Consider the following 56,853-nt stretch of genomic DNA (forward strand, 5'->3'; position numbering starts at 1 on the left):
GGCTCCCAGTAGACGACTGGGTTGATAGGCCGGATATGGAAGCCTCGTGAGGGGTGGAGTTGACCGGTACTAATAGGCCGAGGGCTTGTCCTCAGTTGCTCGCGTCCACTGTGTTGTTCTGAAACAACGACCCCAGCCGGGTTTGGTCACACGGTTGGTGCGGTTGACAGTTTCATAGTGTTTCGGTGGTCATAGCGTGAGGGAAACGCCCGGTTACATTCCGAACCCGGAAGCTAAGCCTCATAGCGCCGATGGTACTGCAGGGGGGACCCTGTGGGAGAGTAGGACGCCGCCGAACAATCTTTCAGAGAAGCCCCTCCGGGTCACCCGGAGGGGCTTTTCGCATTCCCGGCCGCATTCCCGGCCGGTTCCCGACGCATCCCCGGTCCGCTACCCGGCCCGCCGGCCGCTGACGAGGGCGAACACCGCGCCTTCCGGATCACCGAGCCGGGCCGACCGGCCGAATCCGGGGCTTTCCCGGGCGGCGGCGAGGAGAGTGGCACCGAGCCGGCAGGCCTGGTCGGTGCTGCGGTCCACGTCCTCGACCTCCAGGTAGGGCAGCCAGTGCGAGCCGATGCCGGCGGCGGCCTCCCGAGGGTGCAGCTGGCGGATGCCGCAGTGGGCGGGTGCCACCACGGTGTAGCGGCCGCCTTCGAACGGGATGTCCTCGTCCCGCCAGCCGAGGGCGGCCCGGTAGAAGGCCTTGGCCGCCGCCGGGTCGAGACTGAAGAGCTCCGTCCAGTACGGGCCGCCCGGCGCGCCGGGAGCGGGGGTGCCGCCTTGCAGGGCGAACCCCGCGCCGGTGGGGTCGGTGGCCGCCCAGGTCGGCCGGGGCGGTCGGGGCGGGCCGGGCCGCAGCGTGCCGCCCGCGGTGAGGACGCGGCGGGCGGCGGCCGGGAGGTCCCGGCACGGGAAGGCCGGCGTCCAGGCCGGTGCGGCGTCCCGCGCCGGGAGCGGGAGCACGGTGGCCACCGTCCGGCCGCCGTGCCGGAAGCGAGCCGGGTCGGCGGCGGTCGGCGGCGTGAACCTCCAGCCCAGCAGGGCCGCGTAGAAGGCGGCGGCGGCCTCGGTGTCGCGGGAGTGCAGCACGACGGCCGGTCCTGCGGCGGCCGGGCGGACGGCGGCGGTCATGAGGTGCTCCGGGCGGGGCTGGTGCGGGCGCTCTGTCTGCATCCTCGGTGCGGTGTCGTGGGCCCACAAACGGGGATGTCCACCCGGGGCACGGCTGTCGGCGCGGGGAGGTACGGTGCGTAGCGGACGGTCACCAGTAGCGAGAGGGGGCCCAGTGGCCACGCAGCAGCGTCGGGCGGCTGAGCCGGACAGTGTGCGGCCGGGCGCGAGGCCGGCCGGTCGGGCCCAGGACCGGCCGCTGTCCCAACCCCCTGCCCAGGCCCAACCCCCTTCCCAGGCCCAGCCTTCCGCCCAGGGCCAGCCCCAGCGCCAGCTCGCGCAGGTCGAAGGCGTGCTGGAGCGGATCACCTACGCCAATGAGGAGACCGGCTACACGGTGGCCAGGGTCGACACCGGGCGCGGGGCGAACGACCTGCTGACGGTGGTCGGTGCGCTGCTGGGGGCGCAGCCGGGGGAGTCCCTGCGGCTGTTCGGCCGTTGGGGTTCGCATCCGCAGTACGGCAAGCAGTTCACGGTGGAGAACTACACCACCGTCCTGCCGGCGACGGTGCAGGGGATCCAGCGGTACCTGGGGTCGGGGTTGATCAAGGGGATCGGGCCCCGGTTCGCCGAGCGGATCGTCACGCGGTTCGGGGTGGACACGCTCGACGTGATCGAGCAGGAGCCGGGCCGGCTGATCGAGGTGCCGGGGCTGGGGCCCAAGCGGACCAAGATGATCGCCGCGGCCTGGGAGGAGCAGAAGGCCATCAAGGAGGTGATGGTCTTCCTGCAGGGGGTCGGGGTGTCGACCTCCTTGGCGGTGCGGATCTACAAGAAGTACGGCGACAGCTCGATCGGCGTGGTGAAGAACGAGCCGTACCGGCTGGCGGCCGACGTCTGGGGCATCGGGTTCCTGACGGCGGACCGGATCGCCCAGGCGGTCGGGATCCCGCACGACAGCCCGGAGCGGGTGAAGGCGGGCCTGCAGTACGCGCTGTCGCAGAGCAGCGATCAGGGGCACTGCTACCTGCCCGAGGAGCGGCTTATCGCGGACGGGGTGAAGCTGCTGCAGGTGGACGTCGGGTTGGTGATCGACTGCCTGGCGGAGCTGGTGGCCGAGGAGGGTGTGGTCCGGGAGAGCGTGCCGGGGGCGGAGGGGCAGCCGATCACGGCGGTGTACCTGGTGCCGTTCCACCGGGCCGAGATCTCGCTGTCGAACCAGGTGCTGCGGCTGCTGCGGGCGGACGCGGACCGGATGCCGGGCTTCGCCGACGTCGACTGGGAGGCCGCGCTCGGCTGGCTGGCGAAGCGGACGGGGGCCGATCTGGCGCCCGAGCAGCGGGAGTCGGTGCGCCTCGCGCTGACCGAGAAGGTCGCGGTGCTGACCGGCGGCCCGGGCTGCGGCAAGTCGTTCACGGTGAAGTCGATCGTGACGCTGGCGCTGGCCAAGCGGGCCAAGGTGGTGCTGGCGGCGCCGACGGGTCGGGCGGCGAAGCGGCTGGCGGAGCTGACCGGGGTGGAGGCGTCTACGGTGCACCGGCTGCTGGAGCTGCGGCCGGGCGGGGACGCGGCGTACGACCGGGACCGCCCGCTGGACGCGGACCTGGTGGTGGTGGACGAGGCGTCGATGCTGGACCTGATCCTGGCGAACAAGCTGGTGAAGGCGGTGGCGCCGGGCGCGCACCTGCTGTTCGTGGGGGATGTGGACCAGTTGCCCTCGGTGGGGGCGGGCGAGGTGCTGCGGGACATGCTGGCGCCGGGCAGCCCGGTCCCTTCGGTGCGGCTGACGAGGATCTTCCGGCAGGCCCAGCAGTCCGGTGTGGTGACCAACGCGCACCGGATCAACGAGGGGCTGCCGCCGCTGACCGACGGGCTGTCGGACTTCTTCCTGTTCGTGGAGGATGACGCCGAGCGGGCGGCCGGCCTGACGGTGGACGTGGTGGCGCGGCGGATCCCGCAGAAGTTCGGGCTGGACCCGCGCCGGGACGTCCAGGTGCTGGCGCCGATGCACCGCGGGCCGGCCGGCGCGGGCAATCTGAACACCCTGTTGCAGGCGGCCGTGACACCGGCCCGCGAGGGACTGCCGGAGCGCCGGTTCGGCGGGCGGACGTTCCGGGTGGGGGACAAGGTCACCCAGATCCGGAACAACTACGAGAAGGGGCAGAACGGCGTCTTCAACGGCACGGTGGGGGTGGTGACCTCGCTGAGCGTGGACGATCAGCGACTGACGGTGCTCACCGACGAGGACGAGGAGGTGCCGTACGACTTCGACGAGCTGGACGAGCTGGCGCACGCGTACGCGGTGACCATCCACCGTTCGCAGGGCAGCGAGTACCCGGCGGTGGTGATTCCCGTCACTACGTCGGCCTGGACGATGCTGCAGCGGAACCTGCTCTACACGGCCGTGACGAGGGCGAAACGACTCGTTGTGCTCGTCGGGTCGCGGAAGGCGATCGGGCAGGCGGTACGGGCCGTCAGCGCAGGTCGGCGCCATTCGGCCCTGGACCACCGACTGGCAACTGGATGATTCTCCGACGGGCGGGTACGGTCGGGGGTTGTCTTGACGTGAAGAGATTTAGGGCGGAACCTGGTCAGGTGCCGATCTTGTCCGGTTCATACCGGCTGCGGCGACAGCTTTTGTAGGTCGGGCCCCTTTCCGGCCCACCCCGAGTGCGCAGCCATCCTCCGGATGGGGGATCGTAGAGACCGTCAGGGCACTCGGATGAGGATTCATTTCGTCGGTGAGGAAGACGTGAGCGACAAATCGGTAGTACTGCGGTACCAGGACGACGAGTTCGAGTACCCCGTCGTCGAGAGCACTGCGGGCAACGCCGGCTTCGACATCTCGAAGCTGCTCCCGCAGACCGGTCTGGTCACCCTGGACAACGGCTTCGGCAACACCGCGGCGTACAAGTCGGCGATCACCTTCGTCGACGGTGACAACGGCATCCTGCGCTACCGCGGCTACCCGATCGAGCAGCTCGCCGAGCGCGGCAACTTCGCGGAGACCGCGTACCTGCTGATCAACGGCGAGCTGCCGACCGCCGACCAGCTCGCGACCTTCTCCAACGAGGTCACCCAGCACACCCTGCTGCATGAGGACGTCAAGCGCTTCTACCAGGGCTTCCCCCGGGACGCGCACCCGATGGCGATGCTGTCCTCGGTGGTCGGCGCGCTCTCCACGTTCTACCCGGAGAGCCACAACCCGTTCGACGCGGCCCAGCGCCACCTGTCGACGGTCCGGCTGCTGGCGAAGCTGCCGACCATCGCGGCCTACGCCTACAAGAAGGCGATGGGCCAGCCCTTCGTCTACCCGCGCAACGACCTGAGCTACGTGGAGAACTTCCTCCGGATGACCTTCGCGGTCCCGGCCGAGGACTACGAGCTCAACCCGGTGATCGTGAACGCGCTGGACAAGCTGCTGATCCTGCACGCGGACCACGAGCAGAACTGCTCCACCTCCACGGTGCGCCTGGTCGGCTCCAGCCACGCCAACCTCTTCGCCTCGGTCTCGGCCGGCATCTCCGCCCTGTGGGGTCCGCTGCACGGCGGCGCCAACCAGGCCGTGCTGGAGATGCTGGACCAGATCAAGAAGGACGGCGGCGACGTCGACGCCTTCATCCGCAAGGTGAAGAACCGCGAGGACGGCGTGAAGCTCATGGGCTTCGGTCACCGCGTGTACAAGGCCTTCGACCCGCGGGCCGCGCTGGTCAAGGAGCTGGCGCACGAGGTCCTCGGCCAGCTCGGCAAGTCCGACGAGCTGCTGGACATCGCGCTCAAGCTGGAGGAGCACGCGCTCAGCGACGACTTCTTCGTCTCGCGCAAGCTCTACCCGAACGTGGACTTCTACACCGGCCTGATCTACCGCGCCATGGGCTTCCCGACCAGCATGTTCACCGTGCTGTTCGCGCTCGGCCGGCTGCCGGGCTGGATCGCCCACTGGCACGAGATGATCAACGACCCGGGCAGCCGGATCGGCCGTCCGCGGCAGATCTACACCGGCACCGCGATCCGCGACTACGTGCCGGTCGAGTCCCGCTGACCTCGGCCTGACCGACGCAAAGGGCCCGGCTGCACCTGGCAGCCGGGCCCTTTGCCGTACCCGGGCGGTCTCGCCGCCCGGTCCGCACGCCGTGCGCACGACGCCCGGGAGCCACCTCGCCCCGGAAACGGCCGCTCAAAGCGTCCCAGGTCTGGTTGCGCCCCGGCGTCGTGCGCCTTGGCCGCCGATCGACGGCCGTCCCGGGGCCCGCCGGAGCCCCGTCGGCGGCAGAGGCCGAGGGCGGAGACGTTGCCGTTCCTTCGTCGCCGCGCACCGAAAGCTGCCGCGCTGTACAAGGTAAGACGTAACAGGGGGCGCAAAGTTACGGGTAGGGGGTGTGAGTTGGCTCTCGCCACGCTCCGTGTGCGCCTCGCTCCACCCGCTGCGGACGCCTGGCTCCCACCCGCTGCGGCGCGGCCCCGGCGGCCCATATCACACCGAACGCCGGCCCGGCGGTGTCACCCTCCCCGCAGCCATGGCAACCCAGCGTGATAGGAATCGTCTCATTCCGGACGGACCGCCTCGCATGTGCGGCGAAGCGGTGGCTGGGCAGGGAGGGAGTTGCGCAGATGACCAGGAACGTCGTGGTGACCGGTGGTGGCACCGGGATCGGGTACGAGGTGGCGCGCAGGTTCGCCCAGGCCGGCGAACGGGTGGTGATCGTCGGCCGTCGGCGGGCGGTGCTGGAGCGGGCCGCGGCCGAGCTCGGCGCCGGTGTCACCCCGGTGGTCTGCGACCTGGCGGATCCGGACGCGGTGGAGGCGGTGCTGGCCTCGCTGCCGGACCGGATCGACGTCCTGGTGAACAACGCGGGCAGTCGGGAGACCGTGATCGGTGCCGGTCCGCACGCGGTCCTGGCGCGCTGGCGCGGCGACTTCGAGCGCAACGTGCTGACCGTGGTGATGCTCACCGAGTCGATCCGGGACCGGCTCACCCCGGGCTCCGGCCGGGTGGTCACGGTCAGCTCGATCGCCGCGCTGCGCGGAGCCGGCTCGTACGGGGCCGCGAAGGCCTCGCTGCACGCCTGGAACCACTTCCTGGCCGCCCAGCTCGGGCCCTCCGGCATCACCGCCAACATCGTGGCGCCCGGGACGGTCTCCGGTACCGAGTTCTTCGGGCCGCGGCTGGACGAGGCCGAGGTGTCCCGGCGCGCGGCGCGCACCCTGGTCGGCCGGATCGGCGAGTCCGGTGAGGTCGCCGCGGCGGTCTACTTCCTGGCCTCGCCGGACGCCGGGTTCATCACCGGCGAGATCCTGCACTGCAACGGCGGCGAGCTGCTCGGGCGGTGATCCGCCCGAGCAGCCGGCCCGCCGTCGTCAGGAGGCGCGGAACTTGCGCAGCCGCAGGCTGTTGCTGACCACGAAGACCGAGGAGAAGGCCATCGTGGCGCCGGCCACCACCGGGTTGAGCAGCCCGGCCGCGGCCAGCGGGACGGCGGCCACGTTGTAGGCGAAGGCCCAGAACAGGTTGCCCTTGATGGTGGCCAGGGTCCGGCGGGCCAGCCGGATCGCGTCCGCCGCCGCGCGCAGGTCGCCGCGGACCAGGGTCAGGTCGCCAGCCTCGATCGCCGCGTCCGTCCCGGTGCCCATGGCCAGGCCCAGGTCCGCCTGGGCCAGCGCGGCGGCGTCGTTGACGCCGTCGCCCACCATCGCCACCACGTGCCCCTCGGCCTGCAGCCGCCGGACGGCTGCCACCTTCTGCTCGGGCAGCACCTCGGCCAGCACGTCCTCGTCGGCGATGCCGACCTCGGCGGCCACCGATCGGGCCACCGCGCGGTTGTCGCCGGTGAGCAGCACCGGGCGCAGGCCCAGGGCGCGCAGCGCGGCGATCGCCTCGGCGCTGGTCGGCTTCACGGTGTCGGAGACCTCCAGGACGGCCCGGGCGGCGCCGTCCCAGCCGACCGCCACGGCGGTGCGCCCGGCCGCCTCGGCCCGGCGCCGGGCCTCGGCCAGGGCAGGCGGCAGGTGGTGCGCCCGGTCGGCCAGCAGGGCCTCCCGGCCGGCCAGCACGGTGTGCCCGTCCACCACGCCGAGGACACCGCGACCGGGCAGGTTCTCGAAGCCCTCGACCGGGGGCAGGGCGCCGAGGCGCTCGGCGGCGGCGGCCGCGACGGCGGCGGCGATCGGGTGCTCGGAGGCGTGCTCCAGCGCGCCCGCCAGGCGCAGTACCTCCCGCTCGGTGGTGCCCTCGGCGGTGTGCACCGCGACCAGGGACATCCGGCCGGTGGTCACCGTGCCGGTCTTGTCGAGGACGACGGTGTCCACCCGGCGGGTGCTCTCCAGCACCTCGGGACCCTTGATCAGGATGCCCAGCTGGGCGCCCCGGCCGGTGCCGACCATGAGTGCGGTCGGGGTGGCCAGGCCGAGGGCGCACGGGCAGGCGATGATCAGCACGGCCACGGCGGCGGTGAAGGCCGCGGTGGTGCCGGCGCCGGCCAGCAGTTGGCCGACCAGGGTGCCCAGGGCGATCAGGACGACCACCGGGACGAAGACGGCGGAGATCCGGTCGGCCAGCCGCTGGGCGGCGGCCTTGCCGTTCTGCGCCTCCTCGACCAGCTTCGCCATCCGGGCCAGCCGGGTGTCGGCGCCGACCCGGGTGGCCTCGACCACCAGCCGGCCGCCGGCGTTGACGGTGCCGCCGGTGACCGGATCGCCTGCGGTGACCTCGACCGGGACGGACTCGCCGGTGAGCATCGAGGCGTCCACCGCCGAGCCGCCCTCCAGCACGGTGCCGTCGGTGGCGATCTTCTCGCCGGGCCGGACCACGAAGCGCGCGCCGACGGTCAGCCGGTCGACCGGCAGCCGGACCTCGCGGCCGTCCTGGAGGACCGAGACCTCCTTGGCGCCCAGCTCCAGCAGCGCGTGCAGGGCGGCGCCGGCGCGGCGCTTGGAGCGGGCCTCCAGCCAGCGGCCGAGCAGGATCAGCACCGTGACGGCAGCGGCGGTCTCCAGGTAGAGGGTGCTCGCGGCGTCCTGGCCGCCGACCGCCAGGGTGAAGCCGTGCCGCATGCCCGGCATCCCGGCGTGGCCGAGGAACAGCGCCCAGACGGACCAGCCGAAGGCGGCCAGGGTGCCCAGTGAGACCAGGGTGTCCATGGTGGCCGCGCCGTGCCGGAGGTTGGTCCAGGCGGCGCGGTGGAAGGGCAGGCCGCCGTACCCGACGACCGGGCCGGTGAGGGCGAAGGCGAGCCACTGCCAGTTGTCGAACTGGAGCGCGGGGATCATGGAGAGCAGTACCACCGGGGCCGCGAGGACCGCGCTGACCCGCAGCCGGCGCAGCTGGGGGTCGCTCTCCGCGGCGGGCCGGCCGGGGGCGGTGGTCTCGGCGGCGGGCTCGGGGGGCGACGGGAGTTCGGCGGTGTAGCCGGTGCGTTCCACCGTGGCGATGAGGTCGGCCACGCTCACCCCGGGGCCGAAGTCGACCCGGGCCCGCTCGGTGGCGTAGTTGACCGTGGCCTCGACGCCGTCGATCCGGTTGAGCTTCTTCTCGATCCGGGCCGCGCAGGAGGCGCAGGTCATCCCGCCGATCGAGAGTTCGACCCGCTCGACGGCGGCGGGTGCTATGCCTTGGGTGGTGCTCATGGCTCGATCTGCTCCTCTTCGGAGAGCCGTTGCGGGGGTGGCGACGGTCGTTCGCCGCCCCCGCTCCCGGGCTCAGGCCGCCTGGCCGACCAGTGCGAAACCGGCCTCGTCCACGGCGGCCCGGAGCTGCTCCTCGGACAGCGGCGCCGAGGCCGACACGGTGACCGTCCCGGCCTTGGCGTCCGCCGCGACCTCGGTGACGCCGGGGAGTGCGGCGACCTCGGCGCTCACCGACTTCTCGCAGTGGCCGCAGCTCATGCCGGTGACGGTGTAGGTGATGGTGCTGGACACGGGGGACCTCCGGAGGTAGGGCGGCGCAGGCGGGTCGCCGCCGGTCTGTCTGCTCCAACACCATACCCCCCAGGGGTATTTCCCAGGAGTGGGGGCGGGTGTGGCCTGACTCGCAGCATGGCTGCTGATCGCCGCCCGGTCGTACCCGGATCGCGGGGATTCGCCCGTTCTGGTGGCCCCCGGGCGGCCCTGCCCGCGCGGCGCGAGGGGCCAATTCCTCGGATATGTTCGAAATGTGTCCTGGAACAGCCGGAGCCGCTCGGCCCTGCCCAGGGCCGGCGGGGTGCCGCCGGCCCGCCGGCGCAGCGCCCTGCTCGCCGCCGACCTGCAGGACCTCTCGTTCCGGCGCAGGGCCGCACCGGCCCTGCTGGCCATCCTGGTGGTCTCGCTGGCCGACTACCTGTCCGGCAAGGACCGCTACCTGGCCCCGCTGATGGTGGTCGTGCCGTCGATCGCGTGCCTGACGCTGCGGCCGCTGGAGCTGCTGCTGGTGTGCGCGCTGGGCCTGGTCTCGCTGGTCTGGCTGAGCTACTACGACCAGGTGGCCGATCTCAGCGACGGCCGGTTCCTGCTCGGCGCGATGGTGAGCTACGTGGCGATGACCGCGATCAGCGCCTGGATCGCGCGGCTGCGGATGCGCCGGGCCGCCGCCTTCGCCGCCGTCAGCTCGGTCGCCGAGGCGGCCCAGCGGGCCCTGCTGCGCCAGCCGGGACCGAGCGTCGGGCCGCTGCAGCTGGCCGTCCGGTACGTCTCCGCGGCCGACGCCGCCCGGATCGGCGGCGACCTCTACTCGGTGCTGGACACGCCGAATGGCACCCGGGTGCTGGTCGGCGACGTACGCGGCAAGGGGCTGGGCGCGGTGCAGACGGCGGCGGTGGTGCTGGGCGCGTTCCGGGAGGCCGCGTACGACGAGCGGGAACTGCGGAAGGTCGCCGCGCGGATCGAGGCCAGCGTGGAGCGGCACGTGCCGGACGGCGAGTTCACCACCGCGCTGTTCGCCGAGTTCGCCGACCCGGGCCGGGTCGAGCTGCTGCACTTCGGCCATGTGCCGCCGATCCAGGTCAGCCGGGAGGGCCGGGTGACGGTGCTGGAGGCCGCGGACCCCTGGGTGCCGCTGGGGCTGGGCTCGCTGGCGGTCGGCGAGCCGGCCGTCATGCGGGTGCCGTTCGGCGCGGACGACGTCCTGGTGCTCTGCACCGACGGGGTGGTGGAGGCCAGGCACCGGCGCACCGGCGAGTTCTACCCGCTGGCGGACCGGGTCGGCGCGCTGGTGGGCGGGGCCGCCCGGTCGCCCGCGGAGCTGGAGTCGGCGGTCGGGCGGGTGTACGCGGACCTGCTGGTGCACACCGGCGGGGAGCTGGGGGACGACGCGCTGCTGATGCTGATCAGCCGCAGCGACCAGGACCGCTCCTCGGCCGGGCGCGGCGGCTGACCCCGGCCGGCCCCGGCCGACCCCGGCTCAGCCGGCGGCGGCCGCCTCGGCCAGCGCGCGCAGGATCAGCCCGGTGGAGGTGGCCCCCGGGTCCTGGTGGCCGACGCTGCGCGGGCCCAGGTAGGAGGCCCGGCCCTTGCGGGCCTGCAGCGGCACGGTGTCGCGGGCGCCCTGCTCGGCGGCGCGGGCGGCGGCCTCGGCGGCCGCCGGCAGCCCCTGGCCGGCCGCCGCCCGGAAGGCCTCGGCGGCCGGGGCCAGCGCGTCCACCATGGTCTTGTCGCCGACCTGCGCGCCGCCCAGCCGCTGCACCGAGGCCAGCGCTGCGGCCAGCGCCTCGGCCAGCTCGGCGGCGGTCGCCGGGGCAGCGGGCAGGGCGGCGCCCAGGGCCCGCAGCGCGCTGCCGTAGAGCGGGCCGCTGGCCCCGCCGACCCGGGAGATCAGGGTGCTGCCGGCCGCCCGCAGCAGCTCGCCGGGGCCGCCGGCGGGTGGTGCGGCCAGCAGCGGGGCCAGCGCGGTGAAGCCGCGGCGCAGGTTGCTGCCGTGGTCGCCGTCGCCGATCGCCGAGTCCAGCGCGGTCAGCTCCGGCGCGTGCCGGTCGACCGCCGCGGCGGCGGCACGCAGCCAGGCTGCCGCGAGGGCGGTGTCCAGGGTGTCCATGGGCGCTCCGGATCAGGACCGGTGGAGCGCGGGGGTCGCCACCGGGGCGTCCCAGAGCTCCAGCAGGTGGTCGTCGGCCTTGGTGAGGGTGAGGGAGAAGCCGGCCATGTCCAGGCTGGTGACGTAGTTGCCGACCAGGTTGCGGGCGATCCGGACGCCGCGCTCGGCGAGCCGGGCGTGCACCTCGCCGAACACCAGGTAGAGCTCCAGCAGCGGGGTCGCCCCCAGGCCGTTGACCAGCGCGATCACCTGGTCGCCCGGGTCGAGGTGGTGGTCGGCGAGGATGGTGTCCACCACCTCCGCGACCAGCTCGCGGGCGGGGCGCAGCGGGGCGCGGCGGCGGCCCGGTTCGCCGTGGATGCCGACGCCGACCTCGATCCGGTCCTCCGGCAGGTCGAACCCGGGGTGCCCGACGCCCGGCACGGTGGCGGCGGTGAGGGCGATCGCGAAGGAACGGGAGGCGGCGGCGACCCGCTCGGCGACGGCGGCGACCTCCGGCAGCGCTGCCCCGAGCTCGGCCAGCGCACCGGCGATCTTCTCCACCGCGACGGTGGCGCCGGTGCCGCGGCGCCCGGCCGTCCAGGTGGAGTCCTGGACGGCGACGTCGTCCGCCACCAGGACGGTGCGGACCTCGATGCCCTCCTCGGCGGCGAGCTCGGCGGCGAGCCGGAAGTTCAGCACGTCGCCGGTGTAGTTCTTCACCACCAGCAGGACGCCCCTGCCCTGCTGCACGGCCCGGGCCGCCGCGAGCACCTGGTCGGGCACCGGGGAGGTGAAGATCTCGCCCGGGCAGGCCGCGTCGAGCATGCCGGGGCCGACGAAGCCGGCGTGCAGCGGCTCGTGCCCGGAACCGCCGCCGGAGACCAGGGCGACCTTGGGCCTGACCGGCCGGGTGGTTCGGGCGACCACCCGGGCGGCCAGGTCCACGGCCAGCTCGGGGTGGGCGGCGGCGAACCCGGCGAGCGCGTCCGGCAGGACGGTCCCCGGGTCGTTGATCAGCTTCTTCACGGCGCTGGCTCCCCTCGGCGGATCCTTCGACCGACGTTACGCCCGGGGTGCCCGGCGACCGCCCGCAACGACACGCCGCGGGCACGAACCACCGTGCCGGCGGGGCCGGTTAGGCTCGGCCCGTGGACGGTCGGGTCGGCGTGGTACTGGTCTCGCACAGCGCCGCGCTGGCGGCGGGCCTGGGCGAGCTGCTGGCGCGGCTGGGCGGTGCGGCGGTGACGGTGGTGCCGGCGGCGGGCACGGCCGAGGGCGGGCTCGGCACCAGCTACGAGCTGATCGCCCGGGCGGTGCGGGCCGCGGACGGCGGGGCCGGCGTGGTCCTGCTGGCCGATCTCGGCAGCTCGGTGCTGACCGCGCGCACCGTACTGGCGGACCACCCGGACGAGGACCTGGTGCTGGCGGACGCGCCGCTGGTGGAGGGCGCGGTGGCCGCGGTGGTGACGGCCTCGACCGGTGCCGCGCTGGCCGAGGTGGTGGCGGCCGCCGAGCAGGCCAGGGGCTTTCGGAAGTTCTGAGCCGCCCGCTACTTGGCGTCGGCGTAGCGCTCCACCACGGCGGTGCTCAGCGGGAAGCGGACCGGGGTGTCGCCGAACACCAGGAGGCGGGCCTCCTCGCCCGCCGCGGCGACGGCCTCCGCCACCTGGTCGGCCAGGTCGAGCGGGGTGTGCACCATCACCTCGTCGTGCTGGAAGAACACCAGGTGCGGGCGGTCCCGGCCGTGGGCGAGCACGGCCAGCCGGCGGCGCAGCGAGGCGAGCAGGGCGAGCGCCCAGTCGGCGCCGCTGGCCTGGATCACGAAGTTGCGGGTGAACCGGCCCCGGGCCCGGGCGGAGCGCCCGCCGGTGTCGCCCGCGCTCTCCGGGGCCTCGGTCAGGTCGAGCCAGTCGGCGGAGGGCGGCGGGCAGGCCCGGCCGAGCCGGGAGTGCACCACGCCGCCGTCCTCGCCCGTGCGGGCGGCGGCCTCGACGTAGCCCATCGCGGCGGGGTAGCGGCGCCGCAGGGTGGCCAGCAGCGGGCCGATGTCGCCGCTGGTCTGGCCGTACATGGCGCCGAGCAGGCCGAGCTTGGCCTTCTCCCGGTCGCCCTGGAAGGCGGTGGCGGCGAGTGCCTGGTACAGGTCGCCGCCGGCGGCGCTGCGGGCCAGGCCCGCGTCCTCGGAGAGGGCGGCCAGCACCCGGGGCTCCAGCTGGGCCGCGTCCGCGACCACCAGGGCCCAGCCCGGGTCGGCGACCACCGCGCCGCGCAGCACCCGGGGGATCTGCAGCGCCCCGCCGCCACGGCTGGCCCAGCGCCCGGAGACCACGCCGCCGACCACGTACTCGGGGCGGAACCGCCCGCCCCTGGCCCAGGTGTCCTGCCAGGCCCAGCCGTGGGCGGCGTGCAGCCGGGAGAGCTCCTTGTAGCGGATCATCAGCTCGGCCGCGGGGTGGTCGACCGAGCGCAGCTCCCAGCTGCGGGTGGAGCCGAGCTGGATGCCGCGGTCGGCGAAGGCCCGCAGCACCTGGCCGTGCGAGTCGGGGTTGAACGGGCGGCCGCCGAGCGACTGCTGCAGCTCGACCGAGAGCTCGGCCAGCCGCTTGGGCTGGGTGCCGGGGATGGCCGGGCGGGGGCCGAGCAGCTCGGTGAGCAACTGGTCGTGGACGTCGGTGCGCCAGGGCAGGCCGTCGTGGGCCATCTCGGCGGCCAGCAGCGCGCCGGCCGATTCGGCCGCCACCAGCAGGCGGAACCGGGAGCGGGCGGCCGGATCGGCGACGGCCCCGAGCCGGCGCTGCTGCTCGGCGTGCACGGCCACCACGGCCGCGAGCGGGTCGGTGCCCGGCGGGAGCTGGAGGCGGTCCGGGGCGAACAGGCTGTCCTGGTCGTCGACGCCGGCTTCGGGCAGGTCGGCGGGGACGGGCAGGCCCTTCAGCCTGGCCCAGGCGGCGCCGAGCGAGCGCGGCGCGCCCCAGCGGCCCTCGTGGCCCAGCAGCAGCGCCTCGACCAGCCGCAGGTCGTGGCAGCGGCCGAGGCGGAGCGGGAGCAGCGGCGCGTACCCGCTGTCGGCGGCGGCCCAGACCCAGCGCGGCTGCCCGGCCTCCTCGGCGGCGGCGACCGCGGCGGCCAGGCGCGGGTGGTGGACCGGCGGGCCGAGCGGGGTGCCGGATTCGTCCAGCGGCTGGAGGCGTCCGCCGGCCCCGTGCTGGTCGGGCACGAGGGCGAAGCGTGGTGCGGTCGGCGCTGCCATCGGCGGTGCCTCCTCTCCTGGGTCGGCCGCGGGTGCGGATCCGCGGTGCGGGTCCGACGGTAGCGGGTGGGTCGGACAGTCAGCGGCAGGCCGCGGCCGGGCCGGTGAGCAGCGCGTCGAGAGCGAGGTCGAAGCGGGCCTGGTGGTCGGCCGGGGTGCCGAGTCCGCCGGCCACGGCGGCGGCCAGGGTGGGGAGCCCGGCCCGGCCGAGGGCGGCGGCGGTCTCCTCGACCGTCCGCAGGGCGTCCGGGGTGCCGACCGGCCGGGTGGCGACCAGCGGGATCACCCCGGGACGGCGCAGCGGCTCGGCCCGGAAGGCGACCGCGAAGCCGCGCAGCAGGGCGGGCCAGGCGTCGGCCGGGCCCTCGGTCGGGTCGTCGGCCGGGCCCTCGGTCGGGCCCTCGGTCGGCGAGCCGACGAGGGCCGGGCGGACCGCGGCGACCACCAGCTCGACCAGGCCGTCCAGCAGCGCGCCCTTGGTGGGGACGTAGTGGTACAGCGTCATCGCCTCGACGCCGAGCGCCGCGCCGGGCCGGGCCGGCGCATCGAGAGCTTCTCGATGCCGTCCCGGTCGGCGGGTTCGAGCGCGGCCCGGAGCACTTCGGCACGGTCCAGACCGGCGCGCCTGGCGGTCGGTTCCGCAGCTGACCGCGCTCCGGCGGTACCAGGCGGAGATCGACGAGCTGATCGCCGAGGGCGACCGGGTGGTCGCCAGGATCACCCAGAGCGGCGTCAGCTCCGGCGCCCACCCGCGGATGCCGCGGCCGACCGGGCGCGCGTTCCGCACCGAGGCGGTGTTCGTCCTCACCGTCGGCGACGGTCCGATCAGCGAGATCCGCGGCGTCTCGGACCGTCGCGGCCGCTTCCTGCAGCCGGGTTGGGACTGGCCGACGGCCGACTGACCGGCCTTCAAAAGTGGAGGTAGGCAGCTTTGATGCCACCGCGTATGGTCGGTCGAATGAGTCTCAACCCCTTCTTCGGGCCAAGCACCCTGGCCTACGAACTGCCGCCCTTCGCCGAGATCCGGGAAGAGCACTACCTGCCGGCCTTCGAGCGGGGCATGGCCGAGCAGCTCGCCGAGATCGCCGCGATCACGGCGAACCGGGAGCCGGCGAGTTTCGAGAACACCGTGGTGGCGCTGGAGCGTTCCGGAGCCCTGCTGCGCCGGGTCGAGCTGGTCTTCGCCAACCAGTCGTCCTCCGACGGCACCGCGGCGGTGCAGGAGTTGGACGCACGGATCAGCCCCCGGCTCGCGGCGCACCAGGACGCGATCCTGCTCGACCCGGCGCTGTTCGCCCGGTTCGACACCCTCCACCAGGTCCGCGCGGGCCTCGGCCTCGACCCCCAGTCGCTGCGGCTGCTGGAGCGCCACCACAGCGCCTTCGTCCGCGCCGGCGCCCGGCTCGGCGCCACCGAGCAGCAGCGGCTGCGCGAGATCAACGCCCAGCTCGCGACCGATGCCGCGGCCTTCCGCAAGAACCTGCGCACGGCCGACAAGGAGCGGGCGATCGTGCTCGACCGGGCCGAGGAGCTGGCCGGCCTCTCGGCCGACGCCGTCGCCGCGGCCGCCGAGAACGGGCGGGCGCTCGGGCTGGACGGCAAGTACGTGCTGAGCCTGAAGAACATCTCCAACCAGCCCGAGCTGGCCCAGCTGACCGACCGCGCGCTGCGCGAGCGGCTGCTGACCGCCGCCCTCGGCCGCGCCGCCGGGACCAACGGCCCGCTGGCGATCCGCCTGGCCGGGCTGCGGGCCGAGCGGGCCGAGCTGCTCGGCCACCCGAGCCACGCCGCCCATGTGGTCGCCGACGAGACCGCCGGCAGCGTCGAGGCCGTCGACGCCCTGCTCGCCCGCCTGGTCGCGCCGGCCGTCGCCAACGCCGAGCGCGAGCGGGCCGAGCTGGGCAAGGCCGCCGAGGCCGACGGCATCACCGAACTCGCCGCCCACGACTGGGCGTTCTACGCGGAGCAGGTCCGCCGGACCTCCTACCAGCTGGACGCCTCGGCACTGCGCCCGTACCTGGAGCTGGAGCGGGTGCTGCACGACGGCGTGTTCTTCGCGGCCGGCCTGGCCTACGGGCTGACCTTCACCGAGCGCGCCGACCTGACGGCCTACCACCCGGACGCCCGGGTCTTCGAGGTCTTCGAGGCCGACGGCACGGCGCTCGGCCTCTTCGTGGCGGACTTCTTCGCCCGGGACACCAAGCGCGGCGGCGCCTGGATGAACGAACTGGTCGAGCAGTCCGAGCTGCTGGGCCGGCGGCCGGTGGTGGTGAACAACCTCAACATCGCCAAGCCGGCGCCGGGCGAGCACGCCCTGCTCACCTGGGACGAGGTCCGCACCCTGTTCCACGAGTTCGGCCACGCCCTGCACGGCCTGTTCTCCGCGGTCCGCTACCCGCTGTTCACCGGCACCGCGGTGCCGCGCGACTTCGTCGAGTTCCCCTCCCAGGTCAACGAGATGTGGATGACCTGGCCCGAGGTGCTGGCCAACTTCGCCCGGCACCACGAGAGCGGCGCACCGCTGCCGGAGGAGCTGCTGCGGCGGCTGGAGGCGGCGGAGAACTTCGGCCAGGGCTTCCGCACGGTGGAGTACCTGGCGGCGGCCCTGCTCGACTGGGCCTGGCACACCCTCCCGGCCGGCCAGGAGATCGCCGACGCCGAGGAGTTCGAGGCGCGGGCGCTCGCCCGGGCCGGGCTGCTGGTCCCCGGCATCCCGCCGCGTTACCGCACCAGCTACTTCAGCCACATCTTCGCGGACGAGTACAGCGCCGGGTACTACGCCTACATCTGGTCCGAGGTGATGGACGCCGACACCGTCGAGTGGTTCCGGACCAACGGCCGCCCGGTGCGCGAGAGCGGCGGGATCTTCCGGGCCGAGCTGCTCTCCAGGGGCGGCAGCCGCGAAGCGCTGGAGTCCTTCCGGGCGGTGCTCGGCCGCGACCCGCGGACCGAGCCGCTGCTGGCCCGGCGCGGGCTCGGCTGAGCCGCTCGGTCAGCGGGGGGCGAGGGTCACCGTGACGCTCGCCCCCGCGCGGACGCCCGGCAGCAGGATCCCGGCCACCCCGGCCCGGTCCGCCTCCGGTTGCCGGACGTCCACCACCGCGGCCCGGGCCCCGGCGACCGTCACCCGGACGCCGTGCGGGTAGGCACCGGCGGGCAGCACCACCTCGGTCCGGCCCGGGGTTCGCCCCGCGATGAAGGTCAGCGACCAGCGACCGCCGTCCCGGTAGCCCTCGGAGACCGGCCGCCCGGCCAGCGCGGCCGGGTACGGGCCGAAGGCCGGCTCCTCCCCGGGCGCGGGCCGGCCGTCCGGGCCGGGCGCGCAGTAGCCGCCGGTGCCCCGGCACCAGTACCACATGGTCCAGCCGGCCGCGAAGCCGGACATCGCCTCGACCTGACGGCGGACCAGCTCGGCATTGCCCGGTGTCCGGGAGTTCGGAGGGCCCCACTCGCCGACCAGGACCGGCAGCCGGTGCGCGGCCGGATACGCGGAGATCGCGGCGGTGTAGCGCTCGACGAAGCCGCCCGCCGGATCCCAGTCCCGGCCCGCCTCGACGGCGGTGTCGTAGAAGTGCGGCGCGTAGCCGAGCCGGTCCGGGCCGGGGCGCGGGTCGGACAGGGCGGGCAGCTGGGTGGGCACGCCCTGGCCGACCAGGACGGTCGGCTCCACGAACAGCCAGGAGCGGTCGTCCACCCGGCGGATCGCGGTGATCAGCCGCCGGTACATCGCGGGCAGCCGGTCGCGCTCCAGCGCCGCCGAGGCCGCCACCAGCACCGCGGGGTCGGCCGGGTCGCCGTCGATCGGCCCGGACGGCTCGTTGAACAGGTCGTAGCCGAGCAGCGAGCGGTGGCCGCGCAGTTCGGTGGCCAGCCAGGTGTAGAACCCGGCCTGCAGGCGGCGCAGGTCGGCGTCGTCGTACAGGTGGCGGAAGGCGGCCTGGACGGCGGGCTGGAAGTACCCGGCGAACCAGTCGTCCGGGTCCTCGACGAACGGCAGGCCCTCGTCCCGGGTGGCCCAGAGCGGGATGCCCCGGTCGCCGCCGCCGAACTTCGGCCCGTAGACGTCCTGGTGGAAGTCGATCACGGCCAGCAGCCCGTACCGCTCGGCCCAGCCCAGCACCCGGTGCAGCCGGTCCAGTTCGGCCCGGTCGTAGCGGCCCCGGGCCGGCTCCAGCCTGGTCCAGGAGACGGCCACCCGGACCAGGGTGAAGCCGCGGGCGGCGATCGACCGGAGGTCGGCCTCGGTGGCCTCGCCGTACTTGTCGAGGTTGAAGCCGCGCAGCTGCAGGACCCGCCCGGCCTCGTCCGTGAACAGGGTGCGGCCGTCGGCGGTGGTGACCGTCCCGGTGGGGAACGCGGCCACGGGGCGGCCGTGTTCGGCGGGTACGGTGCCAGCTGTGGCTGTGGCTGTGGCTGTGGCTGCGGTGGCCGCGGGGGTGGAGGTCAGCACGGCGGCGACGGCCAGGCACAGGGCGGCGGCGGAGCGGCGAACGCGCACAGGACACCTCGAAGGGGGCTCAGGGCGGGGGTTCAGGGCGGCGGTGCGGGCCGATCCTGCCCCATGGCGGTGCCCCGCACAAGAGGTGAGCATGACTCATGTTCAGTTGATCTCCGCTGGTGGCGACGGTGGATCAGTCGGCCTGCGGTGCGGCCTGCGGTGCGGCCGCGACGGCTCCGGGCAGGTCGCCCGCGGCGGCCAGCCGGCCCCAGAGCAGGTCGGCGAGCGCCTGCACCATCCGGGCCCGCGGGCAGGGCCGCTGCTCCAGCCACCAGTCGCCGGCCGCCAGCACCATCCCGGTGACCGCCCGGCCCCAGGTTTCGGAGAGCAGCGGGCCGTCGGCGCCCAGGTCGACCTGGGTCTGCACCGCCTTGGTGATCTCCTCGGCGATCTGCCGCAGGGCCGGGGCCAGCGCGTTGCCCGCGCCGGTCGGATCGCCGCCCTCCGGGTGGGTGAGCAGCCGGTACACCTGGGGCCGGGACTCGATCGCGGCCAGGTAGGTGTCCAGCACGTGCTCCACCCGGTCCCGGCGCTCCAGCGGCTCGTTGAGCGCCGCCCGCACGGCGGCCAGCAGCCCGCTGGTGTGGCGCTCGGTCAGCGCGCCGATCAGGCCGTTCCGGTCGCCGAAGTGCCGGTAGAGGATCGGCTTGGTGATGCCGGCCTCGGCGGCGATCGCGTTCATGCTGGCGCCGGGCCCCTCGCGCTGGACGACCCGGTCGGCGGCGTTGAGCAACTGCTCGCGGCGCAGCTCACCGGTGGGCTGGGCGGGGGGCGTCGGCACAGTGCTGGCTCCTGCGTTCGGGGGCGTGGCGGGCGTTGACAGGCGTTACCAATCAGTAGCAGACTCCCTTGATGTTACCCGAGGTAACACGCCCTGCGGCGCGGGCCGCCACCAAGGCCCGCACCCGGCCCCCCGCACCCCTGACCGCACCCCTGACCGCACCCCTGGCCGCGCCGCCGACCGCACCGCCGCACCGCGGTGCGGGCCGGCGCGCGACCCGATGCGAGAACCGCCGCGCGACCCGAAGCGCGAACCCGTCGACCGGAGGCACCATGAGCACCTTCTCCCTGGACCCGGGCCCGGACCAGCTGGCCGTCCGCGACTGGCTGCACGGCTTCGCCGCCGACGTCATGCGGCCGGCCGCCGCCGAGTGGGACGAGCGCGAGGAGACCCCCTGGCCGATCATCCAGGAGGCCGCCAAGCTGGGGATCTACTCGCTGGACTTCTACGCCCAGCAGTACTTCGACCCGTCCGGCGTCGGCATCCCGATCGCCATGGAGGAGCTGTTCTGGGGCGACGCGGGCCTCGGCCTCGCCATCGTCGGCACCACGCTGGCCGCCGTCGCCGTGCTCGCCAACGGCACCGACGAGCAGATCGGCACCTGGGCGCCGCAGATGTTCGGCACCCCGGACGACGTCAAGCTGGCCGCCTTCTGCTCCTCCGAGCCGGACGCCGGCTCGGACGTCTCCGCGCTGCGCACCCGGGCGGTGTACCAGGAGGCCACCGACGAGTGGGTGCTGAACGGCACCAAGACCTGGGCCACCAACGGCGGCATCGCCCATGTGCACGTGGTGGTCGCGACCGTCGACCCGGCGCTCGGGGCGCGCGGGCAGGCCTCGTTCATCGTGCCGCCGGGCACCCCCGGACTGGCCCAGGGGCAGAAGTTCAAGAAGCACGGCATCCGGGCCTCGCACACCGCCGAGGTGGTGCTGGACGGCGTCCGGGTGCCCGGGCACTGCCTGCTCGGCGGCAAGGAGAAGCTGGACGAGCGCCTCGCCCGGGCCCGCGAGCGGGCGGCCGGCGGCGGGGCGGCGCGCTCGGGCGCCGCCGGTACCGGGAAGAACGCGGCGATGGCCACCTTCGAGGCCTCCCGGCCGGCCGTCGGCGCGCAGGCGATCGGGATCGCCCGGGCCGCCTACGAGGTGGCGCTGGACTACGCCATGACCCGGGAGCAGTTCGGCCGGCCGATCATCGACAACCAGGGTGTGGCCTTCCAGCTGGCGGACATGAAGACCAGGATCGACGCCGCCCGGTTGCTGGTCTGGCGGGCCTCCTGGATGGCGGCCAACAACCAGCCGTTCACCGCCGCGGAGGGCTCGATGTCCAAGCTCTACGCCGGTGAGACGGCGAAGTGGGTGACCTCGCAGGCGATGCAGATCCTCGGCGGCAACGGCTTCACCCGGGAGTACCCGGTGGAGCGGATGCACCGGGACAGCGCGATCTACACCATCTTCGAGGGGACCAGCGAGATCCAGCGGCTGGTCATCGCCCGGGCGATCTCGGGGCTGCCGATCCGCTGAGCGCCGCCGCCCAGAGGCGCCCGGGCCGTTGGCCGGGGCGCCCGGGGCCGTCGCCCGGGGTGCCCTCAGGGGGTGCCCTCAGCGGGCGGCCTCAGCGGGCGGCCCAGAACACCAGGCCGGCCGTCAGGGCGCCGACCACGCTGCCCGCGACGGTCTGGGCGGGCGTGTGATCCCGGAGCAGCACCCGGGACCACCCGACCAGCGGGACCAGCGGGTACGCCAGCAGCCACCAGGGCCCGAGCGCGATGGCCACGCAGATGATCGCGCCGCTGGTCACGGCGGTGTGCACGGAGATCTTCCACCAGACGGTGACCAGCAGCAGCGGCACCAGCGAGGCGAACATGGCCAGCACCATGGCCGTCATGTCGGCCGGTGCGTCCAGCAGCACGAGCGTCACCAGGCTGGTCAGCACCGAGAGCATCACGAACGGCAGCACCACCAGCCGGCGCTGCCGGCGACCGACGTGCCGGTCCTCGATCCGGCCGCGGCGCATCCCGTGCCGGATGAACCAGGTCGGTATGACGGCCGCGAACAGCGCGGCGAACACCGCCCAGCCGAGGCCGACCAGGCCGTAGCGGCCCACGCCGACCAGCGGCAGAGCGGCGATGATCACGTTCTTGGGCTCCACGCCGTCGGTGATCAGCCGGGCCCGGCGGTGCTGCCGGGAGGCTTCGGGCCCGGCGCTGGTGGGCCCGTCGACCGCGCTCCCGCCGGTCGGGTGCTCGTCGGGCAGGGGCGGAGCCTGGGTGTCCATCAAAAGCCGATCCATAGGCGGAAAGCGTCGCTCAGAATTGTGGCTCACGCCGTTCCAGGAACGCGGCCAGCCCCTCCCGGGCGTCCGGCGCCTGCCGGGACTTCTGCGCCCACGGGGCCAGTGCCTGGGCGGCCTGCTCAGGCGGGACGGACAGCGCCGCCTTCACCGCGCCGATGGTCTGCGGCGAGCGCCGGCTCAGCAGCCGGGCGAACTCCGCCGCCCGGGAGTCCAGTTCGGCGGCCGGCAGCACCTCGTCGACCAGGCCGTACCGCTCCGCGCGCCCGGCGGTCACCAACTCGCCGGAGAACAGCAGGTACTTGGCCCGGGCCGGACCGACCAGCCGGGTCAGCCGGAGGGTCGGCGCCGCCGGGTAGACCACACCCAGCTTGGCCGGGGTGATGCCGAACCGGGCGTCCTCGGCGGCGAACCGCAGGTCGCAGGCGACCGCCAGCTGGCAGCCGCCCCCCACGCAGGCGCCGTGCACCACGGCGAGGGTGGGCTGCGGGAAGGCCGCCAGGGCCTCCTCGGCCGCGACGTTCTCCGCGTGGTAGGCCTCGGCCCGGTCCGGATCCGCGTACACGGTGGCGAGTTCGGTGATGTCCGCGCCGGCGGAGAAGGTGCCGACGGCGCCGGTGAGCACCAGCGCCCGGACGTCCGGGTGGGCGGCCAGCCGGCCGAGCACCCCGGGGATCCCCCGCCACATCGCCCGGGTGACGGCGTTGCGGCGGGCCGGGCGGTCCAGCACCAGGGTGGCGACGGCGCCGTCCACCTCGGCGCGCAGGCCGTCCACTCCGGTCTCGACCGGCTCGACCATCACTGCCTCCGGGGTGCTGGGGATGTCCGCCTCACCCTTGCACAGCGGCTCCGTCCGGGACCACGGCGGTCACTGTGATCTCCACCAACTGGCCGGTGTAGCCCAGGCAGGAGACGCCCAGCAGGGTCGAGGTGTGCGGCCCGTCGGCCAGGCCCGAGGCGTCCACCACCTCCCACACCTCGCTGAGCGCGCCGGGGGTGGGGGAGACCACGTGGACGGTGCTGGCGACCACCTGGGCCAGGTCGCTGCCGATCGAGTGCAGGGCCGACTCCAGATTGGCCAGCACCTGCCGGGTCTGGGCCACGTGGTCGCCGGGGCCGACCAGCTGCCCGTCGGCGTCCAGCGGCACCGCCCCGGCCAGGAAGGCCAGCCGGGTGCCGGCCTCCACCACCGCCGTGTGCGCGTAACCGGGCGGGGGGAACAGGCTCGGGACGGTGCTGCGGCGGATCATTCGCGGGGCTCCTCGGTCGCTCGGTTCCTCGGCTCCGCACGATGATCGGACGCAACAGGCCCGGTGTCACCCGGATTACGCCCCGGCGCCCGGCCACTCGTGGGCCAGCACCGACCACACCTCCATGTCGTGCCGGACGCCGTTGTGCAGGAAGTACTCCCGCAGCACTCCGTCCCGGCGCATCCCCATCCGCTGCGCGACCGCGCGGCTGCGGAGGTTGTGGCTGGTGTTCCACCACTCCACCCGGTGCAGGCCGCGCTCGACAAGCGCGTAGTCGATCAGGTGCCGGACCGCCGCGGTGATCAGGCCGCGGCCCTGCCCGGCGGGCTCGCTCCAGACGCCGACCTCGCAGGTGCCGGCGGCGGGGTCGAAGTGGACGAACATCACCCCGCCCACCAGGGTGCCGTCCAGCCAGATGCCGTGGATCCGGCCGGTGTCGGTGGCCTGCCGGTCCGCGTACCCCTGGAGGGTGGCGCGGGCCGAGTCCAGGTCGGTGGAGCGCGAGGCCCAGGGGATCCAGGGGTCGATGCCGGATCGGGCCCGGTCCATGTGGGTCAGGAACTCCTCGGCCTGCCAGGGCTCCAGCGGGCGGAGTTCGGCGTCCTCGGTGAGCGGTACGGCGTACACGGCGGGCCTCCGGGTCGGGCGTGCGGGCGGTGCGGGCGCGAGCTCGACCAGAGTACATAACAAACGTTTGGTAGGTACCATGGCGGCCATGACGCCTGCCCGTGGAGACCATGAAGCCCGTCGCGCCGATGTCTCCGAAGCGGTCTGGCGGGTGCTGGCGAACGGCGGCTTCGGCGCCCTGACGCTGCGCGCGGTCGCGGCCGAGATGGGCGCCTCCACCGGGCTGCTCACCCACTACTTCCCGAACAAGAGGGCGCTGGTGCGGCACGCCCTCGAAGTCCTGGACCGGCGCTCGGCGGGGCGGGCGCGCCCGGGTGTCGACGAGGCCGCCCCCGGGCTGGCGACGCTGCGGGCGGTCCTGCTGGACATCCTGCCGCTGACGGCGGAGGGCGCGGCCGACAACCGGATCTGGGTCGCCTCCTGGGACGTGGCGCTGGCCGACCCGGAGCTGGCCGCGGAGCACGCCGAGCGCTACCGGCGCTCCCGGCTGCGGATGGCCGGGCACGTCGCGCGGGCGCGGCGGCTCGGTGAGCTGCCGGCCGAGCCGGGGCCGGTGGATCCGGCGGCGGGAGTGGGGGTGGGCGGGCTCGGGGGCACGGGCGGTGCGGGCGGCGAGGGCGGCGAGGGCGGCGCGGCCGGTGCGGGCGGCGAGGGCGCGGTGGATCCGGCGGACCTGGAGGTGGCCGCCGCGGTGCAGAGCTACGTCCTGGGGCTGGTGGTGCAGGCGCTGTTCGCGCCGCAGGAGTTCCCCCCGGAACGCCAGATTCGCTTGGTCGACCGCTATCTGGCGGCGCTCTCGGCGGCTGCCGCGCCCGGCGCCGTGCCCGGTGCCGTGGAAGGCCGTGCTCCGGGCTGCTCGACGGGCTGAGCCCGGCCGGCCGGATTGCCGCCCGGGTCATTCGGGCGGGGCGTCGGCGCCCCCAGCAGGATTCGAACCTGCGACCTACCGCTTAGAAGGCGGGTGCTCTATCCGCTGAGCTATGGGGGCCGGGCGGGGTGTCAGGCCGGGAAAACCGGCCTTCGACTGCGCTGAGTGAGGGACTGCGGACGCATTGTCGCGACCGCGGTAGGTCTCTCGGGTACCCGGTGGGCGGGCGCCACCCGACCCCTGGCCGGGGGCTGGATGTTCCGGGACAGGATACGGGTGTCGGGATCCTCCACCGGGCGTTCAGGTGTCGGGTCGGGTGTGTCGGCCTTGGTGGAGCGGTCCGATAATCGCAGGTGGTGGCCGGACGTGCAGCGCCCTGAGGGGCCTTGGAGCCGGACGTTGTGCACTCGTTACGGGGCTGCCTCCCCACCCGTTATGGATTCGGTGCGGAGAATACCCGGCGGTAGTGACGGGTGGGGGCCGGATTTGGGTTAGTTCGGTCGGATGACATGCCCCGGGCGGGCGGCTGGCCACTCGTTCGGGTCCTGGTGGGATGTGCGGTTTGCGTGATTCGTTGTCATGTCCGCGAGGATGAGAGAGTTCCCAACCTTACTGAATTCAGGGTTGATTAACCCGGTCGAGGTATTCGGGTTATCCACATGCGGGACTTTTCCACAGGGATTTCGACGTGCTCGGCGGGTGCTGTCGATTGGGGTCACTCTGATCTCCGGCGGATTGCTCCGGGAATGCCCCGGCGGGATTCCGCTCCGGGTTCGGCCGGCGCCCGCAGCCGGTCGGTGCGGGCCGGTGAATGGCGGCCGGCGGGTGTCCGTCCGCGGTGGCCGAATGGCGGTCGGCGGGTGGGGCTGCCCGGCGGCCGGCGGGTGGGTGACGAGTGGGCCGGCGGCGCGCCGGCCCGGAAACAAGGGGTGTGTGGTGAACGAGACCCTGGTGACCATGGTCGGGAACGTGGCCTCGGTGGTCAGCTACGCGCAGACGGCCGCCGGAGTGCCGGTCGCCAACTTCCGCATGGCGACCACGGAGCGGCGCTTCGACCGGGGCAGCGGTGACTGGGTGGACGGTGACACCAGCTGGGTGACGGTGGTGGCCTGGCGCTGGCTGGCGACCAACCTGGTCAGCTCGGTGAGCAAGGGGGATCCGGTGGTGGTCAGCGGCCGACTGAGGGTCAAGGAGTGGGAGGAGGAGGAGCGCAGGCGGGCGGTGGTGGAGATCGACGCCCGGGTGGTGGGCCACGACCTCTCCCGGGGCACCTCGGCGTTCCGTCGGGCCGTGCAGGCGAAGCCGGAGCTGCTGGTGGGTCAGGCCGCGGCGGCCCGCGCCGGTCGCGCCGAGCTGCCGCCGGCCGTCACATCGGTGGAGCAGGCCCTGCCGGGCTGGATCGTCGCGGCGGTCGAGGCCAGGCGGGTTGCGGGGCCGGCCGGGGTGTCCGATGTGGGCGATGTGGGCGATTCGGGAGGGGAGTTGGCCGCCGATGGAGGTGGCGGGTGAGGCGCGTGGTGGAGTTGTGTCGGGCCGGGGGGAACTTGTCGACTAAGGTTCAAATCTGACCGAAATACCGGCACTTCGTGGGCCGTGGAGTGCAGTCGGGCACAAAGCCCACAGGGTCATGGAATCGACGGGCCATTCTGTCGAAGCGTCAACAACTGTTGATGATCAGCTGTTTGATAACGATATAGCCACGGAACTGTCCTGGTTTGCTACTACGGTTTGAACATCGCGGCAGGTCAATAGGATGCGTCTGGTCCACACAGGTGCAGTGGCGTCACAGGGGGCGCCGCTTTGCAGGGGCGACCGGCCACGAGCGCGGTCAAGCCCGAAGGGATCAACACATGTTCCACAAGCAGGGGCGGGCTCTCTCCCGGATAGCCACTGTCATGCTCGCATCGAGCCTGGCGGTCGCTGGCGGGGCCTTCGCGGCAGGTGCGGCTCCGGCCGCCGAGGGGGAATCGGGTTCGGGGATCACCGCGACGATCCAGCCGACCATGCTGAGCGGACCGGTGCAGGTCGATGCCAACCACAAGATCGACGGTGGCCTCTTCACTCTGCTGACCTCCGACGGCAAGAAGATCCAGACCTACTGCATCGACGTCGACCACGGCGTCGACATCAAGGGCGAGATCAAGTACCAGGAGTCGGACTGGTCCTCCAGCTCGCTGGGTGCCCCCGGCAAGGCCGAGGCGGCCGGCAAGATCCGCTGGATCCTGGAGCACTCCTACCCGAAGCTCGACCTCGACACGGTCAAGAAGGCCGCCGGCGTGAGCGGTGACTTCACCAAGGAGGACGCGGCCGCCGGTACCCAGGCCGCGATCTGGCGCTTCTCGGACAACAAGACCACGGCCACCCCGCTGGACGCGGAGGCCAAGCAGCTCACCGAGTACCTCGCGGGCTCCGCGAACACGGGCATGCCGGAGCCCAAGCCGTCGCTGGACCTCGACCCGGCCTCGGTCAACGGCAAGTCGGGCACCAAGCTCGGCCCGTTCACCCTCAACAGCAGCGCCGAGTCGGTCAAGCTGTCGGTCTCCGACGACGCCTCCGGCGGCAAGGTCAAGCTGCTCGACAAGGACGGCAAGGCCGTCTCGACCCTCACCGGTCCGATCGCCAAGGACACCCAGCTCTTCCTGGACGTCCCGGCCGGCACCGCGGCGGGCTCGGCCAAGGTCAACGCCACGGCGACCACCGTCGTGCAGACCGGCCGAGTGTTCCTGAGCATCGGCTACACCCCCGAGAAGCACAGCCAGAGCATGATCCTGGCCGGCTCCGAGGAGGTCACGGTCAACAAGAACGCCCAGGCCACCTGGACCCAGGCGAAGGGCCCGCAGCTGTCGGCCGCCGCCAAGATCGACTGCACCAAGAACGGCGTCCAGGTCACCGTCACCAACGGCGGTGACGAGGCGGCCGACGTGACCGTCGCTCCCGGCAAGACCGTCAACGTCGCCCCGGGCAAGACCGAGACCGTGCTCGTCCCGGTCGCGGAGGACGCCTCGTACAAGATCAAGGTGACCGGCCCGAACTTCACCAAGGAGTTCAGCGGCGTCCTGGACTGCAAGGTCTCCAGCACCACCGGTGGCACCGGTGGCGCGACCCCGTCCGCCTCTCCCTCCACCCCGCCGACCGGCACCACCACGGGCGGTGGCAGCCTGGCCTCCACCGGTGGCGGTAGCGGCACCGGCATCATCGCCGGCGTCGCCGGCGCCCTGGTCGTCGCCGGTGCGGGTGCGGTCTTCGCCCTGCGTCGCCGCGGCCGCCACGGCCGCAACGCGGCCTGAGGCGACTGCCGCCCGACCACCGGGCCTGACCTCCGGGTCTGAGTGCTGAGACGGTCCCGTCCCCCGCGATCCGCGGCGGGCGGGACCGTCCGCGTCGGGGCCGCCGGAGGGCGGCCGTTAGGGCGGCGCCGCCCGGTGCGGCACAATGGAAGGCTGCAAGCCGATTACTCACGACGACGCCGGAGCGATCTCACGTGGCGGAATTCATCTACACCATGCGCAAGGTGCGCAAGGCACACGGCGACAAGGTCATCCTTGACGACGTGACCCTCAACTTCCTCCCCGGAGCGAAGATCGGCGTCGTCGGCCCGAACGGCGCGGGTAAGTCCACCGTGCTGCGGATGATGGCCGGCCTCGACCAGCCCTCCAACGGCGAGGCGTACATCTCGCCCGGGTACACGGTCGGCATGCTCCTCCAGGAGCCCCCGCTCGACGAGTCCAAGACGGTCCTGGAGAACGTGCAGGACGGCGTCAAGGAGGTCAAGGGCAAGCTCGACCGGTTCAACGAGATCGCCGAGCTGATGGCGACCGACTACTCCGACGCGCTGCTCGAAGAGATGGGCAAGCTCCAGGAGGACCTGGACCACGCGAACGCCTGGGACCTGGACGCCCAGCTGGAGCAGGCCATGGACGCCCTGGGCTGCCCGCCCGGCGACTGGCCGGTCACCAAGCTCTCCGGTGGTGAGCGCCGCCGCGTGGCGCTCTGCAAGCTCCTGCTGGAGGCCCCGGACCTGCTGCTGCTCGACGAGCCCACCAACCACCTGGACGCCGAGTCGGTGAACTGGCTGGAGCAGCACCTGGAGAAGTACGCGGGCACCGTCGTCGCGGTCACCCACGACCGGTACTTCCTGGACAACGTCGCCGAGTGGATCCTCGAGCTCGACCGCGGCCGCGCCTACCCCTACGAGGGCAACTACTCCACCTACCTGGAGGCCAAGCAGTCGCGCCTCAAGGTCGAGGGCCAGAAGGACGCCAAGCGCGCCAAGCGGCTCAAGGAGGAGCTGGAGTGGGTCCGCTCCAACGCCAAGGGCCGGCAGGCCAAGTCCAAGGCCCGCCTGGCGCGGTACGAGGAGATGGCGGCCGAGGCCGACAAGATGCGGAAGCTGGACTTCGAGGAGATCCAGATCCCGCCGGGCCCCCGCCTGGGCAGCATCGTCGTCGAGGTCAACAACCTCTCCAAGGCCTTCGGTGAGAAGGTCCTGATCGACGACCTCAGCTTCACCCTGCCCCGCAACGGCATCGTCGGCGTGATCGGCCCGAACGGCGCCGGCAAGACCACGCTGTTCAAGATGCTGCTGGGCGAGGAGCAGCCGGACGCCGGCACCGTCAAGGTCGGCGACACCGTCAAGGTCAGCTACGTCGACCAGGGCCGCGCCAACATCGACCCGAAGAAGACCTTGTGGGCCGTCGTCTCCGACGAGCTCGACTGGATCAACGTCGGCCAGGTCGAGATGCCGTCCCGCGCCTACGTCTCCGCCTTCGGCTTCAAGGGCCCGGACCAGCAGAAGCCGGCCGGGGTGCTCTCCGGTGGTGAGCGCAACCGCCTCAACCTGGCGCTCACCCTCAAGCAGGGCGGCAACCTGCTGCTCCTCGACGAGCCCACCAACGACCTCGACGTCGAGACGCTCTCCTCGCTGGAGAACGCCCTGCTCGAGTTCCCGGGCTGCGCCGTGGTCATCTCCCACGACCGCTGGTTCCTGGACCGGGTGGCGACCCACATCCTCGCGTACGAGGGTGAGAGCAAGTGGTTCTGGTTCGAGGGCAACTTCGACTCGTACGAGAAGAACAAGATCGAGCGGCTGGGCGCCGACGCCGCCCGTCCGCACCGGGCCACGTACAAGAAGCTGACCCGAGGCTGAGTCGTTCGCATTCCGAGCCGTCCACAACCGGACGGCCGGCGGCAACGCCGATGCAACAACGGCCCGGCAGGCTGCCCCTGGGGGGTGGTCTGCCGGGCCGCCGCCCTGAGGGCCGTCCGACGGCCCGCGCGGACGGCGGACCGGGCCGCGAGCGGCCCTTCGAACGGAGGAGATTCACGGTGGCGCGCCACATCTACGCCTGCCCCATGAGGTGGTCCGACATGGACGCCTTCGGCCACGTCAACAACGTGGTCTTCCTGCGCTACCTGGAGGAGGCGCGGATCGACTTCATGTTCCACCGGGCCGCCGAGGCCGGTGCGGGCGAGTTCGCGGGCGGCTCGGTGGTGGCCCGGCACGAGATCGACTACAAGCGTCCGCTCACCCACCGCGCCGAGCCGGTGACGGTGGAGACCTGGGTGACCCAGATCGGCGGCGCCTCGCTGACGGTCGCCTACGAGATCAAGGACGTGGCCGAGGACGGCACCGAGACCGTGTACGTGCGGGCGAAGACCGTCGTCGTCCCCTACAACCTGGCGGAGGGCCGGCCGCGCCGGATCAGCGCCGTGGAGCGCGAGTTCCTCAGCCGCTACACGGACGACGCCCGGGAGCCCCAGGGCGCTGCCGCCGCCTGAGCCGGCCCCGGCCCCGCGGGCCACGACCCTGGAGCCGGCCGGGCCACCGCCCGGACCGCCCCCGACCGCACCGAATGAGCTGAACACCGTTGACCACCACCACTCGCCTCCGTCTCGCCGACACCGGGGAGGCCGCCGACCTCGGCGCCTTCCTGGCCCGGCTGCTGCGCTTCGACCGCGCGGCCGCGGTCCGGCTCCAGGCGGTGCCGGGCGCGGTTGGCCGGGCCGAGCAGGGTGCTCAGGGGGGCGTGCTCGCCGTGTTCGGGCGGCTGCCGCTGGGGGGCGCCGGGGCACTGGCGATCCGTACGGCGCGGCTGGTCCGGCTCGGCGGCCCGCTGGACACCACCGTGTCGGCCGGCCAGTTGCTGGAGTCGGTGGACCAGGAGACCGGCGCCTTCGACGTGCCCGCCCCGGTGACCGGCCCGGCCTGGGCCGGCCTGCTCCCGCCGCGGACCGGCTGGCAGCCGGCGGGAGCGCCGTCCGCCTACCAGGTGTACCCCGAACTGATGGCCGCCGTGGGGGAGTTCAAGGAGCGCAGCGAGCAGGTGCCGGAGCACCACCGGACCCGCCGGGTGCTGGACGAGCTGGCCGACGAGATCTGGTCCCGCCCGCTGTCCGCCGCCCCCGAGGTGCCGCTGCGCGCGGTGCACGCGGCCTATGTGATCGGCTTCCTCAAGCCGGCCGTGCCGCTCACGGTGCACCGGGCCGGCGGCTGGCTGCGGTTGAGCGCGCCGGCCGGGTCGGTGGCGGTGCGCCGCACGGCCGCCCCCGGCGCGGGCCTGGGCCTGAGCCCGCTCTCCTGAGCCTGCCTGCCCCAGCCCGGAACCAGCCCGGAACCGGCCTGGAACCGGCCCGAACCGGCGCCAGCGGCTCAGCCGGCCGTGTTGATCATCGAGGCGGCGGCGTAGGTCAGGTAGTCCCAGAGCTGACGCTCCGCCTCGGCGGGCAGCTCCAGCGAGTCCAGGGCCGCCCGCATGTGCTTCAGCCAGGCGTCGTGCGCGGCCCGGTCGACGGCGAACGGGGCGTGCCGCATCCGCAGCCGGGGGTGGCCGCGCTGCTCGCTGTAGGTGCGCGGACCGCCCCAGTACTGCATCAGGAACAGCGCGAACCGCTCCTCGGCCGGGCCGAGGTCCTCCTCCGGGTACATCGGCCTCAGCAGCTCGTCCTGGGCGACGCCCTGGTAGAAGCGGTGGACCAGCAGCCGGAAGGTGGCCTCGCCGCCCACGGCCTGGTAGAAGGTCTCCTCGCTGAGCGTCTCGCGCCGGATCTCGTTCACCCGACCATGGTCCCAGACGGCCCCGGGGGCCGTACACCGGGACTTTCGGTGTACGACCCCCGGGGCGTGCGCCGGGTACGGCCGCCGGTTACGCGTCGTCCCAGTTGAAGAAGCGCCAGGCGATCGCGCACATCACGGCGGTGAAGACGAGCAGCCCGCCCATCGCCGGCAGGATGTCCAGCACCCCGCCGCCCCGGCTGAGCACCGACTGGGCGGAGGTGACCAGGTAGCGCAGCGGCAGGAACCGCGAGACCGTCTGCAGCCAGCCCGGGGCGCCGTCCAGCGGGAAGAAGGCGCCGCCCAGGAAGGACATCGGCAGGATGATCATCTGGTTGATGCCGTTGGCCGCCTCCTCGCTCTTCGCGGCGGCACCGGTGACCAGGCCGATCGACATGAAGGCGACGGTGGCGCAGAGCACCAGCGGCACCACCAGCCACCAGTCGCCGGTCAGCTGCAGGCCGAAGAACGGCAGGGTGGCGACCGTCAGGAAGATCGCGGTCTGGGCCAGTGCCACCACCAGGCTCACCGCCACCCGGGCGCCGACCACGACGCCGGGCGAGACCGGCGCCAGCCGCAGCCGCCGCAGGACCCGCTTCTTGCGCCAGCTGACCAGCGTGAACGAGGCGCCGTAGACCGCGCCGGTGGCGATCGCCCAGCCGAGCAGGCCGGGAGTGAGGTACTGGATCGGCTTCAGCGACTCGTCCTCGACCTGGGTGGACACCATGGTGAAGGCCGGGGCCTTCCCCGAAGCCGCCTGGTTGGCGCCCTGCACCACCGAGTTGACGATGCTCTGGACGCTGCCGGCCTTGACCTGGTCGGTGGCGCTGAAGCGGAGGTTCACGGTGCCGTCCGCGCCCTGGGTGATCACCCCGTCCAGGTCGCCCTTGCGCAGCTTCTCCATCGCCGCGCCCTCGTCCTCGGACCTGCTGATGGTGAGGACCTTCTCCAGCTGGGCCCGGCCCTCGCCCTGGATGTCGTCCAGCACCCGCACCTGGCCGATCTCGGCCACCTTCACGTGCGGAGCACCGGCGCTCTTGAACAGCGCGCCGAAGAGCAGCAGGAACATCAGCGGCATCAGCAGCACGAAGAACAGCGCGCCGCGGTCCCGGACGAAGCCGAGCAGCATCACCCGGGTCAGCCCGGCGAAGGCGCTCACCCGCTCGGTGTCGGCCGGCTCGGCGGCGGGGGTCTGCCGCCGCACGGGGGTGGAAGTGGTGCTCATGCCCGGTACTCCCGTCCGGTCAGCTGCAGGAAGACGTCCTCCAGGGTGGCGCCGCGCACTTCCAGGCCGCGCAGCGCGTTCTGCTCGGCCAGCACCGAGAGCACCGGCGCGGGCAGCCGGGTGGAGAGCGAGAGGGTGGCCCCGTCGTCCTCCAGCCCGGTGATCTCCGCCCCGGCGGCCGCGAACAGCTCGTGCGCCCGGCCCGGGCCGAGCTGGCCGGACTCCACGCTCACCCGGACGGTGTCGTCGATCTCCCGCACCAGCGCGGCCGGCGTGCCGGTCTTCAGCACCTTGCCGTGGTCCATCACCGAGACCCGGTCGCAGAGCACCTCGGCCTCGTCCAGGTAGTGGGTGGTGAGCACGACCGTGCGGCCCTCGGCGTTGATGTCCCGCAGCAGGTCCCAGAGGTTGCGGCGGGCCTGCGGGTCGAGGCCGGTGGTGGGCTCGTCCAGGAAGAGCAGCTCCGGGTCGTGCACGATCGCGCAGGCGATCGAGAGCCGTTGCGCCTGACCGCCGGACATCTTCTCGGTCTGCACCCCGGCCGAGTCGGTCAGGCCGACCCGCTCCAGCATCGCGTCGGCCCGCTTGGGGCCGACGCCGTAGAAGGAGGCGAAGGTGCGGATGGTCTCACGGGCCGTCAGCTTCACGAAGAAGGCCGAGGCCTGGAACTGCACGCCGATCCGCGGCAGCAGCGCCGAGTTGCGCGGCCAGGGGCTGAGCCCCAGCAGTTCGACGCGGCCCTCGTCGGGCTCGCGGATCCCTTCCAGGATCTCCAGTGTGGTGGTCTTGCCCGCCCCGTTGGGGCCGAGAATCCCGTAGAACTCGCCAGAGGCGACGGAGAGTGACACTCCGTCGACAGCCTGGACATCCCCGTACCGCTTCCGGATCCCGTCGGCGGATATTGCTTCAGTCATGGTCAAGACCCTAGGGGCCGGTGTGTGCGCGGTGAAAGGTACTTGCGCAAAGCATGAGCAAAGCCCGCCGGCCCGGCGGGAGCGGGGCTCCCTCCGGGCCGGGCGTGGCGGCTCGGGCTGCCGGGGTCAGGCGCTCCGGTGCAGGGTGATGGTGGTCCAGGCGCCGAGGTGGATCCGGTCGCCGTCGTTGAGCGGGATCGCGGTGTGCGGCGGGACGGGGTCCGGGCTGCCGTTCACGGTGGTGCCGTTGGTGGAGTCCTGGTCGACCAGCACCCAGCTGCCGTCCGCCTGCTCGGCGAGCAGGGCGTGCTGGTGCGAGGCGCCCGGATCCTCCGGGGCCACCGACAGGTCGATCTCCGGCACGGTGCCGCGGTGCTGGCTGCGCCGGCCGATCCGCAGCTGGCCGCGGCCGGTGAGCGGGATCCGGCGCTCCGGGCAGTACGGCGGGAAGAACAGGCCGGCCGCCTCCGGGCCGCTGCGGATCATCATCTCGGTGAAGTAGTCGCGGTCGGCGCTGACCACCGCGATCCAGTGGCTGCGTACCGGGGGCGCGGCCGGCCCGGGCGGCGCCTGCTGGCCCTGCGGACCCTGCGGACCCTGCGGACCCTGCGGACCCTGCTGGCCCTGCTGGGCCGCCCCGCCGGGCGGGGCGAGCCGGAAGGAGGTGCCGAGCTCGTCGCCGGGGCCGCCCGCCGCGGACCCGCCCTGCCCGGGCTGGGCGTACACCGGGCCGCTGCGCTCGTAGCCGTCCTGGTCCGGGAACGGCGAGGACGGCGGCGGGGGCGGCGGCGGGGTCTGCTCGTACGGCCGGCGGTACTGCTGCTGCTCGTAGGGGGACTGTGCCTCGTACGGGGCCTGCGGCGCCGGCGGGTCGTACGGCGACCGCTGCTCGTAGGCGGGCTGCTGCTCGTACGGTGACTGGGGCTCGTACGGGGACTGCGGGGCCGGCGGGTCGTACGGCGACCGCTGCTCGTACGGGGACTGCGGCGGCGGGTAGCCGTAGCCCGGCCGGCTGCCGGAGTCGGCCCCGCCCGGACCCTGCGGGTGCGAGGGCTGCTGCGGGCGGCCCGGCGCCGGCGGTGCGGCGGGTGCCTGCGGGGCGGCCGGCGCGGCCGGAGCGGGCGGGCGGCCGGTGGCGGGCAGCTGGTAGTCGTAGCCGCACTCCTCGCAGTACCGGCCGGTCTGCGGGGTCCGGCAGATCGGGCAGGTCACCAGGTCGGCCGTGAAGTCGGGACCGGCCGGGGAGGGCGAGACGACGGTGGGGGAGCCGTAGGCCCGGCCGGGCGGCGGCCCGGGCGGCCCCGGAGGGGCGGGCGGCGCGCCGAACGGCCCGGCCGAGGCCGGGCTCCCGGGGACGGCCAGGCCGGGCGGCGGAGTCATCGGGAAGCCGCAGAAGTCGCACCAGTCCTCGGCCTGCGACTCATGGCCCCTAGGGCAGATCGGCATCAGTTCCCCCACTTGTCCAGCTGGTCGGCCCCGGGCGGCGGCCGGTCAGGTCTCGGTCGGTCGATTATTTCTTTACCCGGACGGTCTTCGTCGACCGGGTCTCGAGTGTCATCGAATCGGCCTCGCTCACATCCTTGCGGAAACGAACGGTACCTTCCTTCGCGTCGACCACGTCGACGACCTTCTGGAGCAGCTTGAGGGTGCCCTCGTTGCCGGTCCGGTGGGCCAGCCGGACGGCCGCACCGAGCTTGGCGGTGGCCCGGTCGACGTCCCCGGCGCGGTGGGCGGCCAGCCCCTCCTGGATCGAGTCGGCCAGCTCGGCCTGGCCGGTGTAGTGGGCGACCTGGGAGTTGATCCGGGTGGAGGAGGCCAGGTCGTCCGTCCAGACCGCCTTGACCAGACCCTGCGAGAGCACCTCCGGCGAGGCCTCGCCGGGCTGCGGCAGGATCAGGCTGATCCGGGCGGCCAGCATCTCGTTGCCGACGGCGGCCGACGGCACCTCGACGCAGACGTGGTAGTCGCGGCTCTCGTCGCCCCAGGAGCCGGTCGGGTAGTCGCCCGCCCGCGGGCCGGCCTCGGCACGACGCTCGGTCAGGTCCTCCACGCTCGGTGCGACCTGCTTGACGTACTTGACCCGGGCGTTGGCCGGGGTCCAGACCCGCAGGGCGACATCGGCGACCTGCTTGCCCATGGCGCCGGCCATCATGGCGCGGAAGTCCTCGGCCAGCCCGTCCGGCTCGGCGACGATGTCCACCGTGCCGAGCAGCGCCGAGGAGATCTTCCGCAGTTCGGCGACCTCCCAGTCGGTGCCGACGCCGCGGCAGTCGGCGGTGAAGTAGCCGGTGGCCCGGTCGAGGGCGCGCTGCAGGTCGGCCGGCTTCTCGTGCTCGTTGCGGCCGTCGGTGAGCAGGATGGCGTGCCGGATGGCGAGGTCGGGCCGGGAGCCGAAGAGTGCCTGGGCCTTGGTCAGCCAGGTGCCGATCGCGGTGCCGCCGGCCGGGCTGAGCTTGCGCAGCGCCTGCTTGGCCTCCTTGCGGGTGGCCTCGCCGGCCACCGCGAGGGTGCCGTCGGCCGGGTAGACCTCGGTGGCCTCGTGGGTGCCCGCCACCACGGCGAAGGCGACCCCGTCCCGCAGGGTGTCGATGGCCGCGGCGGTGGCCTCCCGGGCGTTCTTCGCCTTGGCGGCCGGGTACTGCATCGAGCCGGAGCAGTCGACCATGAGCACCACGCCGGCGGCCGGGCCGTCACCCGGCGACAGCGGACGTCCGCCGGAGGTACCACCACCGGTGGCGGTGACGGTGACGATGGCGTTGACCTCGCGGGCACCCTCGGCGAGGTACTCGTTCTGGAAGATCTCGACGTCGAATCGGGGTGCGGTGGGCCTGGACAGACTTGCCATGGCTGAGAGCTCCTGTCGAGCGGTCAGATGAGTGGGCGTCAGTCGGTGCTGGGTGCGTACGCGGGCATCGGCGGCACCGCCGGGGCCGGGGCGGCCGCGGGGGCCGAGGGGGCCGGGATCCGCGGCAGGTCGTGCAGGGTGTCGTCGTGCCGCGGCTGCTGCACCGGCAGGTCGAGCAGGGTCGCCTCGTGCTCGGCGGGCTCCTCGGGCCGCTGGGGCCGCGGGGTGATCGGCAGCACGGCGACGGTGATGTTGTCGTGCCCGCCGGCCGCCACCGCGAAGCTGACCAGTGACTGCGCGGTCGCCAGCGGCTCGGTCCGGGCGTCGCGGCGGACGAAGGTGGCCAGGTCGGTGGCGGCCTCGGCGTAGTTCCACAGGCCGTCGGTGCAGATCAGCACCACCCCGGGGACGTGCGGGGTGAAGCTGACGGTGTGCGGGTCGAGGTCCTCGGCGTCGGCGCCGAGCCAGCCGGTGATGGCGTGCGCACGCGGGTCGGCGTACGCCTCGGCCTCGGCCATCAGCCCGGCCGAGACCATCCGGGCGGCCCAGGAGTCGTCCTCGGTCAGCCGGTACGGCTCGGCGGCGTCGCGGTCGTCCGGGATCCAGTACGCCCGGGTGTCGCCGACCCAGCCGATGGTGACCACGCCGGCCGCCGAGATGGCGCTGACGTAGGTGCAGGCGGGGGCGTTCAGGTGGCCGCCGGGGCGCTCCGGCGGGGTGCCGTCGTAGGCCAGGTCGGTCACCGCGCGGGCCGCGACGGCGATCGCGCCGCGCATCGCCCGGGTCGGGTCCTCGCCGTGCTCCAGGGCGGTCAGCAGAGATTCGCAGGCGGCGTCCACGGCGGTGGCGGAGGCCTCGTCCGGCCGGGCGGAGGAGGACACCCCGTCGCAGACCACGGCGATCACAGCCGGTGCCCCGTCCGGGAGCGCGGTGCCGGCCACGGTGAAGGCGTCCTCGTTGCGGTGGTGGCGCAGCCCGCGGTCGGAGACCCCGGCGACGCCGGCCAGCGAGCGCTCCTGGTGGTCGCGCGGGCGCGGCTGGGCCTGGCCGCAGGCCTCGCAGTAGCCGTCGGCGGCGAGCTCCGGTGCGCCGCAGCGCACGCAGCCGCCGGCGACGGCCGCGCCCGGTCCGTCGACCACGGTCGGTGGCCCGTTCAGATTGGCGCCGCAGGCCCCGCAGAACAGGTCCTGAGGGTCCATCGGTTCGGCACAGCTGGGGCACCTGGTCTGCTGCTGCGGCATTGCGTCACACCCACGTCCGGGGGCGGGCCCGGTTCGCCCGCTCCACCATCTCGATCCTTGTTTCGGCCCGGTCGGACAACCGCGCCAACACCCGGTAGGAGTGTTCCAGAGCGAACCGTAGTTCCCGTTCGGCGGGTGCATGTCCGAGCACCTTCGGCTCGCCGTCCGGGCGGGCCGCGCCGGCCTTTCCGGCCAGCACCCAGCCGAGCGCGGTGTCCAGCACCTCCACCGCCAGCTCCTCGCGGCGCCGGGCGTCCAGGGTGAGCGCGTCCAGCTGCTCTGAGCAGCGGCGCAGCTCGGGGCCGAGCTCCTCGCGGGCCGAGCGGCCGCGGATCCGGGCCCGGACGGTGCCGACCCGGGCCGAGGTGAAGTGCGCGGAGGCCTCCGGTACCGCCTCCAGGGCCTGCACCGCGCCGGTCCGGTCGCCGGCTCCCAGCCGGACCCGGGCCAGGCCGAACGCGGCGCTGACGTAGCTGCGGTCGGTGCTGCCGACCAGCCGGTAGAACTCGGTGGCGTCCTCCGCGTTGCCCAGCAGCTCGGCGCACAGGGCCAGCGCCAGCTTGGGCGCGCTCTCCCCGGGGAAGGCGTCGTAGAGCGCGTCGAAGGACTCGGCGGCCGGCTCGGCCTTGCCGGATGCCAGCGTGGTCAGGCCGCGGTACCAGACCACCCGCCAGTCGTCCGGGTGCTCCTCGGCCAGCTCGGCCAGGGTCTGCCCGGCGGCGATCAGCTCGCCCAGCTCCAGGTGGGCCCGCAGGGCCCGCAGCCGCAGCTCGATCGAGGGGGCGGGGGCGGCCTCCAGGGTGGTGAGCACCTCGGCGGGGCCGCCGGCGGTCAGCGCGGCGAGGAAGCCGGCGTTGGGGTCGCCCGGGTCGACCCGGGGGAGCGGCAGCGCCAGCGCGGCCGCCGCCGGGTCGAGCGGCTGCTCGGTCAGCTCGCTGTCCACCAGGCGCAGTTCGGGGCCGAACAGGGTGGAGGCGGCCGGGCGGGGCCGGCCGTCCCCGAGGCTGAGCACCTCGCGCAGCACCCCGGTCAGCTGGTCGGCCATCTCGGTGGCGGAGCCGAACCGGCGGGCCGGGTCGGGGTCGGTGGCGCGGACCAGGAAGCGGTAGAAGGACTCGTACCGGGCGAGGACCGGCACCTCCTCGGGACCGGGCAGCTCGTGCTGGTGCGTGCTGGCGTAGCCGGGGAAGTCGAAGGTGAGCACGGCCAGCGTGCGGGCCACCGTGTAGAGGTCGGAGGACGGGGTCGGGCCGTCGGTGCCGATCTCCGGTGCCTGGTAGCCGACGGTGCCGTAGATCGGGCCGTCGTCGTCGAGGCGGCGGACGGCGCCCATGTCGATGATCTTGAGCGAGTCCTCGCTCTGGATCACGTTGTCGACCTTGAAGTCGCAGTACACCAGGCCGCGGCTGTGCAGGTAGCCGAGCGCGGGCAGCGCCTCCAGGGCGTACGCGATCGCCTGCTCGACCGGCAGCGGCTCCCGCCGGCCGTCCGGGGTGCGGCGCTCGTTGGCGATGTCCTTGAGCGACTTGCCGCCGACGTACTCCATCACGATGTAGCCGTCGGTGGAGCCGGTCCGGGGGTCCGGGTGCTCGACGAAGTTGATGATGCGGACGATGTTCGGGTGGTCCACCTCGGCGAGGAAGCGCCGCTCGGCCACCGCGACCGCCAGCGCGTCCTCGTCGCCGGTGTCCAGCAAGCCCTTGAGCACGACCCACTTGTCGTTCACCCGGCGGTCGATCGCCAGGTAGATCCAGCCGAGCCCGCCGTGCGCCAGGCAGCCGAGCACCTCGTACTGGCCGCCGACCAGGTCGCCGCGCTCCAGCTTGGGGGTGAACGAGTAGGCGGTGCCGCACTGGGTGCAGAAGCCGTCCGGGCGGCCCGGGCGGCCCTCCTTCTCCCGGCCCACCGGGCTCTCGCACTTGCTGCAGTACCGCTTGCGCTCGGGCACCTCCGGGTCGGCCAGCACGGCCGAGGCCGGGTCCGGCGCGGGCACCGGCGGGACGGTCACCAGACCGGCGCCGAGGTTGCCGCGCCGGGCGCTGCCGGTGGAGCCGGTGCCGGTGCGCACCGAGACCGCGGAGCCGCGGCCGGTACGGGCCGAGGTGCGGTGCGAGCGGGAGCGGCCGGACATCGTGCGCGAGGAGCCGGCGCGGGCCGAACCGGACCGTGCGGCGGGCACCTTGGCCACCGCCACGGCCGCCAGGCCGCACTCGTCGCAGTAGCCGTCGGCGTCGATCGCCCCGCCGCAGTCCCGGCCGCACGGGCTGCCGGGGCCGCCCGCGGCCGCCGCCGGTGCCGCGGCCGCCGGTGCCGCGGCCGCCGGTGCCGCGGGTGCGGCCGCCCGCTGCGGGGCCAGCCCGCACTCGGTGCAGTAGCCGTCCGGGTCGATCTCGCCGGTGCCGGAGCACTCCGGCCGTACACACAGCTCAGCAGCCATCAGAACCGTTCCCCCTGACCGTCTCTCATCCCTGTCCACCGGGTCGTCCGTCCTGCGGCCCGCCCGAACCGGCCCGGTCCGGCGGGCGCAGCGCCTGCTGGAACCGGGCCACCGCCTCGGCCCCCGCCCGCAGGTCGCAGGGCGCGCTCCAGAGCAGCCAGCGCGCCTTCTCGAACCGCTCCACCACTTCCGGGTCCTCGGCGAGGCCGAGCCGGGCGGCCATCGCCTTGTACGCCTCCAGCCGCCCGCGCAGCTCGGCCCGGACCGCGAGCGGCTGGGCCACCTCGGTCAGTGAGTGCCGGGCCCGGCCCAACTCCTTGGTCGCGGCGTCCTCCAGGCTGTCCAGCAGCGGCCCGAGCCGGTACCACTGGCCGGTCTGCTGGCACTCCACCGCCTGTCTGATCCGGTCGCGCAGCGCCGAGGTCGGCCCCGGGACGGCCGGCACCTCGGTGGCCGCGATCTTGGCCAGCACCTCGCCGCGGGCCCGCCGGGCCTCGGCCAGCGTGGCGTCCGCGCGCTGCAGCAGGTCGGCCACCTGCTGCAACCGCTCGTGCGACTCGTCGCGCAGCCGCAGCAGGCCCTCCAGCTCCACCCGGATGTCGTCCAGCGCCCGGCCCGCCCGGTCGAAGCGCTCGGTGTCCACCGCGCCGCTCGGTGCGGCGAACGCGCCCTGGGCGGGGGCGGCGCCGGCCTGCGCCGGCACCCGGCCCGGCCGCCAGAGCGCCAGCGGGTCGGCCCGCACCTCGTCCCGCAGGGCGGTCAGGTCGCGGGCCAGGTCCGCCAGGTCGTCGGCGAGCGGGTGGCCGCCGGGCCGCACCCCCACCGAGCCGGCGAGCATCTGCACCCGGTGCAGCTCGGCGAGCAGCAGGTCGATCCGGGCCGGCAGCGCGGACCAGACCGCGTCGGCGGCGTTGACCACCTCCAGCACCGTTTCGTACCAGCCGTCCATCCGGTGCATCAGCTCGGCCAGGCTGACCTGCTCGGCCAGCCGGGCCGGGCTGCCCAGCCGGCCGACGGCCTCGGGCAGCTGGCCGCCGGAGACGGTGACCGCTTTGCCGGTGAGCAGCTCGCTCAGCTCGGCCAGCTCGGCGGCGCCGGGCCGGCCCCGGCGGGCGCGCACCGCGCGGGCCGAGGCCAGCGCCTCGGAGTAGCGGTCGAACAGCGCCCACAGCAGCCCGAGGCCCTGTCCGGCGACGGACCAGCGTTCCGCGGTGCGGCCGCTCAGCTCGGCCCCCTCCAGCAGCCGGCGGCCCGGGTGGTCCTGGAGGGCGAGCAGCGCGGACTCGACCGCGTCCCGCTCGGCACCCAGCCGGGCCAGCGCACGGTCCACCTCCTCCCGGCTCATCACCGGGCCGGCCGATCCTGCCACGCGGGGTCCTTCCTCTCTGTCCCGGGGGACAGCGCAGTTGACGGGGTGACCTGCTGACCGTCCTTCCGGCGGGCGCCGGCGGTGCGTCTCCCGGCGGCCAGTCTTCCGGATGGCGGCCGGCCGGTCGACGGCGGTGCGGGTGCCGGGGCCGCCGCCCGCCCGGGAGCGCTACTGCTTGTACTCGTACTGGTCCGAGGAGCTGCCCATGGAGTCGGCCAGCCAGTGGTCGTAGCTGCGCCGCCAGCCGCCGTCCGCCTTGTAGTCGAGCAGGGCCTGGTTGACCCAGGCGACCAGGTCGGCGTCGGCCTGGTTGACCACCACGCCCATCCAGCCGGGCAGCAGGGTCTCGCCGACCACCTCGACGGTCGGGTCCTGGGCGGCCTGCGCGGCGGCCAGCACGGCGTCGGTCAGCGTCGCGTCGACCTTGCCGAGCTGCATCAGCACCAGGCAGTCCAGCTGGTTCTCCACGACGGTGACCTCGGCGGCCCCGTGCTTGTCCGTCTTCAGTTCGGTGTCGGAGGAGGACGAGGCGGCGGCGCAGACCCGCTTGCCCTTGAGGCCCTGGTCGATGCCGGTCGCCTTGGCCGACTTCGGCACCACCAGGCGCTGCCCGGCCGCGAAGTACGGCTTGGAGAAGGCGACCTCCTGGAGCCGTGCGCAGGTGATGGTGGTGGTCCGGATGACCAGGTCCACCTCGCCGGCCTTCACCGCCTCGATCCGGCGGGCGGTCGGGACCGCCTTGAAGGTGATCTTGTTCGGGTCGCCCAGCACGGACTTGGCGATGGCGTGCGCGAGGTCGATGTCGAAGCCCTCGATCATGCCGGTCTGCGGATTGCGGTAACCCCAGTGGTAGCTGTTCTGGTCGACCCCGACCACCAGCGTGCCGCGCTCCCGGATCTTCCTGATCTTCGCGCCGTTGGCGTCCTTGCCCGGCGGCACGCTCCTGGTGCTGTCGCAGGTGTCGGCCGCCGGAGCGAGCTCCGCGGCGGCGGGCGCCTGCGCGCGGGCCGCGCCCTGCGGCGCACCCAGCGGCGCGCCCAGCGAGGTGCCCGCGCCGAGCACCCCGGCCGCCAGCGCGACCGCGGCCACCAGGGCCCTGGCCCGTACCGTTCGGATCATCGTCCCCACCCCCCTCTAGCTCTAGCGGTAGTCGGCCAGTCGGCGGCCGACACCCCGGACCACGCCCGCGGCGGACAGCACGGCCAGCACCACCGCACCCACCGCCAGGACCTCCAGGACCCCGTCCACCCCGTCGGCCGAGGCCTTGAAGCGGGCCCGCTCGACCGTCGCGGCCTGGCCCAACTGCTGTTCCAGCGCGGCGAACGAGGCCTCCGCGGTGTCGTTCTTCCCCGCCCCCACGGTGCCCTGCAGCGCGGCGTCGTAGTCGCCCGCGCTCGCCTTGTCGGCCGCCTGCCGGTGCCGCTCGCTCCAGGTCGCGAACTGCTTGCGGGCCTCGGCCAGCGGGCCGGCGGCGTCCCGCGGCGCGAGCCGCTCGGCGCGGGCCAGCGAGCCGCCCCGGTCCGCGCCGTCCTTCGCGCCGCCGAGGGCGCCGGTGACCTCGCTCCAGCGGGTGCTGTACTTGTCGCTGGAGCCGCGCGCCACCAGGTCCAGGTTCTCCGCCGCGTGCGCCTGGAGCGCCTCGGTACGGGCCTGGTCGAGCGCCCGCAGCGGCTCGGTGCCGGCCGTCCGGCTCTCCGCCAGCGAGTCGCCGGCCACCAACCCGCCCGCCAGCAGCCACACCAGGGCCGCCAGCAGCGCGGCCGTGGCGCCGACCAGACCGGGGTTGAACACCCGGTTGGTGCGACCGAACAGCCTCAGCTGGTACCAGCCCAGGGCCGCCAGCGCGAGCAGCCCCAGGGCGAACGCCCCCCACGGCGCCGACTCGGCCTGCGCGTAGTCGTCGTCCAGCTGCCCGGATTCGGCGGTCACCAGCCGCTGCGCGTTCGGCAGCATGGTCTCCTGCATCAGCGTGGACGCGTACCGCAGGTAGGCGCCGCCGAGCGGCAGACCCTGCCGGTCGTTGGCCCGGGCCGTCTCCACCAGACCGGCGTACTGCGGGACCTGCTGGTTGAGCTCGGAGATCCAGCGCTGCGCCTCGGCCGAGGCGCTGGCCCGGGCGGCGGCCTGGGCGAGCAGCCGGGAGGCGGTCGCCAGGTCGTCCTGATAGCGCTGGCGGACGGCCGCGGGCTCGTTGCCGGCCAGCAGGAAGCCGGAGGCGGCGGTGGTGTCCGCGTCCGCCAGCGAGCGGTAGATCTCGGCCGCGTCCTGGCTCAACGGCCCGCTGCCGGTGGCCACCTGGCCGGCCGCGGCGGCCCGGGTGGTGACCTGCCAGGCCGTCACGGCGCCGAACAGCAGCACCAGCGCGGCCAGCGCCGCGCCGGCCAGCCGGAGCCGGCCCGGCGGGTTGTCCACCGCGCGCCTCAGGAAGGCCCGTCTGCCGCGGACCGCCGCCCCTGCGGGCACCGCCGTCCGTGCGGACGCCCGTTCCCCCGTGATCACTGGTGTCGCCACCGCCCCGCCCTCCCCTGTGGCCGCCCCTGATCCGGGGTCCGGCCCGATGCCAGCAGTATGGCCGCGGACACCGACGAGCACACGTGACTTGCGCCGGACTTGAGCATCGGGCCGCTGCGCCCACCGCCCGTACCGGGACGTTCCGTTCCCCATCGACGCGGTGCGCCCCCCGCGCGGTTCCCCGGTGCCATCACCCCTCCTGCGGCCTTCCCCGTAGCATGGGACTCATGCGTCTGATCGGTACCGTCACCCCTGACCTCCCGCTCCTCGTCGTCGCCGTCGAGGAGGAGTCGGCCCATCTGGGCGGCCGCTTCCCGGTCCTGCTGACCGGTATGGGGAAGATCAACGCGACGGCCGCGCTGGCCACCGTGCTGGCGCGCGGCGACCGGCCGTCCGAGATCGTCAACCTCGGTACGGCCGGCGCGCTGCGCTCCGGCTGGGCCGGCACCCACCAGGTCTCCCGGGTGCTCCAGCACGACCTGGACAGCCGGGTGCTGAACCTGCTCACCGGCCGCACCTTCGGCGGGCCGATCGAGCTCGGCCCGGAGCAGGGCCCGGTGCTGGCCACCGGCGACCTGTTCGTCTCCGACCCCGAGGCCCGCGACCGGCTGGCGCAGAGCGCCGACCTGGTCGACATGGAGGGCTACGCGCTGGCCATCGTGGCCCAGCGCGCCGGGGTGCCGATCCGGCTGGTCAAGCACGTCAGCGACGAGGCCGGCGAGGGCGCGGCCCGCACCTGGCGCGAGTCGGTGGACGGCTGCGCCAAGATCCTCGCCGACTGGGTGCACACCCGGCTCTGACCGGCTGCCGGTCAGACCGCGATCTGCTCGCCGGTCAGCGCCGGGACGAACTGGTCCAGCTCGGCGCGCCAGTAGCGGGCGATGTTCAGCCGGGTCGGCTTGGGCTCGCCCGGGAACTGGAAGCGCAGCGAGCTCCACAGCGTCCGCCGGCGGACGTCGCTGACCAGCTCGCGGGCCTGCTCCAGCGGGATCACGTGGACGAGCTCCTTCGGACGGTTGGCCAGCCGCCCGGCGCGGTGCACCACGACCACCCGCTCGGTCAGCGTGACGAAGTAGTACTTCACGAAGAGCTGGCCGATCAGACCCAGCTCGTTCATGATCCAGGGGCTGGGGCCGGTGATGGTGTGAAAGGTCACCACCGGGCGGTCGTTGGGCTCGATCGCGGCGATCGCCTGGGCGACCTGCTCCTGCATGGTGGACTTGCGAATCGCCATCTGGCGCGCGCTCCCCGTCTGTTGGCGCACCGGAGTCGGTGCTGCTCGGAGCGGGGACAGTACCGGCGATCGAACACGGGTCTCAACGGCCAAAGCGGGGCATCTCGACGGAACATCAGATATTCATCTGATCGATACCGAACCACCTCTCGTCAGCGGCCCGCGGAGCAGGCGTCCGTAGGTGGTCGCCAGGCGGCCGCCGCCCGGAGGGCACCCCTCAGGCGGCCGGCTTCGCCGCGGCGGCCAGCAGCTCGGCGGTGCTGACCACCTTGGCGAAACGCATCGTGTGCAGTGCGGCCGCGGTGGCCCGGGACAGCTCCTCGGCGGGGATGCTCACCCCGTCCGGTCCGGTCATGGCGAAGGTGTGCATCGCGTCGATCGGGAAGATCACGTCGTAGCCCAGGTTGCCGCCCATCCGCGCGGTGGTCTCGTTGCACGCGTTGGTCATGATCCCGATCGTGACCAGCTGGGTGGCGCCGCGCTCCTGGAGCCAGGCGTGCAGGTCGGGGGTGCCGTAGAAGGCGCTGTTGACGGTCTTGGTGATGTGCAGGTCCCAGGAGGCGCCGGCCACCACCGGCTTCAGCTCGTACCCGGGGGTGCCCGGGGTGAGCGGCCCGCTCGCCGACCGGTGCTGCACCATCACCACCGGACGGCCGGTGTCCTGCCAGGCCGCCAGGACGGCGCCGATCCGCTGCTCGGCCTCGGGGTTGTCCCGCTCGCCCCAGTACTCCTGGTCCTCGAAACCCTGCTGGACGTCGATCACCACCAGGACGGCGTCGGCGGCGAGTTCGAGCGGGGCGTTGAATGCGCTGGTGTTCGTCATGGCTCCATCCTGCGGTCGGCCGGCGGCCGGCCGTGAGCGGCAGGAATGCCCATCATCGATATGATCCTGCCATGCACACCGTGGGCTGCCCGATCTTCGACGGAGTACGCGCCTTCGACTACGCCGTGGTCGGCGAGGTCTGGTCGAACCGGCTCGACCGACCCGGCCTGCCCGCCTTCGACCTGCGGGTCTGCGGCCCGGACGGGGAGCCGGTGCGGCTCGGCGGCGGCCTGGAGCGGCGGCCGGACACCGGCTTCCGCGGCCTGCTCGACTGCGACCTGGTGGTCGTCCCGGGGATCACCGACCCGGACGCGCCGCTCGACCCCGAGCTGCTGGAGGTGCTGCGCACCGCCCACGCCCGGGGCATCCCGGTCGCCTCGCTGTGCGCCGGTGCCTTCGTGCTCGCGGCGGCCGGCCTGCTGGACGGCCGCCGGGCCACCACCCACTGGCAGCTCGCCGACGAGCTCGCCCGCCGCCACCCCGCGGTGACGGTCGACCCTGAGGTGCTCTTCACCGGCGACGGCGAGGTCTGGACCTCGGCCGGGGTGGCCGCCGGGATCGACCTCTGCCTGCACCTGGTGCGCTCCGCGCACGGGCAGCAGACCGCCGCGGCCATCGCCCGGACCATGGTCACCGCCCCCTTCCGGGCCGGCGGCCAGGCCCAGTTCATCCCCTCCCCGGTGCCGGCGGCCGGCCCGGCCGACCCGCTCGACACCGTCCGTGCCGCCGTCCTCGCGGAGCTCGACACCCCCTGGACGGTGGCCCGGATGGCCCGGCTCGCCCTGATGGCCGAGCGCACCTTCGCCCGCCGGTTCGCCGGGTCCACCGGGGCGCCGCCGCTGCGGTGGCTGCTGGAGCAGCGCGTGCTGGCCGCCCAGCGGCTGCTGGAGGAGACCGATCTGCCGGTCGACGAGGTCGCCACCCGCTGCGGCTTCGGCTCCGCGGTCTCGCTGCGGCCGGTCTTCACCCGCCGGGTCGGTGTCGCCCCCCGCGACTACCGCCGGGCCTTCCGGGGCCGGACCCTGCCGGGCTGAGGGACGCCTTCGCAGCTGTGCGTGGGGCCCTTGGGGGCGCTGGGGGGACCGCCCGGCCGGAGACCGGGGAGACGTGTGGCTCGGGGGTCTCCGGTGCGGGAGTGCCCGCCGCCGGGGCCGGTGGGGTGTGCGGACCCCGGGGCCCCGGCGGCGGGAGATCGGTGGCCGGGGATCAGGCGGCGACCGGGCTGGTGGTCGGGTAGGCGGCCCGCAGCCGGCGTTGGGTCTGCGGGCTCGCGCCGAGGTGGTCGAGGCCGAGCAGGGCGGCGCCGAGCACCGGCGGGGCGACCACGATCCGGGTCTCGGCCAGCGGCGCGGCCTCGGCCAGCCGGGCCGTCAGGTTGTCGATCAGCAGTGGGTGGCGGGCCGCCAGCACCCCGCCGCCGAGCACCACGGGCGTGGGCTCGCCGAGCAGGTCGAGCCGGGTCAGCGCGACCACGGCAAGCCTGGCGATCTCGTCCGCCTGGCGGTCGATCAGCATCAGTGCCGTCGGGTCGCCCTGCTCCGCGGTGGCGAACAGCACCCGGACGATCTCGTGCAGCCGGCCGCGGTCCACTCGGCCGAGGTGCATGGCCTCGGCGACCTCGGTGGCGCCGGGCAGGCCGAAGTGGCCGGCGATGGCCCCGGCGAGCGCGGTCGGGCCGCCCCGCCCGTCCTCGGCCCGGGTGGCGTGCCACATCGACTCGGCGGCCAGCCCGCCGCCGCCGCCCCAGTCGCCGGTGAGGTGGCCGAGCGCGGGGAAGCGGGCGGTGCGCCCGTCCGGCAGCAGGCCGACGCAGTTGATGCCGGCGCCGCAGACCACCGCGACCCCGCGCGGGCCGTCGGTGCCGGCCCGCAGCAGTCCGAAGGTGTCGTTGGCGACATGGCTGGTCAGCCCCCACGGGCGGGCCGCCAGCGCGGCCTGGAGCTGCTGCTCCTCGATCGGCAGGTCGGCGTTGGCCAGGCAGGCGCTGACGTGGCTGGCGAGCACTCGGCCGGGTCTCAGCCCGGCCTGCCGGGCGACCTCCTCGACCAGCGGCGCGAGGCCCGCGACGGCCTGCTCGGCGCCGTCCAGCTGCGGTTGGAAGCCGCCGCCGCGGGCCGAGCCGAGCACGGCGCCGTCGGCCGACACCAGGGCCACGTCGGTCTTGCTGTTGCCGGCGTCGATCGCGAGCACGCCGCCCACCCGCTCCGGCTGGTGACGGTCCATCAGTTCCCCTCGCGAGGGTGCACGGTTCTCGGTCACGCCTCAGGCCCAGCTCAGGTGGGTGCGGTTGTGGGCGAGCAGCCGGTCGGTCAGTCGGTCGGCGAGCTCCAGCTGGCCGACCAGCGGGTGGGCCAGCAGGGCGTCGAAGACCCGCTCCCGGCCGCCCTTGAGCGCGGCCTCCAGGGCCAGCTGCTCGTAGGCGGTGACGCCCGCGATCAGGCCGGCGTAGAGCGGCTCGACCGGACGCTGCGGCAGCGGCCGGACCCCGTCCGGGCCGACCTCGGCCGGCACCTCGATCACCGCGTCGTCCGGCAGGAACGGCAGGATGCCGTCGTTGCGGGTGTTGACCACCTGCACGCCGGTGGCGCCGCCGGTGCCCAGCAGGGCCGAGATCAGCTGCACGGCGGCCTCGGAGTAGAACGCGCCGCCGCGCTTGCCGAGCAGGTCCGGCTTGGTGTCCAGGGTCGGGTCGGCGTACATCTCCAGCAGCTGCCGCTCGATCTCGGCGACCTCGGCCGCCCGGGAGCCCTTGGCCCTGAGCTCCTCGACCACCAGGTCGTGCTGGTAGAAGTACCGCAGGTAGTACGAGGGGACCACGCCGAGCCGGCGGATCACCGGCAGCGGCAGGTGCAGGTCGGCGGCGATCTGCTCGCCGAAGCCGTCCAGCAGCTCGGGCAGCACCTCACGGCCGCCGGCGGCGCCCGCGGCGTCCAGCAGGGTGACGCCGCGCTCCCAGGTCAGGTGGTTCAGCCCGACGTGGTCCAGGCGCACCAGCTCGGGGTCGACGCCCAGGTGGGCGGCGAACTTCCGCTGGAAGCCGATCGCCACGTTGCACAGGCCGACCGCCTTGTGCCCGGCGGTCTGCAGGGCGCGGGTGACGATGCCCACCGGGTTGGTGAAGTCGACGATCCAGGCGTCCGGGTTGGCCAGCCGGACCTGCTCGGCGATCTCCAGCACCACCGGGACGGTGCGCAGCGCCTTGGCCAGGCCGCCGGCGCCGGTGGTCTCCTGGCCGACGCAGCCGCACTCCAGCGGCCAGGTCTCGTCCTCGTTGCGGGCCGCCTGCCCGCCGACCCGCAGCTGGAGCAGGACGGCGTCCGCGCCCTGCACGCCGGCGGCGACCTCGGTGGCGGTGGTCACCCGGGCGCCGTGGCCCTGCCGGGCGAAGATCCGGCGGGCCAGCCCGGCGATCAGCTCCAGCCGGTCGGCGGCCGGGTCGACCAGCACCAGCTCGGCGATCGGCAGGGTGTCCCGCAGCCGGGCGAAGCCGTCGATCAGCTCCGGGGTGTACGTGGAACCGCCGCCGACGATTGCCAACTTCAGTGCGGACATCAGCCCTTGACCCCTGTCAGTGTCACGCCTTCGATGAAGGCCTTCTGCGCGAAGAAGAACAGCACGAGCACCGGAGCCGTCACCAGCAGCGTGGCCGCCATGGTGAGGTTCCAGTTGGTGTGGTGGGCGCCCTTGAACGACTCCAGGCCGTAGCTGAGCGTCCAGGCGCCCGCGTTCTCGCTGGAGTAGATCTGCGGGCCGAAGTAGTCGTTCCAGCAGTAGAAGAACTGGAACAGCGCGACCGCCGCGATGGCGGGCTTCGCCATCGGGAGGACCACCCGCAGCAGGGTCCGCAGATCGCCGCAGCCGTCGATCCGGGCGGCCTCCAGGTACTCCTTGGGGATGGTCAGCAGGAACTGCCGGAGCAGGAAGATGGAGAACGCGTCGCCGAAGGCCATCGGGATGATCAGCGGCCAGAGCGAGCCGGTCAGGTGCATCTGCTTGGCCCAGAACAGGTACATCGGGATGACCGTGACCTGGGGCGGCAGCATCATCATCGAGATGACCGCCATCAGCGCCAGGTTGCGGCCGCGGAAGCGGAACTTGGCGAGCGCGTAGGCGACCGGGACGCTGGAGAGGATGGTCAGCAGGGTGCCGGCGCCGGCGTACAGCAGGGTGTTGCGCCACCAGCTGAGGAAGCCCGGGGTCCGCCAGACCTTGGCGTAGTTGCCCCAGTGCCACTCGGTGGGCCAGAGGTCGGAGGTGAGCGCCTGCTGGTCCGACATCACCGAGGTGAGCAGGACGAAGACGAAGGGCAGCAGGAAGAACAGCGCGGCGGCGATCGCGAAGGAGTGCACGGCCACCCAGTGCAGGGCGGCGCGGCGGCGGGCCAGCTTGGCGGCGGCGGACGTGGCCCGGGCGGGCAGGCGCACCGTGGAAGTGAGGGTCATGGCTCAGTCCTCGTTGATGAAGCCGGACTTGCGCCGCAGCAGCAGCGACGTGAAGGCCATCGAGATGGCGAACAGGATCACGGCGACCACGCAGGCGGAGCCGGTGTCGAAGCGCTGGAAGCCGAGGTTGTAGACCATCTGCGGCAGGGTCCAGGTGGAGCCGTGCGGGTAGCCGGGCTCGAACTGCTGGCCGGAGCCGCCGATCACGCCGCTGGCGACCTTCCCGGCCACGATCGCCTGGGTGTAGTACTGCATGGTCTGGATCACGCCGGTGACCACCGCGAACATGACGATCGGCGAGATGTTCGGGAAGGTGACGAACCGGAACTTCTGCCAGGGGCCGGCGCCGTCCAGCTCGGCGGCCTCGTACTGCTCCTTGGGGACGTCCAGCAGGGCGGCCATGAAGATCACCATCAGGTCGCCGATGCCCCACATGGCGAGCAGGGTCAGGGCGGGCTTGGACCAGCTGGGGTCGGTGAACCAGCCGGGCTGCGGCAGGCCGAGCTCGCCGAGCAGGTGGTTGACCGGGCCGGTGCCGGGGTTGAGCAGGAAGGCGAAGGCCATCGTGGCGGCCACCGGCGGGGCCAGGTAGGGCAGGTAGAAGGCGCTCCGGAAGAAGCCGGCGCCGGTCCGCACCTTGGTGATCAGCAGCCCGATGCCGAGGCCGAAGGCCACCCGCAGGGTCACCATCACCAGGACCAGCCACAGCGTGTTGCCCAGGCCCGTCCAGAACGACGGGTAGTGGGCCAGGACGTAGTCCCAGTTCTTCAGCCCGTTGAAGGTCGGGGCCGTGAAGCCGTCGTACTTCATGAAGGAGAAGTAGACGGTGGAGATCAGCGGGTAGGCGAAGAAGACGCCGAAGCCGATCAGCCAGGGGGAGAGGAAGGCCAGGGTGCGGGCCGCCTCCCGGCGGCGCTTGGCTTTCAGCGCCGCCGGGACGGGAGTGCTAGCGAGTGCCATGGCGCGTCACTTCGCCTGCTGGACGGCCGCGTCGATCTCCTTGGCCGTGGCGGCGAGCCCGGCCTTGAGGTCGCCCTGCTTGCCGGCCTCGAACTCGTAGCCCAGGTTCTGCATGGACACCTGGTAGGCGCCGCCGTTGATGCTGGCGGGGGTGGTGCTGGAGTTCGGGTTCTTGGCGATGCCGATGAACGTCCGGAAGTTGGCGTCGGCGTCCAGCTTGGGCGAGTCGAGCGCCGCGAGGGTGCTGGGCACGTTGTGGATCGCGTTGGCGAAGCTGACCACGGCGTCGGTGTCGGTGGTCAGGTACTTCACCAGCTCCCAGGACGCGGTCTGCTTCCTGCTGCCCTTGGCGATGCCGATGATGGTGCCGGTCTGGTAGCCGCGGCCGTAGCTGGCGGCCTGGTCGTCCGGCACCGGGAAGGGCGCGGTGGCCCACTCGAAGTTCGGCTTGTCCTCGGCGAGCGAGGCGGTGCGCCACTCGCCGTCGATGGCCATCGCCACCTGGCCGGTGGTGAACGGGTTCTTGGCGCTGAACTCGTCGCCGAAGCCGGTGCGGTACTTCTCCAGCTTGTCGAAGCCGCCCAGCTTGTCGACCAGGGCCTTCTGCCAGGTGTACATCGCGGCGACCTTGGGGTCGGTGGCGATGTCGGACTTGCCGTCCGGGCCGAAGTAGCTCGGGCCGTACTGACCGAGGAAGTGGGTGGGGGTGGACTCGTAGCCGTGGTAGTTCGGCATGAAGCCGAGCTGCTGGTAGCCGTCGCCCTCGGCCCGGGTCAGCTTGACGGCGTCCGCCTCGAACTCGCTGAAGGTCTTCGGCGGCGCGGTGATCCCGGCCGCGGCGAAGGCGGTCTTGTTGTAGTACAGGCCGTACGCGTCGCCGAGCAGCGGCAGCGAGCACTGGTTGCCCTGGAACCGGCTGTACTGGAGCATCGCGGCCGGGAAGGTCTTGGCCGGGTCGATGCCGTCCTTCTGCAGCAGCGGCCCCAGGTCCGCCCAGACCCCGGCCGAGCAGAACTTGCCGACGTTGTCGGTGGTGAAGGAGGAGACCACGTCCGGGGCCTCGTCGCCGCCGGCCCGCAGTGCCTGCTCGCTCTTGTCGTCGGCGATGTTGCCGACCACCTTGACGTGGATGTTCGGGTGCAGCTTCTCGAACGCGGCCACGTTGTCGGCGATCGCCTTGACCTCGTTGTCCTGGCTCCAGCCGTGCCAGAAGGTGATGTTCACGTCCTGGCCGGCGGCCGAACCGTCCTGGCCGCCGCCGGAGTTGGTACCGGTGCAGGCAGTGGCGAGCAGGGCCAGGCAGGCGGTGCCGGTCAGGGCGGCGAGCGCGCGGTGCGTTCTGCGGGTGGTGTCCACTGGTGGGTTCTCCTGGAGGTACGGGGGCAGGCGGCATGGCCCGTCGGCCCGTGCGTGGGGGTGCCTTCGGTGGTGCTCGGGGGTGCCGCGGGCCCCGGGGGGCGCCGCGGCGGCTGCGGCTGCACTGGTGCGTCGGTGGCGCGCTGGCGGTGGCGTGGCGTGGTGGCGGTGGCGGGGGCCCGGCTTCAGTGGGTCGTGAAGGCGGCGTCCCGGGCGGTGGCCAGGGCGCGTTGCAGTGCGCCCTGCAGGACGGGGGAGCCGGGCACGGTGCTGGAGCGCACCTCCGGCCGGGGGATGGAGATCCGGGCCAGCGACTCCTGGACCAGCTCGCGCAGCCGCTCGCCGCCGGCCGTCGGGATGCCGCCGGCCAGCACCAGCAGCTCCGGGTCGACCACCGCGACGATGGCGGCGAGGCCGACCGCGAGCCGGTCGGCCAGCACGGCGAGGAACTCCTCGCCGGCGCCGGGGGTCTCCAGCGCCAGGGCGATGGCCCGCTCGGCGGTGGGCGCGGTCAGCCCGTGCTCGCGGGCCAGGGCCAGCACGGCGGGGGCGCCGGCCAGCTCCTGGAAGCCGCCGGAGTTCTTCCGGCGGACGTTGTGGACGACCGGCGAGCCGGGCACCGGCATGTAGCCGACCTCGCCCGCGCCGCCGGTGAAGCCGCGGTGCAGCCGCCCGGCGATCACGATCGCGGCGCCGATGCCCTCCTCGGCCCAGAGCAGGACGAAGTCCTCGCTGCCCAGCGCGGCGCCGAAGGCCTGCTCGGCGATGGCGGCCAGGTTGACGTCGTTCTCGATGGTGACCGGGGCCCCGATCGCCTCGGCCAGCTCCTCGACCAGCCGCGGCGAGTGCCAGCCCGGCAGGTGGGAGGCGTAGCGCAGCCGGTCGGTGGCCGGGTCCAGCGCGCCGCCGATGCCGATCACCGCCTGGTGCAGGCTGCCCTCGGCGAGCCCGGCCTGGCGCAGCGTCCCGGCGACCGCGTCGGCCACCCGCCGGACGGTCTCCGCGGCCGACCAGGCCTTGGTCGGCACCTGCTGCTCGGCCAGCGTGCCGCCGGTGATGTCCGCGACGGCGACCCGTACGTGGGTGGTGGTCACGTCCAGGCCGGCCACGTACCCGGCGGCCGGGTTGACCTGGTACAGCTGCGCGTTCGGCCCGGGGCCGCCGGCCGTGGTGCCGACCGGGACGACCAGCCCGGCGGCCTCCAGCCGGGCCAGCAGCTGCGAGGCGGTCGGCTTGGACAGGCCGGTCAAGGTCCCGATCTGGGTGCGTGAGAGGGGGCCGTTGGCCAGCAGGAGTTCCAGCGCGGCGCGGTCGTTGATGGCGCGCAGCAGGCTGGGGGTGCCGGCCAGCGGCGAGCGGGAGCGGGTGTTGTCGGTCACGGTCCGATCCTCCTCTGCCGGCGGGGTGCGGTGCTGCCCGGGGTGACGGCCGGTGCGGCTGCGCCGCAGTTGGCCGTTGAACTGTTAGGAAAGTTTCCAATTCCTTGGGAAGGACCGTAGATCCCGGCCCGGCCGAGTGTCAATGGCCGCGCCGGGCGAGGATGCCGAAGCGTTACCGGAAACGGCCGGAGCCCCGCCCCCCACCAGGGGGAACGGGGCTCCGCAGGTCGTCCTCGGCGGTCAGCCGGCGGCCGGCCCGGTGCCGTCCGCCGGCTGCGGGATCGGCTTGGTGGCCAGCGACCGGGCCGAGCCCGGATCGGCCAGCACCGAGGGCGGCAGGATCTCCACGCCGGTGGCGGCGGGCGCGACGGCGCCGGCCGGGGCGGCCTCCTCCTTGAGCTTCACGCCCGCCAGGTCGAAGGCCGCCTTCAGCCGCAGCCGCAAGGTCCGGGAGACCAGCGCGGCGTTCCCCGGCGAGCAGCGCGCCTCCAGCCGCAGCACCACCGAGTCCGCCGCCACCGACTCGACGCCCAGCACCTTCACCCGGCCCCAGATCAGCTCGTCGAACGGGGACTCCTTGGTCAGCTGCTCCGCGGTCTCGGTGATCAGCGCCTCGACCCGCTCCAGGTCCTCCCGGTAGCCCACCTGCACGTCCACGGCGGCGGTCGCCCAGCCCTGGCTCATGTTGGCGATCCGCTTGACCTCGCCGTTGCGGATGTACCAGATCTCACCGCCGGTGCCGCGCAGCTTGGTCACCCGCAGGCCCACCTCCAGCACGGTGCCGGTGGCCACCCCGGTGTCGATCTCGTCCCCGACGCCGTACTGGTCCTCCATGATCATGAAGACCCCGGACAGGAAGTCGGTCACCAGGTTGCGCGCGCCGAAACCGATCGCCACACCGGCCACGCCGGCGCTGGCCAGCAGCGGCGCCAGGTTCACCCCGAGCGCGGACAGCACCATCAGGGCGGCCGTCCCCAGGATGGTGAACGAGGCCACGCTGCGCAGCACCGACCCGATCGCCTCCGAGCGCTGCTGGCGGCGCTCGGTGTTGACCATGCCGCTGTTGGCCAGCAGCCCGCCGAGCCGGCTCAGCTCCGCCTCGGCCTCCGAGGGGCGGCCCATCCGCGCGATCAGCTTGTCGATCAGCTTGCGCACCATCGCCCGCAGCACCAGGGCCAGCAGCACGATGAACAGGATCCGCAGCGCGCCCTCGACCCAGCCCTGCCAGTTCGCGTCCAGCCAGCTCGCGGCCTGTCTGGTGGTGCTGCTCACCTGGTCGGTACTGGTCGGCAGGGTGAAGTTCAGCGTGGGGGAGGCGGGGGAGGGGGTCGCGTCAGCGAGCAGGCTGACCGGGGCGGACCGAACCACGTGCAGGGCTTCCTTCCGGGGGGAGCTGTGAGCGGCCGCCCGGTCGGGGCGGACCGTCCGGACAACCCTATCGGCCGCCGACCACCCGGACGGACACGCCGTCAGCGCCTCCGGACCCCGCCCGCAGGGCGCTCACCAGGCACGCCGGGTGCAGCGGATGCGCCGTGCGGGCATACCGGGTATGACGGATCGCACATCCACGCACCCGGAGAGCGGCACTGTCCGTTTCCGAACGATCTGTTAGGCAGGAAATGGTGGCGCTGTACGAAGACGTAAGGCGACACTGGGGGAGATCGCGCTCAAAATGCGCGATCGCCCGCTCGTCCCGGCGCGAGCCACGCGCCGCAGGCGTCCAAGGAGGCCTCCGTGCCGCATGTCCTGGTCCTCAACGCGTCCTACGAGCCACTCGGTGTCGTATCGATGCGCCGCGCTCTCATCCTGGTCCTCAGTCACAAGGCGGTCTGCCTGGAGGACTCCGGTATCACTCTGCACAGCGCCACCAGCGCCGTTCTGGCGCCGTCCGTCGTCCGACTGACCCGCTTCGTCCGGGTCCCCTACCGCGGGCCCGTCCCGCTCACCCGCCGCGCACTGTTCGCCCGTGACCACGGGCGCTGCGTCTACTGCGGGGCCGCCGCCACCAGCGTCGACCACGTCATCCCGCGCAGCCGGGGCGGCCAGCACCGGTGGGACAACGTGGTCGCTGCCTGCCGCCGCTGCAACCACACCAAGGCCGACCGTCACCTGACGGAGCTCGGCTGGCGGATGAAGCACCCCCCGGCCGCACCGAGCGGCCTCGCCTGGCGGGTGATCGGCACCGGGATCAAGGACCCGCGCTGGCGCCCCTACCTGGAGCCGTACGGCGGCCTCGACCAGCTGCACCAGCAGCTGAGCGGCTTCGAGCACCACGACCATACCGAGACCGGGGGTGTCCTGCCGGGCCCGCACGGCCGGTCGCGCCCCATCCGCCGCGGAGAGCAGCCAGAGCCGCTCTCCGCCTGACAGACAAGGGCCTGCCCGACACATCCTTCGGTGAGCCTCAT

At 73.6% G+C, this 56,853-nt stretch carries 49 protein-coding genes, 1 tRNA gene and 1 rRNA gene; 18 read left to right on the plus strand and 33 right to left on the minus strand.

Features of this window, described 5'->3' with window-relative positions; all coding sequences use genetic code 11:
* Positions 1 to 181 precede the first annotated feature (181 nt).
* Positions 182 to 298 (plus strand): 5S ribosomal RNA (rrf, locus tag AB0K43_RS04815).
* Positions 299 to 390: 92 nt separating this feature from the next.
* Here the strand turns inward: rrf and AB0K43_RS04820 are convergent.
* A complete protein-coding gene (locus tag AB0K43_RS04820) occupies positions 391 to 1,131 on the minus strand; it encodes a VOC family protein (protein ID WP_363635803.1) in 741 nt (246 codons plus the stop codon).
* 331 nt (positions 1,132 to 1,462) lie between these two features.
* Between AB0K43_RS04820 and AB0K43_RS04825 the strand changes: the two genes are divergently transcribed.
* The 3 genes from AB0K43_RS04825 to AB0K43_RS04835 all read left to right on the plus strand — a co-directional run bounded on the left by AB0K43_RS04825 (position 1,463) and on the right by AB0K43_RS04835 (position 6,441).
* Positions 1,463 to 3,637, plus strand: a complete 2,175-nt coding sequence (locus AB0K43_RS04825) for an ATP-dependent RecD-like DNA helicase (RefSeq protein ID WP_363635805.1) — start codon at positions 1,463 to 1,465, stop codon at positions 3,635 to 3,637.
* 225 nt (positions 3,638 to 3,862) lie between these two features.
* Positions 3,863 to 5,152, plus strand: a complete 1,290-nt coding sequence (locus tag AB0K43_RS04830; RefSeq protein ID WP_363635807.1) for a citrate synthase — start codon at positions 3,863 to 3,865, stop codon at positions 5,150 to 5,152.
* Between the two features lie 569 nt (positions 5,153 to 5,721).
* On the plus strand, positions 5,722 to 6,441 hold the full coding sequence (locus AB0K43_RS04835) for an SDR family oxidoreductase (protein WP_363635809.1): 720 nt from the start codon (positions 5,722 to 5,724) through the stop codon (positions 6,439 to 6,441).
* 27 nt (positions 6,442 to 6,468) lie between these two features.
* On the opposite strand, the gene AB0K43_RS04840 is transcribed toward AB0K43_RS04835, so the two are convergent.
* Positions 6,469 to 8,733, minus strand: a complete 2,265-nt coding sequence (locus AB0K43_RS04840; RefSeq protein WP_363635811.1) for a heavy metal translocating P-type ATPase — start codon at positions 8,731 to 8,733, stop codon at positions 6,469 to 6,471.
* Positions 8,734 to 8,805: 72 nt separating this feature from the next.
* Positions 8,806 to 8,991, minus strand: a complete 186-nt coding sequence (locus tag AB0K43_RS04845; protein ID WP_363636259.1) for a cation transporter — start codon at positions 8,989 to 8,991, stop codon at positions 8,806 to 8,808.
* Between the two features lie 268 nt (positions 8,992 to 9,259).
* On the opposite strand from AB0K43_RS04845, the gene AB0K43_RS04850 reads away from it, so the two are divergent.
* On the plus strand, positions 9,260 to 10,456 hold the full coding sequence (locus AB0K43_RS04850; protein WP_363635813.1) for a PP2C family protein-serine/threonine phosphatase: 1,197 nt from the start codon (positions 9,260 to 9,262) through the stop codon (positions 10,454 to 10,456).
* A gap of 27 nt (positions 10,457 to 10,483) precedes the next feature.
* On the opposite strand, the gene dhaL is transcribed toward AB0K43_RS04850, so the two are convergent.
* The gene (gene dhaL / locus AB0K43_RS04855) at positions 10,484 to 11,113 is read right to left on the minus strand and encodes a dihydroxyacetone kinase subunit DhaL (protein ID WP_363635815.1); all 630 of its coding nucleotides are present in this window, start codon (positions 11,111 to 11,113) and stop codon (positions 10,484 to 10,486) included.
* Positions 11,114 to 11,125: 12 nt separating this feature from the next.
* A complete protein-coding gene (gene dhaK, locus AB0K43_RS04860) occupies positions 11,126 to 12,121 on the minus strand; it encodes a dihydroxyacetone kinase subunit DhaK (RefSeq protein WP_363635817.1) in 996 nt (331 codons plus the stop codon).
* A 122-nt stretch (positions 12,122 to 12,243) separates the two neighbouring features.
* Here dhaK and dhaM point away from each other — a divergent pair, with 122 nt between their 5' ends.
* Positions 12,244 to 12,636 carry a dihydroxyacetone kinase phosphoryl donor subunit DhaM gene (gene dhaM, locus AB0K43_RS04865; RefSeq protein ID WP_363635819.1) on the plus strand — a complete coding sequence of 131 codons (393 nt, stop codon included), beginning with the start codon at positions 12,244 to 12,246 and terminating at the stop codon, positions 12,634 to 12,636.
* A gap of 8 nt (positions 12,637 to 12,644) precedes the next feature.
* Here dhaM and AB0K43_RS04870 read toward each other — a convergent pair whose 3' ends face one another.
* Positions 12,645 to 14,345, minus strand: coding sequence for a bifunctional 3'-5' exonuclease/DNA polymerase (locus AB0K43_RS04870; RefSeq protein ID WP_363635821.1), 1,701 nt, complete (start codon positions 14,343 to 14,345; stop codon positions 12,645 to 12,647).
* A gap of 79 nt (positions 14,346 to 14,424) precedes the next feature.
* On the minus strand, positions 14,425 to 14,850 hold the full coding sequence (locus AB0K43_RS04875) for a hypothetical protein (protein WP_363635823.1): 426 nt from the start codon (positions 14,848 to 14,850) through the stop codon (positions 14,425 to 14,427).
* A 169-nt stretch (positions 14,851 to 15,019) separates the two neighbouring features.
* Here AB0K43_RS04875 and AB0K43_RS04880 point away from each other — a divergent pair, with 169 nt between their 5' ends.
* Together AB0K43_RS04880 and AB0K43_RS04885 are read left to right on the plus strand one after the other, a co-directional pair.
* Entirely contained in the window at positions 15,020 to 15,247 is a 228-nt protein-coding gene (locus tag AB0K43_RS04880; protein ID WP_363636261.1) for an ester cyclase, read from the plus strand.
* Positions 15,248 to 15,303: 56 nt separating this feature from the next.
* Entirely contained in the window at positions 15,304 to 17,328 is a 2,025-nt protein-coding gene (locus AB0K43_RS04885; protein ID WP_363635825.1) for a M3 family metallopeptidase, read from the plus strand.
* A 9-nt stretch (positions 17,329 to 17,337) separates the two neighbouring features.
* Here the strand turns inward: AB0K43_RS04885 and AB0K43_RS04890 are convergent, their stop codons facing one another.
* Together AB0K43_RS04890 and AB0K43_RS04895 are read right to left on the minus strand one after the other, a co-directional pair.
* A complete protein-coding gene (locus tag AB0K43_RS04890) occupies positions 17,338 to 18,708 on the minus strand; it encodes a cellulase family glycosylhydrolase (protein ID WP_363635827.1) in 1,371 nt (456 codons plus the stop codon).
* A gap of 268 nt (positions 18,709 to 18,976) precedes the next feature.
* Positions 18,977 to 19,624: a TetR family transcriptional regulator gene (locus AB0K43_RS04895; RefSeq protein WP_363635829.1), complete on the minus strand. Its 648-nt coding sequence runs from the start codon at positions 19,622 to 19,624 to the stop codon at positions 18,977 to 18,979.
* Between the two features lie 272 nt (positions 19,625 to 19,896).
* Here AB0K43_RS04895 and AB0K43_RS04900 point away from each other — a divergent pair, with 272 nt between their 5' ends.
* On the plus strand, positions 19,897 to 21,144 hold the full coding sequence (locus AB0K43_RS04900; protein WP_363635831.1) for an acyl-CoA dehydrogenase family protein: 1,248 nt from the start codon (positions 19,897 to 19,899) through the stop codon (positions 21,142 to 21,144).
* 91 nt (positions 21,145 to 21,235) lie between these two features.
* On the opposite strand, the gene AB0K43_RS04905 is transcribed toward AB0K43_RS04900, so the two are convergent.
* The 4 genes from AB0K43_RS04905 to AB0K43_RS04920 form a co-directional block, all read right to left on the minus strand.
* A complete protein-coding gene (locus AB0K43_RS04905; RefSeq protein ID WP_363635833.1) occupies positions 21,236 to 21,898 on the minus strand; it encodes a hypothetical protein in 663 nt (220 codons plus the stop codon).
* A gap of 31 nt (positions 21,899 to 21,929) precedes the next feature.
* On the minus strand, positions 21,930 to 22,712 hold the full coding sequence (locus AB0K43_RS04910; RefSeq protein WP_363635835.1) for an enoyl-CoA hydratase/isomerase family protein: 783 nt from the start codon (positions 22,710 to 22,712) through the stop codon (positions 21,930 to 21,932).
* 31 nt (positions 22,713 to 22,743) lie between these two features.
* Positions 22,744 to 23,163 (minus strand): RidA family protein, encoded by a 420-nt coding sequence (locus tag AB0K43_RS04915; RefSeq protein ID WP_363635837.1) that lies wholly within the window; start codon positions 23,161 to 23,163, stop codon positions 22,744 to 22,746.
* A gap of 75 nt (positions 23,164 to 23,238) precedes the next feature.
* Entirely contained in the window at positions 23,239 to 23,790 is a 552-nt protein-coding gene (locus AB0K43_RS04920) for a GNAT family protein (protein ID WP_363635839.1), read from the minus strand.
* Positions 23,791 to 23,878: 88 nt separating this feature from the next.
* Between AB0K43_RS04920 and AB0K43_RS04925 the strand changes: the two genes are divergently transcribed.
* Complete coding sequence (locus AB0K43_RS04925) at positions 23,879 to 24,658, plus strand: TetR family transcriptional regulator C-terminal domain-containing protein (RefSeq protein WP_363635841.1); 780 nt, start codon at positions 23,879 to 23,881, stop codon at positions 24,656 to 24,658.
* A gap of 47 nt (positions 24,659 to 24,705) precedes the next feature.
* Here AB0K43_RS04925 and AB0K43_RS04930 read toward each other — a convergent pair.
* A tRNA-Arg gene (locus AB0K43_RS04930) sits at positions 24,706 to 24,778 on the minus strand.
* A gap of 816 nt (positions 24,779 to 25,594) precedes the next feature.
* Between AB0K43_RS04930 and ssb the strand changes: the two genes are divergently transcribed.
* The 5 genes from ssb to AB0K43_RS04955 all read left to right on the plus strand — a co-directional run bounded on the left by ssb (position 25,595) and on the right by AB0K43_RS04955 (position 31,239).
* Positions 25,595 to 26,167, plus strand: coding sequence for a single-stranded DNA-binding protein (gene ssb, locus AB0K43_RS04935; RefSeq protein ID WP_363635843.1), 573 nt, complete (start codon positions 25,595 to 25,597; stop codon positions 26,165 to 26,167).
* Between the two features lie 386 nt (positions 26,168 to 26,553).
* Complete coding sequence (locus tag AB0K43_RS04940) at positions 26,554 to 27,945, plus strand: Cys-Gln thioester bond-forming surface protein (RefSeq protein ID WP_363635845.1); 1,392 nt, start codon at positions 26,554 to 26,556, stop codon at positions 27,943 to 27,945.
* Positions 27,946 to 28,139: 194 nt separating this feature from the next.
* Entirely contained in the window at positions 28,140 to 29,804 is a 1,665-nt protein-coding gene (gene ettA, locus AB0K43_RS04945) for an energy-dependent translational throttle protein EttA (RefSeq protein ID WP_363635847.1), read from the plus strand.
* 179 nt (positions 29,805 to 29,983) lie between these two features.
* Complete coding sequence (locus AB0K43_RS04950; RefSeq protein ID WP_363635849.1) at positions 29,984 to 30,436, plus strand: thioesterase family protein; 453 nt, start codon at positions 29,984 to 29,986, stop codon at positions 30,434 to 30,436.
* An 89-nt stretch (positions 30,437 to 30,525) separates the two neighbouring features.
* The gene (locus AB0K43_RS04955) at positions 30,526 to 31,239 is read left to right on the plus strand and encodes a hypothetical protein (RefSeq protein WP_363635851.1); all 714 of its coding nucleotides are present in this window, start codon (positions 30,526 to 30,528) and stop codon (positions 31,237 to 31,239) included.
* 68 nt (positions 31,240 to 31,307) lie between these two features.
* Here the strand turns inward: AB0K43_RS04955 and AB0K43_RS04960 are convergent, their stop codons facing one another.
* The 10 genes from AB0K43_RS04960 to AB0K43_RS05005 form a co-directional block, all read right to left on the minus strand.
* Positions 31,308 to 31,712 (minus strand): globin, encoded by a 405-nt coding sequence (locus AB0K43_RS04960; RefSeq protein WP_363635853.1) that lies wholly within the window; start codon positions 31,710 to 31,712, stop codon positions 31,308 to 31,310.
* A gap of 88 nt (positions 31,713 to 31,800) precedes the next feature.
* Positions 31,801 to 32,934 (minus strand): ABC transporter permease, encoded by a 1,134-nt coding sequence (locus AB0K43_RS04965; protein ID WP_363635855.1) that lies wholly within the window; start codon positions 32,932 to 32,934, stop codon positions 31,801 to 31,803.
* Positions 32,931 to 33,848 carry an ABC transporter ATP-binding protein gene (locus tag AB0K43_RS04970; RefSeq protein WP_363635857.1) on the minus strand — a complete coding sequence of 306 codons (918 nt, stop codon included), beginning with the start codon at positions 33,846 to 33,848 and terminating at the stop codon, positions 32,931 to 32,933. The genes AB0K43_RS04965 and AB0K43_RS04970 overlap by 4 nt, the downstream gene beginning before the upstream one ends.
* A gap of 126 nt (positions 33,849 to 33,974) precedes the next feature.
* Complete coding sequence (locus AB0K43_RS04975; RefSeq protein WP_363635859.1) at positions 33,975 to 35,294, minus strand: FHA domain-containing protein; 1,320 nt, start codon at positions 35,292 to 35,294, stop codon at positions 33,975 to 33,977.
* Positions 35,295 to 35,358: 64 nt separating this feature from the next.
* On the minus strand, positions 35,359 to 36,693 hold the full coding sequence (locus tag AB0K43_RS04980) for a VWA domain-containing protein (RefSeq protein ID WP_363635861.1): 1,335 nt from the start codon (positions 36,691 to 36,693) through the stop codon (positions 35,359 to 35,361).
* A gap of 38 nt (positions 36,694 to 36,731) precedes the next feature.
* Entirely contained in the window at positions 36,732 to 37,892 is a 1,161-nt protein-coding gene (locus tag AB0K43_RS04985) for a PP2C family serine/threonine-protein phosphatase (RefSeq protein ID WP_363635863.1), read from the minus strand.
* Positions 37,893 to 37,938: 46 nt separating this feature from the next.
* Positions 37,939 to 40,371, minus strand: coding sequence for a tetratricopeptide repeat protein (locus AB0K43_RS04990; protein WP_363635865.1), 2,433 nt, complete (start codon positions 40,369 to 40,371; stop codon positions 37,939 to 37,941).
* A 25-nt stretch (positions 40,372 to 40,396) separates the two neighbouring features.
* Positions 40,397 to 41,716, minus strand: coding sequence for a hypothetical protein (locus tag AB0K43_RS04995; RefSeq protein WP_363636263.1), 1,320 nt, complete (start codon positions 41,714 to 41,716; stop codon positions 40,397 to 40,399).
* 192 nt (positions 41,717 to 41,908) lie between these two features.
* The gene (locus AB0K43_RS05000; RefSeq protein ID WP_363635867.1) at positions 41,909 to 42,859 is read right to left on the minus strand and encodes a glutamate ABC transporter substrate-binding protein; all 951 of its coding nucleotides are present in this window, start codon (positions 42,857 to 42,859) and stop codon (positions 41,909 to 41,911) included.
* A gap of 21 nt (positions 42,860 to 42,880) precedes the next feature.
* Complete coding sequence (locus AB0K43_RS05005) at positions 42,881 to 44,152, minus strand: hypothetical protein (RefSeq protein WP_363635870.1); 1,272 nt, start codon at positions 44,150 to 44,152, stop codon at positions 42,881 to 42,883.
* Between the two features lie 326 nt (positions 44,153 to 44,478).
* Here AB0K43_RS05005 and AB0K43_RS05010 point away from each other — a divergent pair, with 326 nt between their 5' ends.
* Complete coding sequence (locus AB0K43_RS05010; RefSeq protein WP_363635873.1) at positions 44,479 to 45,051, plus strand: nucleosidase; 573 nt, start codon at positions 44,479 to 44,481, stop codon at positions 45,049 to 45,051.
* Between the two features lie 11 nt (positions 45,052 to 45,062).
* Here AB0K43_RS05010 and AB0K43_RS05015 read toward each other — a convergent pair whose 3' ends face one another.
* Together AB0K43_RS05015 and AB0K43_RS05020 are read right to left on the minus strand one after the other, a co-directional pair.
* Entirely contained in the window at positions 45,063 to 45,485 is a 423-nt protein-coding gene (locus AB0K43_RS05015) for a hypothetical protein (RefSeq protein ID WP_363635875.1), read from the minus strand.
* 217 nt (positions 45,486 to 45,702) lie between these two features.
* A complete protein-coding gene (locus AB0K43_RS05020; protein WP_363635877.1) occupies positions 45,703 to 46,308 on the minus strand; it encodes a cysteine hydrolase family protein in 606 nt (201 codons plus the stop codon).
* 71 nt (positions 46,309 to 46,379) lie between these two features.
* Here AB0K43_RS05020 and AB0K43_RS05025 point away from each other — a divergent pair, with 71 nt between their 5' ends.
* Positions 46,380 to 47,342 (plus strand): DJ-1/PfpI family protein, encoded by a 963-nt coding sequence (locus AB0K43_RS05025; RefSeq protein WP_363635879.1) that lies wholly within the window; start codon positions 46,380 to 46,382, stop codon positions 47,340 to 47,342.
* Positions 47,343 to 47,514: 172 nt separating this feature from the next.
* Here AB0K43_RS05025 and AB0K43_RS05030 read toward each other — a convergent pair whose 3' ends face one another.
* The 7 genes from AB0K43_RS05030 to AB0K43_RS05060 form a co-directional block, all read right to left on the minus strand.
* Entirely contained in the window at positions 47,515 to 48,531 is a 1,017-nt protein-coding gene (locus AB0K43_RS05030; RefSeq protein ID WP_363635881.1) for a BadF/BadG/BcrA/BcrD ATPase family protein, read from the minus strand.
* Positions 48,532 to 48,570: 39 nt separating this feature from the next.
* Complete coding sequence (locus AB0K43_RS05035; RefSeq protein ID WP_363636264.1) at positions 48,571 to 49,851, minus strand: 6-phospho-beta-glucosidase; 1,281 nt, start codon at positions 49,849 to 49,851, stop codon at positions 48,571 to 48,573.
* Positions 49,852 to 49,859: 8 nt separating this feature from the next.
* Complete coding sequence (locus AB0K43_RS05040; protein WP_363635883.1) at positions 49,860 to 50,750, minus strand: carbohydrate ABC transporter permease; 891 nt, start codon at positions 50,748 to 50,750, stop codon at positions 49,860 to 49,862.
* Positions 50,751 to 50,753: 3 nt separating this feature from the next.
* On the minus strand, positions 50,754 to 51,710 hold the full coding sequence (locus AB0K43_RS05045) for a sugar ABC transporter permease (protein WP_363635885.1): 957 nt from the start codon (positions 51,708 to 51,710) through the stop codon (positions 50,754 to 50,756).
* Positions 51,711 to 51,716: 6 nt separating this feature from the next.
* Positions 51,717 to 53,066: an extracellular solute-binding protein gene (locus tag AB0K43_RS05050; protein WP_363635887.1), complete on the minus strand. Its 1,350-nt coding sequence runs from the start codon at positions 53,064 to 53,066 to the stop codon at positions 51,717 to 51,719.
* Positions 53,067 to 53,251: 185 nt separating this feature from the next.
* On the minus strand, positions 53,252 to 54,415 hold the full coding sequence (locus AB0K43_RS05055; RefSeq protein ID WP_363636266.1) for an ROK family transcriptional regulator: 1,164 nt from the start codon (positions 54,413 to 54,415) through the stop codon (positions 53,252 to 53,254).
* Between the two features lie 270 nt (positions 54,416 to 54,685).
* A complete protein-coding gene (locus tag AB0K43_RS05060) occupies positions 54,686 to 55,750 on the minus strand; it encodes a mechanosensitive ion channel family protein (RefSeq protein ID WP_363636268.1) in 1,065 nt (354 codons plus the stop codon).
* 429 nt (positions 55,751 to 56,179) lie between these two features.
* Here AB0K43_RS05060 and AB0K43_RS05065 point away from each other — a divergent pair, with 429 nt between their 5' ends.
* Complete coding sequence (locus tag AB0K43_RS05065) at positions 56,180 to 56,812, plus strand: HNH endonuclease (protein WP_363635889.1); 633 nt, start codon at positions 56,180 to 56,182, stop codon at positions 56,810 to 56,812.
* The last annotated feature ends 41 nt before the right edge of the window (positions 56,813 to 56,853 follow it).

Source organism: Kitasatospora sp. NPDC049258 (assembly GCF_040678895.1).
Taxonomy (GTDB): Bacteria; Actinomycetota; Actinomycetes; order Streptomycetales; family Streptomycetaceae; genus Kitasatospora.

Coding starts and splice junctions, on each gene's coding strand:
- AB0K43_RS05045 (WP_363635885.1), bottom strand. CDS start 51,710: ATGGCACTCGCTAGCACTCCCGTCCCGGCGGCGCTGAAAGCCAAGCGC.
- AB0K43_RS04990 (WP_363635865.1), bottom strand. CDS start 40,371: ATGGCTGCTGAGCTGTGTGTACGGCCGGAGTGCTCCGGCACCGGCGAG.
- AB0K43_RS04985 (WP_363635863.1), bottom strand. CDS start 37,892: ATGGACCCTCAGGACCTGTTCTGCGGGGCCTGCGGCGCCAATCTGAAC.
- AB0K43_RS05010 (WP_363635873.1), top strand. CDS start 44,479: ATGCGTCTGATCGGTACCGTCACCCCTGACCTCCCGCTCCTCGTCGTC.
- AB0K43_RS04910 (WP_363635835.1), bottom strand. CDS start 22,712: ATGGTCGAGCCGGTCGAGACCGGAGTGGACGGCCTGCGCGCCGAGGTG.
- AB0K43_RS04885 (WP_363635825.1), top strand. CDS start 15,304: ATGAGTCTCAACCCCTTCTTCGGGCCAAGCACCCTGGCCTACGAACTG.
- AB0K43_RS04925 (WP_363635841.1), top strand. CDS start 23,879: ATGACGCCTGCCCGTGGAGACCATGAAGCCCGTCGCGCCGATGTCTCC.
- AB0K43_RS05030 (WP_363635881.1), bottom strand. CDS start 48,531: ATGGACCGTCACCAGCCGGAGCGGGTGGGCGGCGTGCTCGCGATCGAC.
- AB0K43_RS04940 (WP_363635845.1), top strand. CDS start 26,554: ATGCTCGCATCGAGCCTGGCGGTCGCTGGCGGGGCCTTCGCGGCAGGT.
- AB0K43_RS04900 (WP_363635831.1), top strand. CDS start 19,897: ATGAGCACCTTCTCCCTGGACCCGGGCCCGGACCAGCTGGCCGTCCGC.
- AB0K43_RS04870 (WP_363635821.1), bottom strand. CDS start 14,345: ATGGCAGCGCCGACCGCACCACGCTTCGCCCTCGTGCCCGACCAGCAC.
- AB0K43_RS04975 (WP_363635859.1), bottom strand. CDS start 35,294: ATGCCGATCTGCCCTAGGGGCCATGAGTCGCAGGCCGAGGACTGGTGC.
- AB0K43_RS04980 (WP_363635861.1), bottom strand. CDS start 36,693: ATGGCAAGTCTGTCCAGGCCCACCGCACCCCGATTCGACGTCGAGATC.
- AB0K43_RS05000 (WP_363635867.1), bottom strand. CDS start 42,859: ATGATCCGAACGGTACGGGCCAGGGCCCTGGTGGCCGCGGTCGCGCTG.
- AB0K43_RS04835 (WP_363635809.1), top strand. CDS start 5,722: ATGACCAGGAACGTCGTGGTGACCGGTGGTGGCACCGGGATCGGGTAC.
- AB0K43_RS04840 (WP_363635811.1), bottom strand. CDS start 8,733: ATGAGCACCACCCAAGGCATAGCACCCGCCGCCGTCGAGCGGGTCGAA.
- AB0K43_RS04995 (WP_363636263.1), bottom strand. CDS start 41,716: ATGAGCCGGGAGGAGGTGGACCGTGCGCTGGCCCGGCTGGGTGCCGAG.
- AB0K43_RS04845 (WP_363636259.1), bottom strand. CDS start 8,991: ATGAGCTGCGGCCACTGCGAGAAGTCGGTGAGCGCCGAGGTCGCCGCA.
- AB0K43_RS04970 (WP_363635857.1), bottom strand. CDS start 33,848: ATGACTGAAGCAATATCCGCCGACGGGATCCGGAAGCGGTACGGGGAT.
- AB0K43_RS04905 (WP_363635833.1), bottom strand. CDS start 21,898: ATGGACACCCAGGCTCCGCCCCTGCCCGACGAGCACCCGACCGGCGGG.
- AB0K43_RS04915 (WP_363635837.1), bottom strand. CDS start 23,163: ATGATCCGCCGCAGCACCGTCCCGAGCCTGTTCCCCCCGCCCGGTTAC.
- dhaL (WP_363635815.1), bottom strand. CDS start 11,113: ATGGACACCCTGGACACCGCCCTCGCGGCAGCCTGGCTGCGTGCCGCC.
- AB0K43_RS04965 (WP_363635855.1), bottom strand. CDS start 32,934: ATGAGCACCACTTCCACCCCCGTGCGGCGGCAGACCCCCGCCGCCGAG.
- AB0K43_RS05040 (WP_363635883.1), bottom strand. CDS start 50,750: ATGACCCTCACTTCCACGGTGCGCCTGCCCGCCCGGGCCACGTCCGCC.
- AB0K43_RS05015 (WP_363635875.1), bottom strand. CDS start 45,485: ATGGCGATTCGCAAGTCCACCATGCAGGAGCAGGTCGCCCAGGCGATC.
- AB0K43_RS04820 (WP_363635803.1), bottom strand. CDS start 1,131: ATGACCGCCGCCGTCCGCCCGGCCGCCGCAGGACCGGCCGTCGTGCTG.
- AB0K43_RS05025 (WP_363635879.1), top strand. CDS start 46,380: ATGCACACCGTGGGCTGCCCGATCTTCGACGGAGTACGCGCCTTCGAC.
- AB0K43_RS04875 (WP_363635823.1), bottom strand. CDS start 14,850: ATGACGCTGTACCACTACGTCCCCACCAAGGGCGCGCTGCTGGACGGC.
- AB0K43_RS05020 (WP_363635877.1), bottom strand. CDS start 46,308: ATGACGAACACCAGCGCATTCAACGCCCCGCTCGAACTCGCCGCCGAC.